Raw genomic sequence first — 42,078 nt, 5'->3', positions numbered from 1 at the left:
ATTATCTACTGCTGATCTTCGACATAAATTCCGGCTGAGATAATTGCTCCTCCGATTCTCCGGCAACCATAAAGAAGAGGTACCGGGTAGCCCTGAGCAGCGGTGTTTGTCACGCCACCGAATGCGTATGAGGCACGGTTATCTGCGCTTTGTTTACTGGCTAATCCGGTTGGCTGAGGTGATAGCATTTGGACAACACCACCAAGGATCAAAGCGCCACCAGCTTGATAGAAAAATGGCGATGCACCTGCAAATGGCGTGAAATTTAATACCACCCCTACAGCCACTAACACCGCACCTAAAATAGTTTGTAAAACACCTGCTTTTTTACTTCCTATCGGCACTGGTACTATTCTTATAATCTCGCCCTTAACAGGAAAACCTAATTCATCAAAGCCTATATTTTTCTTGCCGCGAAAAACCGCATAAGAAAGTCCTCTTTTCTTACTCGTATTCATGAATTTTTCAAAACCATTAATCGTAGCAGATAAGGCTTTGCAGGCTTCTTGGGTTGTGCTTATTGAGCGATAATGTGTTTTACCAAAAGTCTTTCCGAGAACGCCGCCAAGTTCAATGCGTGTCATTACATCTGACATGATTCACCCCAATAAAAAAGCCACCAGAAGGTGGCCTTAAAGAATTGAAAATTAACTCTAGTTTATCGACATCGGGAGGATGTCCACATTCCCACTTTGGTCGATAAATATCCTTAAAACTCGTGGAACATTTTCTTTTATTGAAAACTCCCGCTCTTTTTTGGGTGCGCCATTACATAGGCCTTTTCCAGCAAACCCGGCTCCAATCAATACATCTCCAGGCTTTAAGAAAGCAGTGACTTTTTCCCCAGTATCAAGTTCAGCCAAATACTTACCATTGATATAGGTTGTTATTGCGCAACCACCAGCAACGAAACCTTTATCGCGAATGATAGTCACGGCAGTTGTGTTTGTTTTCTGTTGAAATTCTTTTGGTGCTGACACTTCTTTTGCATACTGCGGGAGAACTGGCTCTGTCGAACAACCAGCCATAATTAACAAAGAAAATGCCAGTAATGTTTTTTTCATATCCCTATCCCCTTTGGTTTTGCAAAAGGTTAGCACAGAGATTTGTAACGTAAAATCTTCATCGTCCTTTCCTGCCAGTAACCACCATACGGCACCCGCTGGCTCAGATGTCCATACAGGTGGTGCAGCAGCATGTTGCCTTCCAGCAGGATCCCCGCATGATTCCACTTATCGGCCTGAACCTGCATGATCACCATATCACCTGGCCGCGGAGGCCCGTCGAACTCTCTGAAACCGCACTCGTACCAGCAGTCCTGATAGAAATTGTCCGGATAATTGTTTTCCCACCATGGATAATCAACCCGGTAATCGTGTAACTCAATGCCGTGATTCTGGCGGAAATAGCTCATAACCAGCCCCCAGCAGTCAAAATGCCCAAGAACAAACGGACGCTCCAGCAGCGGCAGTTCTCCGCGCGGCTGGATGGTGCGTAAATCACCCTCCGGCCAGCTCACGATATGCCAGGGTAAAAGCGTTGCGTCGCACTGCGCTTTATCCAGTTCGCTCGGTTGCGTTGTGGCGTCAGGGTGACTGTGAACGATGGCGATCACCGTTCCCCAATCCTCAGCAACTGCGTAGTCTTCGGGGCAAAGGACAAAACTGTCCTCCGGCGCCGCGGCAAGATTCCGGCACGGGAAATAACGTTCAACGCGGCTTTTCTGCGCCACCACGCCGCAACACTCATGAGGATATTCAACTGCAGCATGCGCCATAATCGCATCAATGGTTTTCTGACGCATATCAACTCCTGATCAAAGACGTGCCCGGGAAGCCACCAAACGAGAGTTCGTTATTTTCGCCGAATCGGAGTTTGCAGGCCGTCAGCGTGCCGTTGCATTCATCCAGCGACGGATCGCTTACCGGGTTGTTGTTTTTGTCGAAATAGTTGGTCCCGGCATAGTCGCAGCCGTCACCGGAGCGGTATTTATTCCGGATGCACCATGTACACAGGGAATGAAGCTGTCGTGTCGGGATCATTTGCCCCTGCAGGTCCATCGGGCTGGACAGAACAAATTCAACGGTTTCACCGGCAAGCTCGCCCGTTTTCCCGTCGATATACCAGACCTGCAGCTTTTCCTGAGTCGGGTCTGCTGTGGGGTTGCCGTCTGCGAAATTTCTGGCATCGAGATATTTCTCTTTTGTGTCGTGAATAGTGACTTTCGCCTGCAGCAGATCGTCATACGCAAGACACAGGGCTGAAATGGAGCTTTCGATGTTCGCAACCGTCAGGGATGGCGTTGCATTGCTCCCACTGGTTGATTTCTCCAGACCTTCCAGTTGATATGGCCAGGCGGCATATTCATTTCCCTGCCACCAGATTGGTTTCGCCGGAAGCTTGGACTCATCCCCACCAGCGGCGATGATTTCCGCTTCTGTGTGGGGAATGCTGTAATTGTGAAAGCGGAGAACGTCCGTTAGCTCAAAGGAATAACCGTCCACCTCAATCAGACGAACATCGTTTCCGGATTCCAGCTTCTGATAATCTGCGTTTAAGCTCATGGTTTAAATGCCTGGATGAATGTAGCAGTCAGCGACCAGTTGCCTCCCCCCATTGGAGATGGCTTGTACTGTTTGCAGCGGAATAGGCCTAAATCTTCCAGTGGTGGCTTCCAGGCAAAAGCCCGGGTGCCCTCATGGCGATCAAGGAACTCCTTAATCGCTTTGATATAAGACTCAATGCCAATGAAAGTAAGATCCCAGCTTTGTGAGCGAGGATTAATGCCATCACCAGAAGTCTGCGTGTAGCCGTCCCCGAACTGTGCCTCACGCGTGCGCATGGTGACGTCCTGACTCGGATTAACACGAGGGCTCCAGTTAAAGGTTTCCAGCGCCATTATCGCCTCCCGTTTGTACTGTTCCAGATTGCCCCGCCAGGGCGGAGGTCTGCCTGTATCAATTTTCGATATTGCTGAGTGACAAAATTGCCGATCTCTTTGCCGAACTGCTCGAAACCAGCCGAAGATTGAGAGCTGGTGTTCCCGTTTCCCTCAATGGTGATATAAACAACAGGTGCTGCGGCCGCCTGTTGTCCACCTCCCCCGACAGCACGCACACCAAGAGAACCATCAGAAGATCTGGTCAACGGCATGATCGCTTCCGGCCCTGCCTCTCCAAATACCCCAGCCCCCTTGGCAAATGCAAAAACCTGTGGGGAGTTGTATACGCCACCACTGTAAGCACTCAAAGATGGAGAATCGTATACGCCGCCTTTCGCGTTGAATTTCACATTCGCTGCAGCATTGCTGTATGCACCAGAAGGAGTGCTACCGGCTGAAGCACCGCCAGTAAAAGCAGAGCCAGCTGCACCAAAAATGCTCTCAAGCGCGCTGGAAAGAGCAATACGAGTGGCTATTTTCGCCAGGTCAGAAAGTACGGATGTTGCAAACTCCCGGAAGCTTAATTTCCCGCTTGTGGCGAACGTAGCCAGGGAGTCGGTCATGCCATCAAACAGCCCTGTCGCGAAGGTCGCCAACTGACTATTTGCATCACGAGCGCTATCAACCCAGTTGAGCGTGCCGCGCCTGAACCCTGCAGAATAGTCGCGCTCTGCGGCCAGTTTGGCATCGTTGCTCTGCTGAACAATCTCTAATTCCTGTTGCTTTGCTGATTCAAGATCGGACAGCCTCGCCTGAAACTCAGCAGATGTCTGGTCAGTAAAATCTTTCTCAAGAGCAATTCGGCGCTGGTTAAAACGGTTCTCAATAGCGATACGTGCCTGGGAGTTTGCTAATTCCCTGTCGGATTGTGAGTAGGATTGCAGGCTCTGCGTTGCCTCACGCCTCATTGCCGCCACTTCTTCCTCCCACTTTTTACTCTCCTGCTGGTATTTCAGTGAGGTTTTACGAAGAGCAGCTTCTTTCTCAAGTTCGACGTTTGACTGCAGCTGAGAACGAATCTGCTCCTGCATGCTGACAAGGCTTTGTTGTGCTTTTGTCAGTTGCTGACCTTTCAATCCGGCGATTTTTTCATTGAAGGCCACCAGCTGCTGGGCTGACTGGGTCAATCCTTCGGTGGTAGACGCCTCTTCTCTCAGGACAGCATTTCTTTGTTGAGCCTGCTCAAGCAGTCTCTGACCTTCGGTCTGTTGGCCTGATTCCGTTTTCTTTGGATGCTCTTTTTTACTGGCTCTGTCGAATTCATCATTTATCCCTTTAAGAATCCGTTGATATTCCTGAGAGTCAGTGTTGTAGATACTATTATTGAGTTTTTTGATGGCCTCGGCGCGCCTCTCTGCAGCAGTTGTACCGGCATCAAGATAACTTTTCAGACCCGCGCTGTTTTTAATCCGCTCATTCTGAGCTGCGGCGGTTGCAGCAGCGATATCAGAAGCCAGCTGGCTCGCCATATTCCCCAGCCGTTTATTTACCTCCTGGGTTTTATCGATCGCACCACCAAGGGCAATAACAGCCTGCTCACCTGCTGTACCCCACGTATTGCCGAGGTTTTTCACCGTTTCTGAGGTTTTGTCTACCTCAATACCTAACTCTGAAAGCCTCCCCTTTTCAGCCTGAATCGCGGTATCGATCAGCAACTGGCTGGCCTGGGCTGCCTCGCCTCGCTGATTAAGCGCCAGTACCTGGCTAATTATTGAATCACTCAGCGCAACGCCTGATGATGTGAGCTTTTGCATCGCAGCGACCGGATCGCCCCGCAGGGATGCAAGATGGGTCACCAGGTCCTGTGCATTACCGCCTGCCTGCGCATAGGCATTCGCCAGGGTGGCAACGTCGGTCAACAGCTGGCCGCTAAAGCCCGCTTTGGCTGTTGCCGTCACCGCATCAACAGAGGTCTCCGTACCACCGAGCTCTGCATTTAGCCGCTTCAGCTCACCAGCGGAGATCAGCGCTGACGTTTTCAGATCGAGAATGGCGGAGTTTAGTTTTTTGGTTTGCTCTTCACCCTTTTTGAACTCGCTGTAAAGCAGTGTTCCACCTGCAGCAAGCAGCGTCAGGCCGATCCCGACTGGCCCGCCCAGCAGGCTCAGTGCTGAGCTCAGTGCGCGGCTGCTAGTCGCTGCAATTCGTTGAGAGATTGACAGCTGAGTATTCGCAGCGGCAGCTGCCTCAGTTGACGCAACAAGTGCTGCTTTGCCGCCATTTTCCGCCAGCTCGGCCGCCGCCACCGCCGCCTTTGCGGTTTTCAGTTTTTCGAGCGCACCGGCTTCCAGACGGTTAGCCTCAATGATGGCGCGCTCATTTTTAAGGTGCTGGTCCTGGTAGCTGACGTTCAGCCCATATTGTTTATTAACCGCCGCCTGTTTTGCGTAATACTCGTCAAGCGCAATAGCCTGCTCGCGCTGCGCCTGCGCAGCAGCAATGGTTTTCTCAGCAATGGCGACCTTGCCGAGCGCCGCCTGCTTTTCTGCCTGAGCAGCTGCGATCTGGTTTTGAGCAGCATCGGCCAGCTCTGATGCCGCTTTGCGGGCCGCATCCTGCTGCGCCTTCCAGCCACCAGCGCTGCTATCCAGTTCGCCTTTTAGAGAGTGTACAGCCGGGATCAAAGCGTTGATGATGCTGCTGCTGGCAACGTTGCTCCCTGCGGCCACCTCATGCAGTACATAATTCAGTTGCCCGGCGCCACGCGTAACCCCGGTAAACTCATCAGAGTTTGCGGCAGGAAACCCGATGCCCTTCGCCGCGGCTACCGTTCGCGCGATGGCTTTTTCAAGCTCGCCTGCCTGCGACGTCGCCTGGTTATTGAATTTCTTGCTGGCCTGCCCTGCTTTTTCGTATGCGTCAGTGATCTGCGACTTGAAAGCCGCTGAATTCAGGTGCAGGGCAACCGACAGGCTTGCAACATCACTCATTGTCCAAGGATCCTCATAACGTCGGCGCACTGACTGGCCTGATCAGTGGCAGGTTGAATTGTGGTTACCGGAACTGGCAGCTCCGGCTGCGTGTATTCCACGGCGTGGCCGGTGAGAGATAGCCAGGCCTGCCAGTGGAGCAGGATATCTGCAGGAAGGCTGGCAATTTTTCGAGGGTCCGGCTCCCCGAGGCGATCGGCAAGGGTGTACATAGCCATCAGCCAGGGGGAGTCCATCAGTTTTTTTTCGCTTCCTCCAGAGAGCCCCAGCTATGGCGCTGGATGGTCTGCAGGGCATCAATAAGGGATGCATTAGAGCGCGCTTTAAGCAGCTCATCGGGCGCCGGAAGGTTTTCTGCCGGAATAGGGTTGCCGTTCTCATCCACGATCGCGCTGAGGATGAATGACGCGGTGGACATTGCCATACCCAGAGAGTTGTTTTCCGCGCGCAGCTGTGCCTGTTTCTCGTCATATTCCTCCAGCTCGAAGGCTGTCAGACGTCGGATAAAGACTTCGGCACCGAGGATAGTTACGTTGTGCTGGCTTTTCTCCGGGGCAAGCAGGCTGGATTTAAGATCGTCCATCAAAATTCTCCATTAAAAAGGCCGCAATGCAGCGGCCGTAAAAGGTGGTTTGCGTAATGTCGTCTGTTGGTGCTTAGCTACCCGGCGTGTTGTAGCCCCAGGTGATGTTGTTCTGCTTGCCATTAACCGTAACCTGAATTACTTCGCTGGCCGGGGCGGTGATTTCATTCAACTGCCAGCCGGAGAGCGCCATAATCATCGTCGCGGTACGACCGTTCGGCAGCTCAATATAAAACTGCACTGTTTCGCGCTGCTCAGCAGCATTCAGGAAATCGGTAAAGCTGGTATTGGATGGGTCATCGACGAACCCAAGGGATTTTTCCGGCCCTTCAGCCATATCTGAAAGGAACTGCTTCTGGGTGTCGATCAGCGTGGTACAGTCGACAAAGGAACCGGTCGCACCAGTAGCGCCAAGTGCCTTACAGTTAACCAGGGGTAAGAAATCAGTAACTGCCTCTCCTGATTTTCCCCATTTAACTATGGTTCCCGCGGGAAGCATCGCGTATTCCGGTGAGCTTTTATCAGCCATATTCTATCCTCATTTAACGGTTATTTTCGATCCCCTCACGGATACGGACCGAGAGAACACGCAATATTTTTGCGCGGTTGTAATCGAGCGCCGGGCGCATGAAGGGATTGGCAACCTGTTTAACGGTGCCAAACTCCTGCGCCAGTGCTTTCATGGTGTGTTCTTTTGACGGGCCGACACGGATAGTCACAACTGTATTCCAGCGTGCATCATTCATGCGGTTCCTGTAGGTTGCCTTGATGCTGTCGCGCATGTGGGGGCCAGGGCTGCTTTCGTCGTAGCCCGCATGCTGCTGCATGTCCTCGCTGACGATTTCCATAGCCTCCTTGCCTGCCTGGCCGAGCACTTTAACGGCAAGTTTTTCTCCCAAAGCTTCGAGCTGGCGCTCCAGCTCCTGCAGACCTTTAACTTCCATTCGGATCATGTTGCATCCTCCGGACAGTAAAAGATGTAGTCACGCGCCCGCCGGTACTTACCGCCGTCATCTGGTTCAAAGCTCTCCCGGACTCCCTGCCGTTCTACGTACTGGACGGGATAACCACCAATATGACCGTGCTGTATAGTTTCCCAGAGAGCCCACAGACTCTTATCCATTTCCTCTGTCCTGCTGTAGAGGGAAGAGACAAAGGCTATCTGGTAGCGAGCCGCCACAATTTTCGTGCGAATGGTGCCAGTGACAAGCCGCGGATCGCTTATAAGCTGTAGCGTCACAAATTCGCTGTCCGTTTGCGGGCCGATCAGTGGATAAACATTCACGCCAAGAAGTGCTTCTACCGCGCTTTTTATTTCAGGGAACACGAGTGAAATCCTCCATACATAGGACTTCAATATTGCGTCTGTCGCGCGTGGGCAGCGGTGCAGTCACAGTAAAAACGCGTCCTTCTCCCTTATTTGTTACCTCAATAAAGCGAGTAACCGTAGCCCGAATATCATCCCGGTATCGCATGAAAATTTTTGTGGTAACGTTGGAGCGTTCGGCGCTGCCACTAATAAAATCCCGCCCGGTAACGGCGCGGATATCTGCCGCGACAATGCCCTTACTCTTCCAGCCAATCAACTGACCGAAATTGTCACGGTCGTCAGTCTTTACTTCTATCCGGACACGGTGCCGGAGTCGGCCAGGTTCCATCAGGAGCCCTCCCCCTGTTCAGCCTCACCTCGCCAGTTACGACAGGCAAACATCAGATTTTCTGCCGCCACATTTGAATAAAGCTGCACTTCTGTCTGACTGGTTCGGTGCTCAAACAGGTCGCCAAAAATAAGTAACATTGCCGAGACCACCGGTGCTGGAATATCTTCGGCCACTTTCCAGCGAGGTTCATCGCACCAGCGCAGGCAGTATTCAAGCGCGGACTGTGCGTAACGCTTGATCATGGAATCCCGATCATCGGTATCCATTTCCACATGCTGGCGCAGCTCTTCAATCGGAACGACATCAAGCACATTTATCGTCATTAATTAAGGGCGGGGTTCCCCGCCCCCTCCATCAGCTGCCGGATTCGTCGAAGGAACCCTTGATAAGTGCCGCCGGGCGATAGTGCGCCAGCGCCAGGCGCTCTTCGCACAAGATGGTGAGCATGTTTTTGACAAAGTTGTCGCGGTCTTCGCGGCTTACTTCGATAGTTGCATCCATGCGATCCCAGACCTGCGATGCCATATCGAAACCACCAACTGTGAAAGTGCCCTGCGCCTGGGCGCGAGTTGGCACAACTGGCAGCCCCCACATGATGTTGCTGGTGAAAGCCTGCGGGCCACCGAAAAGATAACGGCCTTCGTTGTCTTTCAGCAGCGCGATGTTATGCCAGTCGCGGGGGTTGAGAATAATGCCTGACGCGCTGAACTCGGACTCGGTTACCTGGAAAATCGCATGCGCGATAATATCGGCGCGCGTATCACCAGAAACGTTCAGGGCGGTATCATAGGCAGTTGCCACATGGTTGATACCTTCCAGGTCATCACCACTACCATCACCATTCAGCAGCTGTCGTTCTTCCTCCAGTGCCAGACCGTAAAGCAGGCGATTATTGACGTAGGACTGGAGCATCGGCGCATCATCCATCACCTGGCGGGATGCCTGGATCCAGTGGGCGATGGTTTTAACGTTCGCCGTCTGTTTGCTGAATTTAATATCTGATTCAGGCTTAAGGGCTTTTTCCGCCACGCTGGCCGCATTGTTGGTGAACACCTCTTCACGAACATATTCAAGAGAGTTGCTGGAGATTCGCCCCTGTGCCAGAAGATCACGGATGGTCAGTCGGCGAAGCCCTGGCATAATGATGCCAGGCACCTGCATCGGCTGGATGAGTGCGCCAGCCGAACCAGCATCACTACCAAGAGATTTATTGAAGGTTTTCGCTTCAAAACTGGACTTGCTGCCGTTCCAGGATTTAGTGAGCTCTTCGGCAGCACGCTCAGAGAACGATTTTTTCTCTCCGGGGTTATCCGGTCCAGATGAAAGACGCTGTTCCAGATCAAACAGACGCTGACCGGTTTTGGTCATTTCTTCATTAACCTTAGCCATGTCGTCCTGCAGTTGTTTTGACACGGTACCGTTCTGTTCGATCTGTTTTCGCTGCTCATCGAAGAGCCCCTGCAGCTTGGACTGTGATTCTTCGAGGGCTTTCTGAATTTGTGCGAGTTCTGACATATTTTATTTTCCTTTAGTCGGATTAAAGTCGTTGATGCTCTTTAGCAGAGCGCTGATATCGGGTTTGTTTGGGTCGCCTTCAGACTCTCTCCGAATGGCTGATTTGAAACGGGCTATCAGCCCTACTGACTGTGACTTGCTCAGTCCGACTGAATCCCTCAGCCAGCACTCCACGTCACGGATGGTGTCTATCCCGTCGATACTTTTCATCGAATCCACACCCGCCAGCTCGTTCGCAGGGAAAGTGCAGACGCTGATTTCTTTCAGCCAGGAGATGTTGCTGAAGATGTAGCCACCGTTAACGCCAATGCTGTAATCGTCTTTGGTGACCGAAAAACCGATGGACATACCTTCAACCGTGCCATGGATCATGGCGGCCTTCAGGTCAGAGGCTCCGCTGTGCCCTGGTGTTAACTGACCGCGAACAAATAAGCCCTTGCTGTCCTCCTGGATGCTGTCCCACTTGCCCACCGGGATCTCCCACTCGCGGTGATTGAAAAACATCGCCACTTTGCGGGTCTGTGTCTCCAGTGTCTTCTTGAATGCCCCCGGTAGGATGATGTCTCCATCCGAATCGGTGTTACCGAAGACAGAGGCGTAACCTTCGAAAATGCCCTGCTTTCCGTCGCCGGCAAACTTGATCTCCGTTTCGTCGAAAGACAGCGTTTTAATGATGTCAGCCATCATGGCCCCCATAAAAATTAAGCCCCGTCATTTCTGCGGGGCTCTTTGTTGTTGCCGAGATCGGTTATTGGTACGTATTGCGCCTGTCGCATCGCAACATCACCACCAGGAAGAGGCGGATAATTATCAAGTCGCCGCATTTCATTTATGGTTCTCAGACCAGCTTCCCCCATGGCCTTCATGAAAGCAGCACGTGACGCTGAGTCGCCACGAAGAAGCCCATCAAGATTATGCTCAGCATGATAAACACCAACCTGCTCTGGCTTCAGTAACCAGCGCTGGATTCCATTCTCCCAGCGGGATATATACGGCTGCAGGGTGTACTGCAGAAATCCCAGGTTTTGCTGCTCAATACCTGATCCCCAGCTGGTACTCTTCTCAACATCCCCTACCAGATGCGGAGGAACGCCGAAGAACCGCGCCAGTTCACTTACCTGAAATTTTCTGGAAGCCATCGTCTCGGCATCCTGCGGGCTGACGCCAATATCATGAGCCTGGAAGTTCGCTTCCAGGATCCAGAGGCGTTTTTTCACCGGGCCGCCAGCAATCTCCTTGAAGTTCTCTTCCAGCTGCGTGCGCTGTTCTTTGGTCAGCACGCGATCGCCTGTCGTCAGAATTTTGGGAGATTTGGCGCCGTTGGCGTAAAACTCTCGCTGCTGGTCTTCCATTGCCACCGCAACGCCCGCTGATTTACAGGCATGTGCAATAGGAGATAGACCGGTCAGGCCATTAAAGCCGAAGCCTTTCAAATGGAAAATTTCACGTTGTGAGAAATTGGCGTATTCATTGTCACGCTGGTAACGATAAACAATGCGCTTTCCTTCAAGTCGGACATCCATATTGGCAGACATCAGCGGCAGGAGGCTGACCACATCACCTACGCTATTTCGCTCAACCAGGGCGTAAGCATTGCCGTAGAAGCACAGCTGCATCGTCATGGCTTCACGGAACTCCTGCGCCGTCATGTACTGATTTGGCGAGTAGCGCAGCAGGCGGGCCAGCGGATTGTTCAGGCCAACCTTTTTACGGTTATCCTCTTTATCTGTTTCGAACACGTCCAGGGGTAGACAGGCGGTCAGCGTGGAAATCAGAGAAACACATCGCCAGACGGTCGATATCTGCAGGATGCGTTCATCTGTAATTTGTGAATCGCCCAGGGTGCCGCTGGCTGAAACAGGTCCGGTCTGTGAGCCCTGTTCAGGTGTTACCAGCCGTCCACCAACGAACCACGAAGCTACCCGGGCCCACCAGCCGTTATTTGTGCGCAGATCAATGCTGTAATTTGAATCGTCCATCACATGCTCAACGGTTGTGAGAAGAAATCGTCAATATCACCTTCGTCAGTGACATCACCTTCAGATGCTCCTATTGCCATAGCTGAAGCCACCACGCCATCGATACGGCCAGTGCTTTTCTTCTTGGCAAAGATGCGGTTTTCTTTCTGGTCCGCTTCAGTCACAGCGGATGCTGCATTCCAGCGCAGACAGGGGTTTGTTTTTATGATGATGTCGCTGTCGTCAAGCCGCTGTTCGAAAAGCTCGATAGAGTGCGGCATCCACAACCCTGACTCCTGGGCTTTGTAATATCCCTGACCGTGTGGGATTAAAGGGACCGATACACTGGCCTCTTCGAGCTCAGGTTCAAGATACTTAATGCGGTACTGGTCAAAGGCGATCGCTTTGATAAAAAACATCTGGGAAAGGTCGGCTATACGCTCGGCAACAAATCCATACTTCACCGCTTTGCCTGGCGTGGTGTGGATGTACCCGTCGCGCTCCCAGGCGTCATAAGGCACCCTATCCGTTTTTGCACGCTCCAAAAGTGTGTCTTTTGGGGTCCAGAATTCCACCAGCAGCTTTCTTTTTTTCGGGAAAAACAGCGCAAGGGCGGTAAGGTCCCTGCTTCCGGAAAGGTCAAGGCCACCGAAGCATTCTTCACCCTGCAGCTCATGGAGATCGAAATCCTCTTCGCACCCCATCCACACATCGCTGCTCATCCATGGGTTATCAGCATCAACCCACTGGCAGAAGTTGAGGCGGCGAACGATGCTTTCTTTCGACGGCATGCCGCGCGCCTGGGTGACCTGTTCCCTCAAATAACGGTCTGTGAAGGTGTGACCAAGCGACGGATTAGCTTTCTTCCAGCAGGATTCGTCCTTGAACGGGTCCTCACCCTCATCAAGCGAACAGATGAATGAAAAGAAGCTGTCATCCTCAATAGATCCTTCAGCAACTTTTCGCCCGTATTCGTGATAGTCATAACAGACGCTGGTTTTGTCGTGGCCGCTGTTGGTGATCATGAAAATCAACGCCTGCCGACGGCCTTTCGTGCCAGCGCGCATCATTTCAACGACCTGGTTGTTTTTGTGTTCGTGGATCTCGTCAATCAGGGCACAATGCGGGCGCGGTCCTGACTGCCCGTCGTCAGAGCTGATGGGCCTGAAGAAAGATCCCGTCTGAAGAAAAGCCAGGTTCCACTCTTTACCGGCACCACCAGATTTATTGATCCGCTGCGCCAGCGCCGGTGACTGGTCCACCATCGCCACCGCATCACGAAACAGGATCATGGCCTGGTCTTTTTTCGTGGCCGCAGCATACACTTCAGCGCGAGGCTCTTTGTCGGCTACCAGGCAGTAAAGCGCTATTCCCGCTGCCAGCGGTGACTTTCCGGAACCTTTCCCGGATTCGACGTAAACCATTCGAAATCGGCGATAGTCATCCGAGTTTTTCCAGCCAAATATCGAACCCACGATAAAGCATTGCCACGGCAGCAGATTGAAGGGCTTTCCCTCATGCTCACCGCCATTCAGCTTCAGCACTTTGGCGAAAAAGTCGATGGCGCGCTGCGCAGCTGCAGGATCCCACACCAGCCCGCGTGCGTGACAGGATTCCAAATCTTTAAGGTGACGTTTACAGGAATTTCGAATATCTGGTCCGGCAATTTCCTTACCGGAATCCACATCCATCGCGTATCGCGTTGCGGGATCAACCGAAGAACTGGTTGAGCGGGTCTTCTTCTTTTTCTCCACCATCAACTTTCACCTTCGTTCTGGCGGCCGGAGTGAGACCGAATTCAACCAGGTAGCTTTTAAAACGGCGATCGGCATCTGCCAGCATGGCGACAGCCGGATTCGCTTTGATCAGAAATCCGCCTTCTGTCTGCACGGTGTACGTTCGCCCCTCATCGGCGATTGTCAGGCGCAGCTGCAGAATGTCGGCGTAAATATCACAGAGACGTTCGAGCGCCAGCGTATCGGCAATGGTCAAAATCCCCATACCGTCCAGCAGCACGGTTAACTTTCCCCAGGCCACCTTTCCCCAGTCTGTGAGGTGCTCAGGAGGGCTAGGGATTTCTCGCGCCGGAGTGGGCTCTTTGTCGTTGAGTTTTCGTTTGCCCGGGTTACCGGTTACCACTTTCAGGTGGGTCGGTTTCGGGCGTCGTCCTGCCATCGGACCTCCCGGAAAAAAACTTTTCATTTCGCGGTTATGCACAAAAAGCACGAGCGGCGGTCATTTGCGGTAGGGGGGTTGAACTTTTACCCCTCCCCCTCCCCTTCGGGGAACGGAACACATGAGAAACGTTATCGTTTGAACCAGTGCGACGTCGGGTCGAGGGGGATGCCGCTCTCGTCACAGCCAATGATGGAACCTCTCTTCTCCATCCTCTGCTTCGTTGAGTCATGATGCTGCTTGCACAGTCCCTGCCAGTTACTACGGCTCCAGAAGAGCTTCTGGGCTTTGCTTATGGCAGCCGCATCACCAGAACGGAGCGCCTCTTTAAGTTTGTGAGGGGTGATATGGTCAACTACCGTTGCTGCTGCCACCCTTCCCTGCTCCTGACACATCACACAGAGTGGATGGGCGCGAAGGAAGACAAGGCGCTCTCTATCCCATTTGCTGCCGTAGATACGAGGCTCTTTATTCACGCAAGCCTCCACGCTCTGCGCCGCTCTGCGCGTGGCGCCGCATCGGGGTGACGCTCAACCGATTCGCCGTCGGCATGATCCACCAGCGAGTAGCATGGATAGACAACAGCGCCACCATAGGCATCACCCACGGCATAATCAGCAGGCTTGCTGCGGTCCCATTGAGACAGCACACGGCTGACGCTTTGAGGCGGTATGCTGTAGCACACGCCATGTATCAGCCGCTGAAGCGTGATGAAGTCTGCGCGTGACTTATCTGCAACAATTAGCCAGCCTGCTATCTCTTTCTGATACTGCGGTGGTCGGCCGGTGCCGAGATAAAAGCTCAGCATGTCGTCAGGGAAACGAGCCAGCCAGTCAGCTACCTTTTCGGTGAATCCATGTACCGGCAGCGCGTCGTCTTCCAGTATCACTACACGGCAAGGCTGCTCGGCTGCCCACTCGATAGCGCGCCGATGATTCCAGTTAGCGCCGTGATGACCATCATCAACCAGCAGGTGAGCATCCAGCAGCGCAGCAAGCCGTTGCGCTTGTCCTAAGCGGATGTGATGGCCGACCACCACAAACTTTATGTCTTCAGCCACCAGCGAATCTCCAATAAAAAAACCGCACAATGGCGGTTACTGTCTGTTTATCAGGGTGTTGTGCTTAACAAGTTTGAGTTAATCTCATAAAAATAATTAAGGAGTGGATTAATGGATAAAACACTAAAATACGATCGAACTCTGCAGCTTGAGGTTTTGAATGCTTTAGTAGACTGTGCACCTCGTTCATTAACATACCCACAGGAGCTTGAATTAATTGAAAAATTTCAAGATGAAGACCATTTTATTGCATGTCTTCTATATCTTGAAATGCATGGATTGATAAGTAATCCGCTAATAAAAAGTCAGACTTTAGGTGAAGGCGTTAAATACAGTTTTAACTCACACTCATGTTACATCACCGAGAAAGGTATAGATTTCTTGCTGGATGATGGCGGTTTAAGTGCCATTTTGAAAGTTCAAACTGTAAGACTTCACAATGACACTATAACTGCCCTTGAGGACATAATTCGGGTTGCAAATATGCCTGAAGATCAGAAGAATGGATTGATTTCAAAACTTCGAGAGCTTCCGGCAGACGCCATAAAACATTTGACCCTACAGCTACTGACTCAGGGGGCTCTGAATCTGCCGAGCGCAATTCAACTAATTCAAAAAGTCCTCCTGTAGGGCTAAATTCGTCGGAGGGGCGGATTAATGCAAATTTGCCCCATCCAAGCGTACTGCTAAGATTTATCCAGAACGCTTGCCGCGTGTCGGCATGAATGTAAAAGCTATTTTTGTGCATTACAGCAGTAAAGATATTGATCGTTACTTGTGTTTCCACCATGCGGCCTCCTTACCGATCCCATCAGTTTTGAAAACGGTGTGCACTTGAGGTCCGGTGATCACCTTTCCTGCGAATAAATGAGCGACAATACCGAACGCCAACATGTCACCCACCGCAGCGCCAGCCTGCTCTTTCTTCCAGAAGCGATAACTTTCGATCCGGTAGTAAAGACGGATGATGCCGTGAGCGAACGCCATTACATCAGCACGGCTGCCACCCAGCAGACCAGCGTTAAGCATCACATTATTGCGGTGCGCTTCAATGAACTCCTGATAGATACGCTCAGGATGATTCTGCTTTGCCCAGGTGTCGGCGTAGGTCTTCGGTTCGGAACCGACGTAAACATACCCGGGCTGCATTTCATCCCATGGCGCGCGAATCATTTCGACATCGGTACCATCGGTACACCAGACGAACCGGTATTCAGGGTGATCGCGTAGATGCTGCCAGATGTGCAGCCAGCGCCGGAAGTAGACGTTCATCTTCACGTCAGGAACGCGGTACAGCTCAACGTCTGCCGGGGCTGTCTGCAGTTCATCCACCAGCGCAATACGTCCACAGTTGCGCAGCGATACCGCCCATTTGCTCAGCATGTCAGGTGAGGCCAGCATTTTCGTACCGCGCTGCGGGTCAGGCTGGCTGGTCAGCAGAGTAGTGATAACCACGTCGCGTTGCCGCCGATACTCCACGTAACTGGTAAAGCCGGCATCACGCCGTTCGTTGTGAATTTTAACGTTACGTTCCACCAGCGCCTGCCGGTCTGGTTTCGGTACCGAACGCTCTACGGCCTCATGCTCATCAAGAGAATGAATCAGCTTTTCTGAATCAGTTACATCGGCATAAGCCCACGTAGTTAATCCAGCGTTATGAATGCGCAGGGCGAGATCGCTGTGTTCGTACATGCCGCGACCGTATACCGGATCGAATCCGCCAACCTTCTCGATGGCGCTGCGGTGGTAGTAAAGCATCACCCCGCGCTGACCGGTGTAAGCAACATGCTTACCATCACGGTACAGCTCCGCCATGTCGTTCAGCTTATTGCGACCAGCTAGATCCAGAAACTGGTAAGCCAGGTGCGGCTCAGGTGATTCGATGTAAGGGAGGTGCCAATCGTCAGCGATAGGCCAGGCGTCATCATCCCATAAAAACAGATGCTCGCACCCGGCATCCATCAGGGCTGACAGGCTGGCGTTCTTCGAAGCAACAATGCCGAGTGATGTTTCATGGCGAAGCAGCTGCACGCCGTGGGCAACTTCCGCTGCAGGTTTCGAACCATCATCCACAACAACCACCAGCGCACCAGCTGGCAGGTGCTTCATGTGCTGTTCGATAGCTCTTTTCAGAACGTCGGCGCGCTGGTGCGTAGTTATTGCAATGCCAATCCGCGATGAAATTGCGCAGGCGGGCGCATACGGGACACCATCAATAGTGACCTGCATTTGATTTTCCTTTTAGGCGTGAGCCTGTCGCACGACAAAGCCGCCGAAAGTTAACGGTTTGCCCAGGCTCACAGCTGAAAGACTTTCTTTGATGTGCGCGTGCGATGCGCTTGTAGATCAAACAATAAGTTAATAGATTTGATTAGCGCCTGATTTGAGGGCTATTCTCGGATGGTTTTGTCTAATGGGTATCAACACATAAAATGGAGATTTTATGAGCATTCAAGTGCTTAGATATTTAGTCCAAAATAAAGAAGAACTTATTCGAGAGTCTGCAAATGAGAATAAACTAAATGAAGACAATGTTTGGGGTGTTGCCCAAAAAATTGTAGGTCAAGGCAATCTTGATAACCTTTCAGAAAAGCAAATGTATCTCTATGAAAATGCTTTACTCCCCCTTATAGAAAACGTGCCTTGCCAAGGTTGGTTTGACGAATATGATGGAGAGAATGGTACTTACTTCGATTGCCCAAGTACGATTGAAAACGAAAGACTGCTTCAATGCTATCAATTCGATAGCATGCTATGCGAAAGCTGCGAAGAAGAAGAAGGGTTCCGCGCTGCAAGAAAAGCAGCCTTCATGAGAGATTAATCTTTCGTTGCGTGGCAGTTCGCCTGCCACGCTTTGTTATGCGCCAGGATGTCTTTCTTCGTCTGGCGGTCCAGTACGTCGATGTCGTGATCCGTCAGGTAGATCGGCTTTACCCAGTCACAGGCGGTATCAACCACCACCGGGACGCTTCCACGTGTCACGCAGCTCGCGATCAACATCGTCATCAGGCATGCGGTTAACAGTCTGCTGTACATTGCTGGCCTCTTTCGTTGTCTCTACCCGGCGTTCGGCTACTGCTTCGGTGGCTGCGGCCTTTTCTTCGGTGCGCTGCTGGTCTGCTTTGGCTTCCGCTTTGCTGGTGCCGCGTGAATGACCAATACCAAAAGCGGCGGCGATAGCGCCAAGAATCGCTACTGCTACCGTGATGATTAACTGCACTGTGCTCATGCTTCCACCTTCGGTTCAAAGGATCGAACGTTCATAGGCTCCCCTGATGGGAAAGACCAGTTCAGCCAGGTGAAGGTCTTAAGCTCGCACATACCGTCAAACATCTCGCCGGGATCGATATCGTCATAGCTGCAGACGATATGAAGCTCATTGCCTTTTTCCTGAAGAACAACCGTATCTGTCTCCCATCGCGGGAGTAGGAGTCGCAGCCACTTTTTCATACCAGCACCGTATTAGCCTGGCCGAAGCGAGCTCGCCGATCTTCCAGTCCGTTCGTTCCGCCGTTGATAATCTTCGTCACCTGCATCAGGTCGCCGGAATACTTCAGGCATCCCTTAGTAGCAAAGAACCACGCCGCGCTTCTGGCTGCGTAAACGTCTTCGGCTAAAAGCTCAGGCTGCTTAACCAAATCAACCTTCAGCCCGTTCCCGCAATCACGGTAGTTGTTGAGGCCAGTAATCTGGATAAGTCCACGCCCACGGTATAACCAGCCGTCTCCGGGAGCGTTGTTCCCCATGCGTTTGCTGTATACCAGGTTAGCAATGGCGCGCTGGCGCTCGAGCGGTAATGTACGTTCTTCAGGTCGACGGCCAAGAGCGTTAGCCTGGTCTGCTGTAAGGCGTCCAGCGCGAATGAAGTTCGCTAGTGCCGCTATTCGGTAGTTGAAACTCTCCACCAGCAGGGTGAAACCAGCTGATTCATGCCCTGCCTGAGCAATGAACATCGCCTGGTCTACCGGCTTGGTTATGCCGAACTCTTTCATCGCCTCACTGACTGGCTGAAACCAGCGCGCAGCTAACTCGGCGCTTAGCCCAGCCGCCTTTTGAAATTGTGATTGGTTCATTAGTGCCTCAGTGCGTCAACCAGGCGCGCCACGTTTCCCCGAGCCCAGAGCACGGCGGCGCATATCAGGACGTTCACCAGCACCACGAACCAGTGCGATTCATGGTACAGGCCGAACAGGTAACGGAAAGGGACGCTGGCGTATACCAGCACCGTGAAATAAGCCATCAGCGATATCAGAGGGCGATGTCTCGCCCCGCCGCGCTGGTAGAACATCAGTGCAATAACGATAACAGCAGAGATAATTGCGTTTGCCATCGCACTCGGATCACTTGTTACCATTGCTGGCCCCTCCACCACGTAAACGTGAGAGAATTCCAAACAGGCTACCCAAATCCTGACTGTTGACGAATGTCAGCAGCTTAATAGCAATAGCGGCTACGATTACCGCGCCCAGCGCATCAAGTGGCCTGTCGCTATACCCCGTCCATTTGGAGAAGTAAGAACCAAGCAGTGGAGCGCCGATAACGCCGAAGATGAATGAGGTGATGAAGTAGCCTACCAGCTTAAGGCGGCTGATATTAACCGCCGTAGCGACGTAGAACACCGCACCAGCGAATGCGCCAAACACCACACCGTAATCTATGCCGGTTGCCAGACCGAAGATGCTGGCCCCCATCAGACCACCAGCAACTACCGTAGTGCCAAAAACAGGATCGGACATTGAGCCCCCTCTTATTGCCGTGAGTCCTCTCAGAATGAGGGGATAAAAAAAGGCCGCTAAATTAGCGACCTTGATATACGAATTAATATGTTATCTTGGAAGGTGCTGTCTTATTCCAAGCCAATCAAAAGAATTAAATGCACTCTGAACTATAATTTGTAAGTTTTTTAACGATTCAACGGACACGTCCACTTCACCATAATTACCATCAGCCATGGTGCATCCGTATTTGGTACCTAATATGTTATTCAACATTAACGCCCCTTGGGGGGCTGATACAAAACCATTGTCGACTGGCTTAAGATCTAAAGGTTTTGGTTGTTTACCAGCCCCAAGACCTCTAGCTCTATCTTCTAAATGCTGGGCGGAGTTCCTGACTTTTCTTAAATCAGGGAAATATTTACCCATCAGAGCTTGAGCATCTGCAACTCCAGCTGGAGCGCCTTCCTCCTTTGAAATGACTCCTAAGAATTTATCAATAGTATCAAGGGCATAAATAAATGATTTTGCATATATGCTAATCAATTGATTTCGATGACTTGTAGGTATTTCACCTGAGCGCCATTTTTCTCTTTTGATCCTTGCATCCGCCTCAAACATTACTTCTTCATGTCTTTCATAAGGTTGAAGCCCAAATTCTCTTCGGACTTCCTCTTCCATCGCTTGGCGTTTTTGAAAATCATCATTCCATTTCTCCCTGGAGAAACCTCCACCTCTTGTCTGCTTGCTTACTTCCGCTTCAAATAAATTTAAAGAAATATTGGCTTCATAAAACGCAGATTCAAGGTGGTATAAAAGATGCTCAAATTTCCAAGATAGTTCCCTATCAATGAAGTTTATATGCGTGCCAGGAAGAACTAATTCGAAAATACACATTTGCTCAATCCCAATCGTCTAGGAATAGCAATTATAAGTTTTTTAAAAAAGATAGCTCGCTCTTAGATCACAAAACCCGCACTGTTGGCGGGTTTATGTATTGTTCTGTTGCTCAGTACGCTTTACTGTCCCGAGCCTAACACAATTTAAGCACTTTCTTGCTCACTCTGCAACTTAAATCTGTCGCTATTTGTGCCAAACGCATCACATAATGGCGCATACAGGATCGATTCTGCCAAACTTACCCATGTATCGATTCGGCGGCGGCATGTGATAAGTGTCCAGTCAGGGTGTTTTGCATTCAGCTCGTTGGCCATCTTCAGTTTGCTCTTACGCAGCCGGTGACGGTCAACGATTACGCCATACAACCCACGGTATTCATCATTCATCAGGACCGAAGCAATAACACCATCCACCTTAAGGCCCTCTTCGTCGGAGCAGAACGCCAAGCCGCTTTTGTTTTTGCTGTCGAGAATTTCACGCAGGTATGCTTCCAGCTCAGGTTTAGTGATGCCGGATTTTTTCATGCGGCGCAGTGCATCGTTAATTGCGGTCTTGGTAATTTTCCCGGAAGCAAGCAACTGGTTGAACATGTTTCCGCCAGAGCCTCCACCAATATAAGACCAGCGGCCCCACATGCGGAGCTTACCCTGAACCCAGATACTTTCGAGAGTGCGAAGGCGAACCATCTCGCCGGATTTGCCAACTTCAGAAGGATTGATCATCTTGCGTCTCCACTTACGCCAGTACGCCGATTTCAAGCGCACGATCTAAAAACCGAAATAACAGCACCAACTGGTCGCCGTATTTCGCTTCAAATGCCACAGGATCAGCGTGCAACTCATTGTGATGCGCTCTGCACAGCGGTATCACAAACAAGTCGTGCGCTTTGGTACCCATTCCACCCTGTCCGTGGCCTATCAGGTGGTGGGGGTCGTCTGCCGGGTTATTGCAGCAACTGCACTGCTGCGACTTGACCCAGCGGGTGTACTTATCGTTCTCCCAGCGGCGGCGCTTTGGCCTCAGTATGAAAGATTCCGGTGATTCAGGATCGACCTTCACCGAGACTATCTTCTTAACTTTCTCCTGGAGGATTTCAGTCGCCGGTAATGACGGAACAATGTCGCTTTCACGCATCACTGAACTGTGCGATTCAGGCTTAATCCTGAGCGCCTGGTTAGCCACTGATTCAGGAATAAGGTCAGCCAGATCGTTACGTACCATCCACCAGCAGAACTCCGGCAGCGTCAGGGTGTGGTCAGCGCTGAAACCCAGCATGATATTCACCCTTTCGAGCAGCCATTTTACCAGGTTCTGCATGGCAATTCCTGCCAGTCTTTCAGTAGTTTGCTCACGCAACTGGTTATCACACCCCCAGCACAGGCGAATGCTTCCGGGCGCGTGGCGCATCACCGTAAAGTCCTTCGAATGCCAGTCATTATGGGGCCACTGACATTCGAATTTACGCTCCAGCCAGGCATCAAGGCTACTAAGTCCACCAGCGCGCTGAATTACCCGCTCGTTCTGAAAAAGCGCCTGCATACTGACATCATCTGTCAGTGGCTGGTGTGCTTCGGGGATCAGACCAGAAGGCAAGTGCTGGACTGCTTCGGAAGGCGTTTCAATCACCACACGGCCACGACGGAACAGCCACAGCAATTCGTTACCTGGGCGGAACAGCACCACCCCGGACATTGGCGCAACTTCAGGTGTCAGTATGGCTCTCACCTAATTACCTCCATTGCAGGTTGATGCTTGGTTATAGATATTTCTACCCTTCCTCCATGCACCTTCGGTCCCCACTCCACCAGCATTCTCTGCACCTGGCTGTCATCCTCCCAGATGCCAGCGTGAGTAAGCGCGTCAAACAAAGCCTTGTTGTAATTGTCAATGTCGCGGCGGCGTGCATCTGGCGGAAAGAGAAGGATCTCCACCGCAGCTGGTGACGATGATGGTTTTGGAAGGCAACGCAGCTGCTCAATAATCGCTGCGCATGCCGCACTCTGATATGCCCTGCCTTTCTCACTGATGAGATGGCGGCCTTTTAACGGCCCCTTGTTCGGGGCTCGCCAGTAGGTGTTTACGCTAGGAGGGAACGGGAGCACCAGTTTCATAAAGTCACTCCCTGTTTTTTCAGCCATTCAACAGCGTTATCTCTTGCCTTGTCTCCACCGGATAACAATTCCCTAACGATCGATACCGGATCTGCATCCCATTCAGTTTTAACTACGGTAATGCCCCTGGCAGCGCCAGGAGCGATAGAGATGTAACCTTTTTTCTTTAGCGCCTTCACATGCTCAGCAGCTGCGTTCTGCGATGAGCAACCAATCAGTTCAGCAAGCTCGATCAATGTTGGTGGGAAGCCAACCTTTTCGATGTGAACCTTGATAGCTTCATACACTTCACTTTGCCGTGGCGTTAATTCGATCATGACTCGACTCCATAGCGCCCGTTCAGGCGTCCGATTACGCTGTTGAACATCACCAGACTTACGCCCATCGGTTTCACCTTCTCGTGGTACTCCTTCAGGATCGGAGGTACAACGACGTTCCAGCTTGGCTTAGGCTTTTTCTTCAGCGCTTTTTTGATGGCATCAGAACATTGGCGGGCAACGTCACGAACCGCGTTCATCTCCTCGATTGAAAGCTTCTTCATGCGACTCTCCACCCGTCTTTAAAGATCGGCTGAACGTTGCCAGGGAAAAACTCTACATCCGGTGATTCGGCCTGATTTCCCCAGTGGTCCCAGCCTTGCGCACCGCAGCGGCTGAATAGTTCGATACGCGGAACATCGCCGTATAGCTTTTCCAGGCGGAAACGCGCCTCTGCTGGTTTCTGGCTGTGCTCACCCAGCGGGCTGTAGATAACCTGCTTGATGCTGGCGCACTGGCGTTCGAGTCCATTCCCCCTGGTGGCGATCAGCATGTCTTCGGTATTGGCTCGGGTGTAGTTGCCACCGTTCATGCGGGTCTGCTCGTTAAGCAGGTCGAGGAAGTCGTAAAAATCCTCTACTCCACCAGCCTGAAGCGCTTTGTTGATGTGCTGCTCTGCCAGAGAGTTGAACTTCACCCATGTGAAGCCCTTCATCGTGCGGACCTTAAAGCCCCACGCTTCAGCCAGCTCAATGGCTTCACGGGTGTGCGTCCCGGTGAACCACATCGCCAGAACAGCATCATCTGCAGCAAGGTCCCACACAGGAAGGCGCTTCATGTCGATAAGCTTCATCGTGCCGTAATGATTCGTGGCAGCTCCATTGCTGACGGTGTTGCCATATTCCCAGGCTGGGTCAGCGTAAATCAGTGAGTACTTCATCAGACGTTCCTCGCCCTGCCAGCCAGACACCAGCCATCACCGGTGGTTTTAACCCTCGGCACCATACTCAGGCAGCGCTTACGCTCCTTGAGAATTTTGGCTCGCAAAGTTTCGTTCTTTGATCGATTGAATGCTTCCATCAGAACGGTAGCAGCACGCAGATAAAGTCCCTTGTCAGATAACTCTTTAGCCTTTGCCATCATCGCAATGACTGCCGGGTTTGGTGCGGCTTCCTGCTTTGGCTCAGGAATTACTTCTGCTTTCTCAACCGGCAACCGTGGGGTGATAGGCCCAATTGGACCTTCCGGCGCTTTAGCGTAGTAACGAAAGTTGTGACGTTCGCCTTTGCGCTCAGCACGATTAAGCATGACAAGGCGACATACAGCACGCTGAACACTGTGCAAGGCATACTCCGGAAGTGCTGCAGCGATCTCTTTGTTCGTCAGTCCAGGGTTGTTGGCCACGAACAGCTGAATTGTTTTGAGAAAGCTCATGAGTTTATCCCTCTGAAACCCGCTGGTGTCTTGCTGTAATCAGTGGTTTTGAAGCTGGTTTTAAACACGTCATCTTCGCGAACCCATTTCCCGTTAACTCGTGCTGGTCTCCCGGCATTTGCCCAGCTGTTCGCGGACTTCAGGTAGCCAGGGAATTTGGTCGGCTGGAAAAGCGTCTGTGGGCGGAGGTATGCGGACATCGTGAGATCTTCGCTCCACTTGGCGTTGCAGTAGTCAACGACGAGTGAGAGCTCTTCGACGGTGAATCCTTCCCCAATTCTGGCTCTGATGTTTTGCAGAGAGTTTTTTGATACCTGGTATTTGGAGTTAGTCACCCGGTTCAGGTGAACCAAAACCTGTTTAGCCTGATCGGTGATCAACACATCACCGTCTGGTTGCGGCGCAACCGGACAAATAGGGTTTTTGATATCTGTAGTATTCTCTGTTGTATTCTCTGTAAGAACATCAGGCCATTTTGACCTGATGAGAGCGGTTCGTTTTGACCCGTTGGAACGGTCCACTTTGACCTCTTCCATCGGTTCATTTTGACCTGATGGAAGAGTGCATTTTGAACTCTTCGATTTGGTCACTTTGACCTCATCTAAAAGTTCGCTTTCGTAGTTGATCGTGTAGTAGTTCGTCATGTCGCGCTGAGACTTGTTCAGCTGCTCAACTTTGAGCACGCCGAGGTTCTTCAGGCGGGTGAATGTGCGCTTAAGCGTAGACTCAGACCAGAACGGGAACTGCTCCAGCCACTGCTCATTGGTGTTGTAAATCCAGCGCACGCCGTCACGCTCCAGTCCGGAGGTGGTTTCTTTAAGCCAGTAGTTAACCTGCTGCAACGCAATGGCCTCGTTCAGGCCAATGCTGTACGCAAGGTCAGGGTTTATCACTATCGGCCGGGATGGCATCAACAGGCTCATGGTCGTCCTTTAACTCTGTAAATTTACGCTGGAATTGCTCAAGAGGGCTGAAGCACTCATGATCGTACCCTTCGCGAAGGTATATAACGCGTCGAGTCTGTGGCTCCCATCTGATGACACGGACCGGGACGCCGTAGTGGTCTTTGAATCGCCGGTTAACTTCAGCCATTCTTCACGCCCCTTCTCGTTCATCTGAGCAAATGCCTCTACCATCGCGTTCTCAGGCTGGTAGTTGTTCTCACCAGGCTGGTCGTTTAATCTCTCCACATAGCCGAACGGGGAATCTTTTCCCACCAGCGGAAGGCATCTGAATTGCTTCGCTGGTCTCAATCGGTTTAAACTGTTCATGCGTTAGTTTCTCCACTGAATACGACACGCCAAGACGCCAGGGGCCTGCACGCCCGCTGGCGTCACTTCTTTTGGCTTTGCTTACGGCTAAAGAGCGCGACAATCGCGCGGATTTCTTCTTCACGCGCTGCCAGATGGCGGCGGTGATGCTCGTGAATCTCTTCAGCTTCATGCGGTTCTATCACTCCGTCTTCCAGGGCCTTCTGGATAATCTGATCAACCTGTCCGCGTGCTGCTGCAGTTCTCATGGCTCGGGTAAAAAGGTCTACGCGATCGAGGTCTTCCAGCTTGGGAGCGTCCACCAGCAAAGCGTCGCGACGTTGCGCGAAGTAATCAGCCAGGAGAGATGTGTTTGAAATGTCTTCCATTGCTTCCAGCTCGTTCACTTCGAAGAAGCGACAGCCGTTCTTCTCGTACAGGTTGTTATTGAACTGCGTTAGTGACATGCCAAGAGCACCGGCCATAGCCTCACGGCCACCCGAGTACGCTTTACACATCGCTTTAACTACTTCTTTCAGGCTTGGTTCTACCATGTTGTTTTTCCTTTGGTAGTTACGTGATGCTGATTGCTGGGTTACGGTGTTACGGCAACGTCAGGATCAGCAGGTTTGTTTTTGTTAGGGAATGGTCGGACTTCCTCGGCTTCAATTTTCCCGTCTTCGTTTATCAGGATATTTACCCGGCGATTACGCTTGATGGCTTTACTTATGGCGCTTTGGTATACCCCAAGAGCCTCAGCGGTTTTAGCCTGCCCGTTTTCCAAAACATATTCAGAGAGCGGAATAATCTTCATTGGTTTTCCTCGTGGTTTACATATAAAGAGTATCACTGTTAGTGATAAACAAGTCAACACTAGCGGTGATTGGTGATTATGCCGTGCGGTGATAAATTATGAGAATGAAAAAGAAACCATTGACCGCCGAACAAATCGCCGACGCCAACAGGCTAAAAGCTATCTTTGAGTCCAAGAAAAAAGCGCTTGGGCTCTCACAGGAGACTTTGGCTGAGCAAATGGGTATGGGACAAAGTGGTATCGCTCAGTTACTGAATGGCACAAATGCTATCAACGCTACTCATGCCGCACAGTTCGCTAAAATTCTCGGAGTAAAAGTCGATGATTTCAGTCCATCCCTTGCAGCTGAGATATCAGCTATGTTTGAGGCGATTGCGAACGGAAGGAATCATTCCTCTGTATATGAGTACCCGCTGTTAACCGAAGTGCAGGCGGGCTCATTTTGCCCTGTTAATTCATACACAGAACGCGACGCGAAGGAATGGGTTTCAACCACTGTTAAAGCCAGTGATTCTGCCTTTTGGCTTGAGGTATCAGGCCATTCAATGACTGCGCCTCCTGGAGTAAAGCCAAGCTTTCCTGAGGGAATGCTTATACTCATAGATCCAGAACAGGACGTTAAGCCTGGTGATTTCTGTGTTGCTGGTATATTCAACGATTCAGAGGTTACTTTTAAAAAATTTGTTCGTGAAGACGGTAAACCCTGGCTCGAACCTCTCAACCCAAGCCCTCGCTATCAGGCCATTGAATGTAATGAGAATTGCAGGATAATTGGCAAGGTCGTCAAGGCCCAATGGCCTGAAACCATCTTCACATAAGGAGCCAATCGGCTCCTTATTTTTTCATCTTTTTTCACCTTACGAATCATAAAGTTAACATTACTCATGATATTTTTATCACTACAGGTGTTGACCATTCAATTACTATTGGTGATACTCGTTATGCGCCGGGGTGATGATGTTTAAGACCATCGCTAGGTTAGCAGAACGGCATATAGCACAAGTGCCGCAGCGATCCGGGGATTCCTTGCAAGACAGTTCCATCTTGTAGCCGGACTGATCAAGCCAAGCGCGTACGAAAGCTAGAAGCCTTTCAACAGCGTGGCGATAAGTGTTGCCTTGTAAGAGACAAGTATAATTTGAGGTATTAAAAAAGCACCCATTGGATGCTTAGCTCTTTAAAAATCTCACTGTAAAACTGTTACACATTAGCTATTACATGCTGTATGAGACCTGGGAAGGTGGAATAGTCGAGTAATTAATTTTACCTTCTTTCTGCAATCGCAGATGAGTGTATTTGTAAATACAAATTGAACCATCTAAAAGAGAAAGTGCAATTGTTTTATCGGATATAGTAGAAATATATCTGAATTTTTCCCCTTGTTTTTGCTCACAATCTACTTTAGATGAAATAATGAACGTATCAATTCCTTTCAAAATAAACCCAGCTTGATCATCTGCATAAGCGTAAGTTAAACCAGGAATAGCTAAAAAGAAACAAAAAATAACACTTCGATGTTTTTTCATCTCAGGTAAAAATGTTTTAACCCTTGATAAAACCGAGCCTAGAATAGCAGATATAAAACCTATCAAACCTTTGGTGAAGCCAGAATCGTCATTTAGCATAATATCTAAATTAAAATAAGGGTAAATTGATTGGAGAATGAAGAATATGATGAATACAAATAATATCGTCAAGATAACCTTAATTAGTATTGTAGCAAGCATATTTATATCATACCTGTAAGCAAGAACATCGATTGCTGGGAATACATGGTCAACAACCAATTCCCAGACTCGCAAAAACAGGAACGTAATAAATATTAACAACAACGGCAAAGCCATTGTATATATAATTAATGGCATCAAGTCATTTATGGTTGCAAAATGCATGATGTTTACATTGAATTTACTCCAAAAAAACCAAGAGTAAATTATGGAATTTAATACTCCATATGCAATCAGTGATGCCCACAATGTTATTCTTACTTTACCATTTACATAGTTGACTGCATTTTCCATAAATACGATCCCTGCTTGTCGTGTAATGAAACAAACTTAGCCCCTGATGAAACTTAAGCGCAAAATAACAAATCTTAATACGAAATCGTATCATCAGTTTACTTCAAAATCCCGAAAGAAAAATAGATGGAATTTTAAAGAAAAGCAATGGAATTTAATGAAATTGTCTATATGAGTTATTAAACCTTATCAATCTCAATTTTTCAAGAAATAATCAGCGCTGTGCAGAGCGCTTATAACACGGAGAAACTATCCATGACGAACACACAGAACGTCACTGAGTTACAACCACGCATGACCAGAGAGCAGCTTATTGACGCCGCTCGTAAGGCCGCTCCTCTCCTCCCTGCCGCTTATGGCTGGATGGTTAACGAACTGGCTAACCGCCTGGACTATACCAGTGTCGCGCTTTGTGAAGCGATGGCGCAGCGTAAGGAACTTGCTGAGCAGAACGCCACCCTGCGTGAGGATGTTGCCAGTTGGGCCAAAGAGTGCAACCGCATCGAAGAGCGCCACACCAAAACGCCTACCAACATGCACCTGCTGGAAGCTCAGCGCGAACTTCGTGAGCTGCCTCCTGTCGTCATTTCCCTGAATAACGAGGTTGCTCTCTAATGGCTAACTCATTCAAGCAAATGACCAAGTCAGGTCTGATTAAGCGTACCGATACCGGAATGTTTATCAGTCTTGACGATATTCATGTTCGTGAAGGTTTCAACAAACGTGAAGACGATGAACGCACCCGCCAGGCTGATGATGATCTGTTCAACTATCTGATGAACGGCGGATCAGTTCCACCACTGGAAGTTATCGCCCGTGATGAAGGTGGCGTATGGGTTGTCGAAGGTCATCGCCGTCGCCGCTGCTATGCGCGCTGTGCTGAAGCTGGAAAGCCCGTAGACCGCATACACATCATGCCATTCAACGGTAACGATGTTCAGCGTCTGGCGCGCATCATGACCAGTAACAACCAGCTCCCGCTCTCCGATATGGAACAGGCTGCAGTTATCCAGGAGCTGCATAACGCCTTCAATCAGACCACCAGCGAGATCGCAAAACTGGTCAACAAGTCTGTTCCTACTGTCGAAAAGCTCCTGCTCCTTAGCACAGCTAACCACGACGTTCAGAAAGAAGTTAAATCCGGAACTGTGTCCGTAGATGTGGCCGTTGACCGAGTAAAAGAGTTCGGCGAAAAGGCCGGTGAGGTTCTTCAGAAGGATAAAGCTTCCGCTGCCGCAAAGGGCAAGAAGAAAGTTACCCGAAGCGTCATAGCTCCTGAAATTAGCGTAAAGAAAGCGCGTCGCCTTGTAGAGCTGATCAGCCTGGCAGGTATAAGCAACACAGGTGTTATCTCTCTCGAAGGGTTGGTTCATGCAGAAGTCGAGGAAATTCTCGACGAGCATAAAGCCATCAAAAAAGGAGCTGCTGAATGAAAACAACTATTGACGCTCGCTGCATGGCTCTTGGAGCAATCAACATTGTTTCGATATCAGGCGGCAAAGACAGCCTGGCGCAATCGTTACGGGCCATAGAGTCAGAGGTAGAACACCTCAATGTATTTGCTGACACAGGCCATGAGCACCCGCAGACAATGGAATACCTCGACTATCTGGAGCAAAAACTGGGGCCAGTTAAACGCGTTAAAGCTGACTTTACCCGCCAGATTGAAGGTAAGCGCAAGTTCATTGCAACACGCTGGCCCGTAACTCTGGTCGAAGAATGCGGTATGACACCAGAGGAAGCTGCAGAGCGTGTTGCTCAAGCCTTAGAAATTCTGCATCCAACAGGAATTCCTTTTTTAGACCTTTGTATGTTGAAAGGTCGCTTCCCCAGCACAAAGGCACGCTTTTGTTCTACTGAGCTGAAACACCACCCTGTTCGTGACTGGGTTGTTCTGCCTGCACTTGAAGAGTTCGAAGAGGTGATTTTGTGGCAGGGTGTACGCGCACAGGAGTCACCGGCGCGCGCAAACCTGCCGGAGTGGGAAGAAGATGCAGACGACACACCCGGTCTTCATGTTTACCGTCCGATTCTTAAATGGCAGCACGAAGACGTTTTTGCAATCGCCAAACGGCACGGAATCAAACCCAATCCGCTCTATCAGCAGGGCTGCAGCCGCGTTGGCTGCATGCCATGTATTCATGCCCGCAAATCTGAACTGGCGGAGATTTTCAGTCGCTGGCCGGAAGAGATAAAGCGCGTTGCGGAGTGGGAACGGCTGGTAGCTGCATGTTCTCGCCGTGGCAATTCGACATTTTTCCCGACGACGCATGACCCGCGCCGCGCTGAAAAGCGCATTGAGCTCATTACCGTTGACGCGTATGGAATTGAGAGTTACCGGGATTGGGCGATGACAACTCATGGCGGAGCACAATTTGACTTACTGGCGGAATCAAATGACAAAACAGTTTGCAGCAGTGTCTATGCGGGGGTGTGCGAATGACTACTAATAAACCAATGTCCGGCGAACAGCTGAATGAACTGATGACTGTTGCAGTCAACATGCAGCGCGACAGTGAAAAAGCAGGTGATCGCCCTGCTGCTATGTTCGCTTATGCAGTTCAGGTTGCCGTTCTGGAACTGCGTAATGTTCGAAATGATGCTGCAGCGCTGGCAACCCTCAAAGCGGAGGCTGTGGCATTCAGGACAAAGTTAAAAACACTTGCTGCTGTAGGTGGTGAGAGCTGGGATTATACGGATCATCGCCAGCCAGACGCTTTCGAAATTGAAAACTGCATTGTTGAGCGCCTTTACACCGCCCCACCATCGCCAGCCTATGCCGAACCCGTAGCATGGCTGTGGTCACACAGGAAACATCCAAGCGAAGTTACGCTTGTTCGCCCAGAGGATGATGATCGAGCAGAAGGGGCGCGGTGGTCAGGATGGAGTAGTCAGGCGCTTTATGCAGCACCGCAGCAGGAGGTGAAGTCGTGATCAAAGGAAAGCTTATTAGCAGCCAGCGATACCTTGATAATGCAAAAGTTGCTGATCGTGCAAACAGGTTCAAACGCTTCATCGTTTCTGTGTACCCAATTGTTCTGCGCGGGCAGCAATACACGATTTTGATGGATGGCCACCATAACTATGCGGCGGCAAAGTTAGCCGGGGTAGAGCCTGACTATCGTCCGATTGTTAAAAAAGTCATGAAAATAATTGGTGGGCTTAGTGAGGCTGAACGACAGGGTTTATTTATTAACAATGTCACTGACAGCAATTATTACTATGTCGAAACCGGCGAGGTAGTGCAGGAACTACTGCTGCCAGATACCTCAGTTAAGTTTCAAGCACATGCTGGCAATCAATGGATATTCGGTAAATAAACATGGCCAGTAAACTCAAACAGCGGCGCGTGCGCCGCCTCAAAGCGGACGTGGCCTGGTGGATGGCCGAAGCGCAGGACTGGAAGGATATCGCGCTGGAGCACGCAGCCGAGATAGACAGGCTCAAAAAGCTGGTCATCCGCGTGCCGATGCCTGTTCTCGTAACGAAGGAGATGGTCCACCAGCTTTATTACACCGAAACAAAAAGATGTCGTACCTGCAATGATGGGCTTCGTGGTGGTTGTTCATCATGCATTTTCTATAAGAGATAGCCGGGTGCAGCCGGTTGAGTGGAGAGCTATACGATGAGCGGACAAAGCCAACGTTTTCTTACCCCTGATGACCTCTATCAGCTTACTGGTTATCGTCGCCCTTCCCTTCAGTGCCGAGCACTGAAAGAAAGCGGTGTGTTTTTCGTGCCACGAAAAGATGGCAGGCCAGGCACTACATGGGATCATGTAACTAACCCTGCAGGCCTCAAGCTGATAGTGAACAATCCAGAGGAAGAAGAACCAAACTTTAAGGACATGTAATGCCCAGAATCCGCAAAAACCCAGAAGATAACTGGATGCCGCCCCGCGTTCGTCGGGGCAAGTCAGCCTATGAATTCAGAACGCCAGACGGCAGAACGGTGAGATTGTGCAATCACGATCTTACTAAGTCTCAGGTCTGGGCAGCCTATGAAAACTTCATTAACGATATCAAGGTAGGTTCCAACTTCCACGCACTTTGCGAAGAGTTTTTTAACTCTGGTGACTTCCATGAACTGGCCACCGAAACCAGAAAGGACTACAGAAAATATGGCGCAAAGGTAAATGTTGTTTTTGGGAAGATGAAGCCAGACAACATCAAGCCTGAGCATATCAGGAAGTATATGGATAAGAGAGGTGTAAAAAGCAGGGTTCAGGCGAACCGAGAGAAAGCGTTTATATCGAGGGTTTTCAGGTGGGCATATGAGCGCGGAAAAGTGAAGATGAACCCTTGCCAAGGGGTTAAGCAATTTAAGGAAAAAGCGAGAACTCGCTATGTCACCGATAAGGAATACGAGGCTTTATTAAGCGTTGCTGGTACCCCAGTGAAAGTTGCTATGGAACTTGCTTATTTATGTTGTGCAAGGCAGGGAGATATCCTGGACCTGAAGAAAAGCCAAATCCTCAATGAAGGGATAATGATTCAGCAGAGTAAAACAGCCGTTCCTCAAATTAAGGCTTGGACGGAGCGATTGGATAATGCAGTCAGACTTGCTGAATCTCTTCCTCTAAATACAGGAATGGTGAGTATTTATCTGATCCACCAGCCATCAGGTTTGAGATATACAAGAGATGCGTTTAACGCGCAGTGGATGAAGGCGAAAAAGTTAGCCGCTGAAAAATTTCCTGAGCTCGAATTTAACTTCACGTTCCACGATTTAAAAGCAAAAGGGATATCAGATCTGGAAGGCACTCTTAACGAAAAGCAGGGAATCGCCGGTCACAAAAATGCGTCACAGACAGCGCGTTATGATAGAAAAATTCCTATAGTTCCGGTAGTTGGTGGGCAGTAATGCCCTCTTTTTGTGGCGAAGCTGAATGGCGAAAGAATGGCGAATGGCGAAAATTAGGCAATAAAAAACCACCTTTCGGTGGTTTACACGACACTGCTTATCATTGATTTTATTCTGGTTTTCCCATGGTACCCGGAGTGGGACTTGAACCCACACAGCGCGAACGCCGAGGGATTTTAAATCCCTTGTGTCTACCGATTCCACCATCCGGGCTCGGGAAGAAAGTGGAGGCGCGTTCCGGAGTCGAACCGGACTAGACGGATTTGCAATCCGCTACATAACCGCTTTGCTAACGCGCCGTAAAACTTTTCAAACTGACACCCGCTGCTGCGCATGTCTTTAATCTGGAGCGGGAAACGAGACTCGAACTCGCGACCCCGACCTTGGCAAGGTCGTGCTCTACCAACTGAGCTATTCCCGCATGTCATCAAGCTTACTGCTAACTACTTGATTTCACTATCGTCCGGCTTGCTGTGCCGCCGTTCGATGCGTTGCATTCTACTGATATGACGTTATGAGTCAACGTTATTTTTTGCTTCCCCGGATCGTTTGCTGAAAATTACGGCGAAACGATCACTGTTCAAGCAAATCCCCGCGCGCAGCGTTCAAATATTGCAGCATTGACCACAGTGTCAGCACCGCCGCTACCCACAGAAGACCGATCCCCGCCCACTCTACCCAGGCGTTCGGGCGCCAGAGCATCCAGACCAGCGAGGCCATCTGCGCGGTTGTTTTCACTTTACCAATCCAGGACACCGCCACGCTGCTGCGTTTCCCCAGCTCAGCCATCCACTCGCGCAGCGCAGAGATGATGATCTCACGGCCGATCATGGTTGCGGCGGGCAGCGTCACCCACCAGGTATGATAGTGCTCAGCCACCAGCACCATCGCGATAGCGACCATGACTTTATCGGCTACCGGATCGAGAAACGCGCCGAAACGGGTGCTTTGGTTCCAGCGGCGCGCCAGATAGCCATCAAACCAGTCAGTTACCGCTGCGATAAGGAAGATCAATGCGCAGGCAAACGGTGCCCAGACAACCGGCAGATAAAATGCCAGCACAAAGAACGGAATGAGTACAACACGAAAGAGAGTGAGCAACGTAGGGATATTATATTGCATAGTGACGGTAACTATTTGTTGTCAGTAAAATTTAGCTCTATGTTGCTACAGAGCCCTCAATGTTTCAACGAGTAGTAGATCTTTTCTGCCAGCCCTTGCGAAATACCCGGCACTTTTGCAATTTCCTCCATGCTGGCGTTGAGTAATCCTTGCAATCCGCCCATATATTTCAGCAGCATCTGGCGGCGTTTTGGCCCCACGCCCTCAATGGTCTCAAGCGTGCTCGTGTTTTTGACCTTCGCCCGTTTTTTGCGGTGCCCGCTGATGGCATGGTCGTGCGACTCATCGCGAATATGCTGGATAACGTGCAGCGCCGGGGAGTCCGGTGGCAGGCTGAAGCCCTCGCCTTCCGGTTCGAAGAACAACGTCTCCAGACCGGCCTTACGATCGGCCCCTTTTGCCACGCCTAACAAAAGCGGATGGTTTTTGTCCCACTCAACGTCAAGCGACTCGAATACCGCTTTCGCCTGACCAAGCTGCCCTTTCCCGCCGTCGATAAGAATGACGTCAGGGATCTTGCTTTCTTCAATGGCCTTACCGTAGCGACGGCGGAGCACCTGATTCATGGCCGCATAGTCGTCACCCGGCGTGATGCCGGTGATGTTATATCGGCGATACTCGGCGCGCAGCGGGCCGTTGGCGTCAAACACCACACAGGACGCCACCGTCTGCTCACCCATCGTATGGCTGATATCGAAACATTCCATTCGCTTCACTTCCGGCAACTTCAGGAGCGTCGCCAGCGCGGTTAAACGCTGGCTGACCGTGGATTGCTGGGACAGTTTCGTGGTGAGCGCCGTCGCCGCGTTGGTTCGCGCCAGCTTAAGATAGCGCGCACGATCGCCGCGCGGTTTGGTTTGAACATTGACCCGACGGCCCGCCAGTTCGGAAAGCGAATCGGCCAGCAGGGTTTTATCGTCAAGATTAAAATCAAGCAAGATCTCGGAGGGCAACGTGCGCATCTGGCTGCCCTGCAGATAGAACTGGCCGACAAACGTTTCCACCACTTCTCCCAACTCAGTGCCGCCAGGCACTTTCGGGAAATAACTGCGGCTGCCGAGCACTTTTCCCTGGCGAATGAACAGCACATGCACGCAGGCCATGCCGGCATCGAAGGCCACGCCGATAACGTCGAGATCGTCACCGGTATTCGAGACAAACTGTTTCTCAGTGACTCTGCGCACCGCCTGGATTTGGTCGCGGATCCGCGCAGCTTCTTCAAACTCAAGCGCGGCGCTGGCTTTTTCCATTCGCGCAATCAGCTGGGTTAAGACCTGATCGTCTTTGCCGGCTAAGAACAGGCGTACATATTCTACCTGCTGCGCATACTCGTCTTCACTGACCAGCCCGGCAACGCAGGGGCCAAGGCAGCGACCAATCTGGTACTGCAGACACGGGCGCGAGCGGTTGCGGTAGACGCTGTTTTCACACTGGCGGATCGGGAAGATTTTTTGCAGCAGCGCCAGCGTCTCCCGCACGGCATAGCCATTCGGGAAGGGGCCGAAATATTCACCCTTCGCATGTTTTGCGCCGCGGTGCATCGCGAGCCGCGGATGCGTATCGCCACTCAGAAAGATAAACGGATAAGACTTGTCGTCCCGCAGCAGCACGTTATAGCGCGGCTGGTAGAGCTTAATATAGTTGTGCTCAAGCAGCAGCGCTTCCGTCTCGGTATGCGTCACGGTGACATCAATATTCTGAATAAGTGAGACCAGCGCTTCGGTCTTACGGGAGGCAAGGTTGCTGCGGAAATAGCTGGAAAGACGTTTTTTAAGATCTTTGGCCTTCCCCACATAGATAACCGTACCGCCAGCGTCATACATCCGATAGACGCCTGGCTGGCTGGTTACGGTTTTCAGAAATGCTTTTGAATCGAATACATCACTCACTGACTTAACAACGTCTCCGCGTTACATAAACCGTGCCGGATGGCCAGATGAGTCAGTTCAACATCACCATGGATGTTCAGTTTACTGAACATTCGATAACGATAGCTGTTGACCGTTTTCGGGCTGAGATTCAGCTGTTCTGAGATCTCATTCACTTTCTGACCCTTGGTGATCATCAGCATAATCTGCAATTCACGCTCAGACAAACTGGCAAACGGCGATTCCGTTTTCTCGGGTTCAATCTGGCTCAGCGCCATCTGCTGCGCAATGTCAGAGGCAATGTAACGCTGCCCGGCAAAAACAGAACGGATAGCATTGACGACTTCCTGCGGAGCGGCGCCTTTGCTCAGGTAACCGGCTGCCCCCGCCTGCATCACCTTCGCGGGCAGTGGGTTTTCAGTATGCACGGTCAGCATGATGACTTTCGTGTCAACAAAGGTACGCGCGATTTTGCGTGTTGCCTCAAGACCACCGATACCGGGCATATTCATATCCATCAGCACCACATCGGCCGAGTTTGTGCGGCACCATTTTACGGCATCTTCCCCACAGCACGCCTCACCGGCAACTTTAATACCTTTAATATCTTCAAGAATGCGTCGTATCCCTGCGCGCACCAGTTCGTGGTCATCAACAAGAAGGACGTTGATCAAAGGAAATGTCTCCAGAATAGGGATAACGCTACTGAGTGATAATTTGGCTTATATTAACGGTTTTCATCACAAGATTAAAACGTTAAAAAATCGGCCATTCGATTTTGGTCTCGTTTTTGGAAATTAGCCTGTACAGTCCATGGAAAGAGAGCCCTGCCATCAGAGCTTTTCCGGCTTTTTTTAAGCATCTGTATTCAAAAAGTTACAAAAAGCTTGCATGTTTTTCTCGCGGAAAAACTGTCCTCAAATTTTTGTAACAATAATTAACGGCAAGTAAACCAGGCGCAAACAATTAATAGCCGTACCAGAGCATCAGTTTACCGTCTGGCTGCGTTTACGCAAATAAACACCGACGTAAAAGTACGAAAAACAACCGCTGCATTTTTTGCTGCAGCTTGTGGTATACTCCGCCGCCTTGACTTTCGTCGTCGCGCTTTAGCGCCGTTTAATAATGAGGAAAATAAATGAGCACACCTGAATTTGCCACTGCGGAGAATAACCAGGAACTGGCACAGGAAGTAAACTGCCTGAAAGCGCTGCTAACGCTGATGCTGCAGGCGATGGGCCAGGCTGACGCTGGTCGTGTGATCATTAAAATGGAAAAACAAATCGCGCAGATGGAAGACCAGGCGGAATCGGCCGTATTTGCTAACACCGTTAAGCAAATCAAACAAGCGTACCGCCAGTAACAAAAAACGGCTGGATGCAGTGCATTCAGCCGTCCACTCGTCTGTCACGCAGAACGTACTCTCTAATCAGATCAATCCCGTAGCCGCCGCGTAACAGGCTATCTGCGTCTTGTTTGGCGCATTAAATTTTTTCTGCATATTCTTCTGATGGAAGTTAACCGTATTCTCTGAAATAGAGAGAATGATCGCTATTTCCGCAGACGTCTTCCCTTCCGCAGTCCATTTCAGAATTTCTCGTTCGCGTTTGCTGAATTTCATCTCAGGCGGCATAACCATCTCATCTTCAAAACGCAACAGCGCGGTTAATGCCATTTGCACCAGCATCTGAAGCCGCAGCTCTATTTCCTCGCCGGCAAATGGTCCTTCCTGCACGCTAGTACGAGAAACAGAGAGGAAGCCGAGCGCATGATTAGGCAGCATCAGACACTGCGTTATTCCCGAACGTAAGCCGAAGTCCTGCGCACTGCTCCATAATTCCTGAGCATCCGCGAATAATGCGTCCGTCCAGGGTAAATGCCCCTGAATGAAATTCTCCGGCTTAAGCACCGGATCGATGGTGAAATAGTTCGCTGATTGATATTGCGCCAGCCACTGCTGCGGATAAGTGGCATACACAGAAATTTTAGGTCGCGTAAACGGCACGGGATGGCGCACACAGAGTGCGTAATAATCGAATTCCAGCGCCTGAGTTTGTCGCTGAAGTTCCTGATATACCTCGGCGGCACAGGTCAATTCCTGAAACCGGAGGGAGCAATCCCGTCGCCAGGTGAAAAAGTCTGAATCCTTCATACTTACTAAAAGAAGCCTCTGAAAAGATAATCATTATTATGGTGAATATAAACTAACACATAAAACTTATTTCTAACTACAAAATATCGGCAATAGTGCAACTGCGCTATAGATAAGGGCTATTCTGGCCGGGCGGAATAAAAGAACATCGTTTAAGGAGTAGAGCGAGAATAATTTGCTCCAGAGAAAGTTTCTGGAGCAAATCAGTGCAGAAATGCTACTGCATGAGGAATTTTTCCAGGAACTGACGGGTTCGCGGCTGCTGAGGATTAGCAAATAAGCTTTTCGCCGGTCCCTGCTCCACAATTCGCCCCTGGTCCATAAAGATGGCCCTGTCCGCCACATCGCGCGCAAAGCTCATCTCATGCGTCACGATGACCATGGTGCGTTTTTCCTGCGCCAGCTGGCGGATGGTGTTCAGCACCTCACCCACCAGCTCGGGATCGAGCGCGGAGGTCGGTTCATCAAAGAGGATCACATCAGGCCGCATCGCCAGCGCCCGCGCTATCGCCACGCGCTGCTGTTGCCCCCCCGACAGGCGGCGCGGATAGCTGGTTTCTTTACCTGCCAGCCCGACTTTGGCGAGCAATTCGCGCGCGCGAGCCGTCGCTTCTTCTTTTGGCTCACCTTTTACTATGACCGGTCCTTCAATAATATTCTCCAGCACCGTGCGGTGCGGGAAAAGGTTGAAGCTCTGGAACACAAAGCCAACATGCTGACGCAGGCGGCGAATCAACCCTTTCTGCTGGCTGATGGATTTACCGGTATCAATCGTTATCTCCCCAACCCGAATGGTGCCCCCTTCCGGCTGTTCAAGCAGGTTGATACTGCGCAGCAGCGTAGTTTTACCCGATCCGCTCGGGCCAATAATCGCCACTACTTCGCCCTGCTCAACTTCCAGGTCGATCCCGTGGAGCACCGTTTGCCCGTGGAATTTTTTCACCAGGTTTTTAACGTCGATAGCACTCATTTTGGATCACGCTCCTGGCGGTTAAGCTGGTTTTCAAAATAGTTTTGCAGCGCGGACAACACCGTCGCCATCACCCAGTAGATCAGCGAGGCGGCCAGATACATGGTGAAAACTTCAAGGGTGCGTGAGGTAATGAGCTGCGCCTGACGGAACAGCTCCGGCACCTGAATGGTTGCTGCGAGTGAGGTGTCTTTCACCAGGCTGATGAAGCTGTTGCTCAGCGGCGGAAGCGCTACCCGTGCAGCCTGCGGCAGAATCGCGCGACGCAGCGTCTGCCACGGCGTCATCCCAATACTGGCCGCCGCTTCCCACTGGCCTTTATCAATTGACGAGATCGCCGCGCGGAGGGTTTCGGAGGTATAGGCCGCCGTATTGAGCGACAGCCCAATCATTGCCGCCGGGATCGGATCCAGCTCGATCCCGAACTGCGGTAAACCGTAGTAGATCATAAAGAGCTGGGCGATGAGCGGCGTACCGCGAAACACGGAGATATAAAAGCGCGCCAGCCAGCGTACCGGCAGGATGGGCGACATGCGCATTAAGGCCAGAATAAAACCCAGCACCAGCCCGAAGAACATCCCGCCGATACTGAGCTGTAACGTAAATACCGCACCTTTCAGCAGGAACGGCAGCGAATCAATAACCAGTTGAATACTTTCTTGCATTATTATTTTTCGACCTGATTTTTAGACATGAGGATGATAAGCAAACAGCGCGGGCGCCCCGCCGGTGTGCACAAATAAAATCGGCCCTTCATCCTTAAAGCGTTTCTGCGCAATGCCATCGATAAGCCCGGCCATCGCTTTGCCCGTGTAGACCGGATCGAGCAGTATACCCTCAAGGCGCGCCAGCAGCTTAACTGCTTCCATCCCCTCTTCGTTAGGCGTCCCGTAACCCGGTGCAAAATAGTCATCCCAAAGCCGGATCTCGGCCCTGGCCTTCAGCTCCAGCTGCTCTGCCACCGCCTGTTGCAGAGTCACTACTTTTGGCTTCTGGTCCGCGACGCTGCGGGACACCGTCACGCCAATCAGCTCAACCTCCGGCAGCAGCTGTTCAAGCCCCACCGCCAGCCCGGCATGCGTGCCCGCGCTTCCGGACGCGACGACCACCGACGAGAGGCTAACGGCGCCCTCGCACTGCTGCGCAATTTCCAGCGCACTTTCCACATACCCCAGCGCGCCCAGCGCATTCGAACCACCGACGGGAATAACGTAGGGACGGAAACCCTGCGCTTCCAGACGCGTGGCCAGTTCGTTAAGCTGCGAGGTCGGGTCGGTCAACGCATCCACCATCTCCACCTGCACGTTAAACAGATCCAGCAGCAGACGGTTACCGTTGGTCAGATAGTTTTCCGCCTGCGTACCTATCGGGTTTTCCAGCAGGGCCACGCAGTGAAGCCCGAGCTTTGCCGCCACGGCCGCCGTCTGACGAACGTGGTTAGACTGAATGGCCCCGGCGGTGATCAGCGTGTCCGCCCCTTCGCGCAGCGCGTCAGCCGCCAGAAACTCCAGCTTGCGCAGCTTATTGCCGCCCATCGCCATCGGCGTCACGTCATCGCGCTTAATAAAAATATCGCGTCCCAGATAATCAGAAAGTCGCGGCAGGTACTCCAGCGGCGTCGGCGCACCGATAAACTCCAGACGGGGAAAGCGCGTTAGATTCTGTAGTGACATGGATTCTCCGGTAACTCAGACAAAATGTGATATTTTTCATTATGCACGCAGACGCGTAAGAAATAAAAAAGGCGCTTTTGAAAGCGCCTTTTTTTCACGTCACCGACTTATTTGGTGACGTCTGCCCCGAACCACTTCTCAGACAGCGCCTTCAGGCTGCCGTCTTTCTGCATGTCAGCAATCGCGGAATCAATGGCTTTCACCAGATCCTCATTGCCTTTACGAACGGCCACGCCGGATTCCTGACGAGAGAACGCATCACCCGCTACCGCGAGGGTATTGTTGGTTTTCTTCACCAGATCCAAAGCGGCCAGACGGTCAACCAGAATGGCGTCGATACGGCCTACGCGCAGGTCCTGATATTTCGTCGGGTCATCATCATAAGTGCGGATATCCACACCCTGAACGTTCTGGCGCAGCCACTCTTCGTAGTTGGTTCCCAGACCGACGCCAACTTTTTTGCCTTTCAGATCGGCAGCCGTTTTGATGGAGCCTTCGTTACCTTTCTTCACCAGCGCCTGAATACCGGACACGGTGTACGGCGTGGAGAAGTCATACTTCTTCTTACGCTCGTCAGAAATGGTCACCTGGTTAATCACCACGTCAATGCGTTTGGAGTCCAGCGAAGCCAGCATACCGTCCCATTTGGTCGGTTTCAGCGAGGCCTTAACGCCGAGGTGTTTCGCCAGTTCTTCTGCAAATTCCACTTCAAAACCGGTGAGTTTGCCGTCATCACCCTGGAAACTGAACGGAGGATAGGTTCCTTCCAGCCCAACCAGCAGCGTGCCGCGCTCTTTTACTTTATTCAGCAGGTTTTCTGCGGCGAACGTTTTTACGCTCATGCCCGCAACCAGCGCGACGGCCATAACTCCCATCAGCGCCTGACGACCCAGAAGTGCAAATTTCATAAATACCCCGATATAGTGGAATTTTTACGTAGTGTAGAGAAATCGCCTGCAACGTCAAAGGCGACTGCGCTACATCTTATTCTTTTTTAATATATATCAGAAGTTGTTCCGGCGAGCGCTTTCTGCTTCACGGAACCCGGCATTTGCACCTTATATTGCGCATACTTGCGCAGCGCAATACGGTAGTTGTTGGTGCT

60 protein-coding genes and 3 tRNA genes (1 of these 63 cut by a window edge) are annotated in these 42,078 nt (G+C 51.0%); 12 read left to right on the top strand and 51 right to left on the bottom strand.

Features of this window, described 5'->3' with window-relative positions:
• Positions 1-5 precede the first annotated feature (5 nt).
• The 19 genes from AB8818_RS20090 to AB8818_RS20000 form a co-directional block, all read right to left on the bottom strand.
• Positions 6-596 (bottom strand): tail assembly protein, encoded by a 591-nt coding sequence (locus AB8818_RS20090; RefSeq protein WP_371200000.1) that lies wholly within the window; start codon positions 594-596, stop codon positions 6-8.
• Positions 597-653: 57 nt separating this feature from the next.
• Positions 654-1,064, bottom strand: a complete 411-nt coding sequence (locus AB8818_RS20085; protein ID WP_336222970.1) for a hypothetical protein — start codon at positions 1,062-1,064, stop codon at positions 654-656.
• A gap of 29 nt (positions 1,065-1,093) precedes the next feature.
• Complete coding sequence (locus tag AB8818_RS20080; protein WP_371199999.1) at positions 1,094-1,804, bottom strand: C40 family peptidase; 711 nt, start codon at positions 1,802-1,804, stop codon at positions 1,094-1,096.
• A 1-nt stretch (position 1,805) separates the two neighbouring features.
• Positions 1,806-2,564, bottom strand: coding sequence for a phage minor tail protein L (locus tag AB8818_RS20075; RefSeq protein WP_371199998.1), 759 nt, complete (start codon positions 2,562-2,564; stop codon positions 1,806-1,808).
• Entirely contained in the window at positions 2,561-2,899 is a 339-nt protein-coding gene (locus AB8818_RS20070; RefSeq protein ID WP_088475345.1) for a phage tail protein, read from the bottom strand. The genes AB8818_RS20075 and AB8818_RS20070 overlap by 4 nt, the downstream gene beginning before the upstream one ends.
• Positions 2,899-5,871 carry a phage tail tape measure protein gene (locus AB8818_RS20065; protein WP_371199997.1) on the bottom strand — a complete coding sequence of 991 codons (2,973 nt, stop codon included), beginning with the start codon at positions 5,869-5,871 and terminating at the stop codon, positions 2,899-2,901. The genes AB8818_RS20070 and AB8818_RS20065 overlap by 1 nt, the downstream gene beginning before the upstream one ends.
• Positions 5,872-6,106: 235 nt before the next feature.
• On the bottom strand, positions 6,107-6,454 hold the full coding sequence (locus AB8818_RS20060) for a phage tail protein (protein ID WP_371199996.1): 348 nt from the start codon (positions 6,452-6,454) through the stop codon (positions 6,107-6,109).
• Positions 6,455-6,527: 73 nt separating this feature from the next.
• Positions 6,528-6,983 (bottom strand): phage tail protein, encoded by a 456-nt coding sequence (locus AB8818_RS20055; protein WP_371199995.1) that lies wholly within the window; start codon positions 6,981-6,983, stop codon positions 6,528-6,530.
• 13 nt (positions 6,984-6,996) lie between these two features.
• Complete coding sequence (locus tag AB8818_RS20050; RefSeq protein ID WP_371199994.1) at positions 6,997-7,407, bottom strand: HK97-gp10 family putative phage morphogenesis protein; 411 nt, start codon at positions 7,405-7,407, stop codon at positions 6,997-6,999.
• Positions 7,404-7,781, bottom strand: coding sequence for a hypothetical protein (locus tag AB8818_RS20045; RefSeq protein WP_371199993.1), 378 nt, complete (start codon positions 7,779-7,781; stop codon positions 7,404-7,406). The genes AB8818_RS20050 and AB8818_RS20045 overlap by 4 nt, the downstream gene beginning before the upstream one ends.
• Positions 7,771-8,112: a phage head closure protein gene (locus AB8818_RS20040; protein ID WP_023315892.1), complete on the bottom strand. Its 342-nt coding sequence runs from the start codon at positions 8,110-8,112 to the stop codon at positions 7,771-7,773. The genes AB8818_RS20045 and AB8818_RS20040 overlap by 11 nt, the downstream gene beginning before the upstream one ends.
• Positions 8,112-8,438 carry a head-tail connector protein gene (locus AB8818_RS20035; protein WP_279992475.1) on the bottom strand — a complete coding sequence of 109 codons (327 nt, stop codon included), beginning with the start codon at positions 8,436-8,438 and terminating at the stop codon, positions 8,112-8,114. The genes AB8818_RS20040 and AB8818_RS20035 overlap by 1 nt, the downstream gene beginning before the upstream one ends.
• 31 nt (positions 8,439-8,469) lie before the next feature.
• Complete coding sequence (locus tag AB8818_RS20030) at positions 8,470-9,630, bottom strand: phage major capsid protein (protein WP_023315890.1); 1,161 nt, start codon at positions 9,628-9,630, stop codon at positions 8,470-8,472.
• A 3-nt stretch (positions 9,631-9,633) separates the two neighbouring features.
• Complete coding sequence (locus tag AB8818_RS20025; RefSeq protein ID WP_371200002.1) at positions 9,634-10,314, bottom strand: HK97 family phage prohead protease; 681 nt, start codon at positions 10,312-10,314, stop codon at positions 9,634-9,636.
• Between the two features lie 17 nt (positions 10,315-10,331).
• Positions 10,332-11,609: a phage portal protein gene (locus AB8818_RS20020; RefSeq protein ID WP_279992477.1), complete on the bottom strand. Its 1,278-nt coding sequence runs from the start codon at positions 11,607-11,609 to the stop codon at positions 10,332-10,334.
• Positions 11,609-13,345 (bottom strand): terminase large subunit, encoded by a 1,737-nt coding sequence (locus AB8818_RS20015; RefSeq protein WP_371199992.1) that lies wholly within the window; start codon positions 13,343-13,345, stop codon positions 11,609-11,611. The genes AB8818_RS20020 and AB8818_RS20015 overlap by 1 nt, the downstream gene beginning before the upstream one ends.
• Complete coding sequence (locus AB8818_RS20010; protein WP_047174718.1) at positions 13,299-13,763, bottom strand: phage terminase small subunit P27 family; 465 nt, start codon at positions 13,761-13,763, stop codon at positions 13,299-13,301. Before AB8818_RS20010 ends, AB8818_RS20015 begins: the two co-directional genes overlap by 47 nt.
• Positions 13,764-13,894: 131 nt before the next feature.
• Complete coding sequence (locus AB8818_RS20005; RefSeq protein WP_047716573.1) at positions 13,895-14,239, bottom strand: HNH endonuclease signature motif containing protein; 345 nt, start codon at positions 14,237-14,239, stop codon at positions 13,895-13,897.
• A complete protein-coding gene (locus AB8818_RS20000; RefSeq protein WP_371199991.1) occupies positions 14,236-14,823 on the bottom strand; it encodes a hypothetical protein in 588 nt (195 codons plus the stop codon). The genes AB8818_RS20005 and AB8818_RS20000 overlap by 4 nt, the downstream gene beginning before the upstream one ends.
• A gap of 111 nt (positions 14,824-14,934) precedes the next feature.
• On the opposite strand from AB8818_RS20000, the gene AB8818_RS19995 reads away from it, so the two are divergent.
• Entirely contained in the window at positions 14,935-15,453 is a 519-nt protein-coding gene (locus AB8818_RS19995; RefSeq protein WP_371199990.1) for a hypothetical protein, read from the top strand.
• Positions 15,454-15,594: 141 nt separating this feature from the next.
• Here the strand turns inward: AB8818_RS19995 and AB8818_RS19990 are convergent, their stop codons facing one another.
• Entirely contained in the window at positions 15,595-17,052 is a 1,458-nt protein-coding gene (locus AB8818_RS19990; RefSeq protein WP_371199989.1) for a glycosyltransferase family 2 protein, read from the bottom strand.
• A gap of 214 nt (positions 17,053-17,266) precedes the next feature.
• Here AB8818_RS19990 and AB8818_RS19985 point away from each other — a divergent pair, with 214 nt between their 5' ends.
• Positions 17,267-17,644, top strand: a complete 378-nt coding sequence (locus AB8818_RS19985) for a hypothetical protein (protein WP_371199988.1) — start codon at positions 17,267-17,269, stop codon at positions 17,642-17,644.
• Here AB8818_RS19985 and AB8818_RS19980 read toward each other — a convergent pair.
• The 18 genes from AB8818_RS19980 to AB8818_RS19895 all read right to left on the bottom strand — a co-directional run bounded on the left by AB8818_RS19980 (position 17,641) and on the right by AB8818_RS19895 (position 26,304).
• On the bottom strand, positions 17,641-17,823 hold the full coding sequence (locus AB8818_RS19980; RefSeq protein WP_371200001.1) for a hypothetical protein: 183 nt from the start codon (positions 17,821-17,823) through the stop codon (positions 17,641-17,643). The genes AB8818_RS19985 and AB8818_RS19980 overlap by 4 nt on opposite strands.
• On the bottom strand, positions 17,774-18,052 hold the full coding sequence (locus AB8818_RS19975; protein WP_371199987.1) for a hypothetical protein: 279 nt from the start codon (positions 18,050-18,052) through the stop codon (positions 17,774-17,776). Before AB8818_RS19975 ends, AB8818_RS19980 begins: the two co-directional genes overlap by 50 nt.
• Positions 18,049-18,273, bottom strand: coding sequence for a hypothetical protein (locus AB8818_RS19970; protein WP_219998756.1), 225 nt, complete (start codon positions 18,271-18,273; stop codon positions 18,049-18,051). The genes AB8818_RS19975 and AB8818_RS19970 overlap by 4 nt, the downstream gene beginning before the upstream one ends.
• Entirely contained in the window at positions 18,270-18,896 is a 627-nt protein-coding gene (locus AB8818_RS19965; protein ID WP_371199986.1) for a glycoside hydrolase family 19 protein, read from the bottom strand. Before AB8818_RS19965 ends, AB8818_RS19970 begins: the two co-directional genes overlap by 4 nt.
• Positions 18,896-19,177 (bottom strand): phage holin family protein, encoded by a 282-nt coding sequence (locus AB8818_RS19960; protein ID WP_022648766.1) that lies wholly within the window; start codon positions 19,175-19,177, stop codon positions 18,896-18,898. Before AB8818_RS19960 ends, AB8818_RS19965 begins: the two co-directional genes overlap by 1 nt.
• Complete coding sequence (locus AB8818_RS19955) at positions 19,164-19,559, bottom strand: phage holin family protein (protein ID WP_371199985.1); 396 nt, start codon at positions 19,557-19,559, stop codon at positions 19,164-19,166. The genes AB8818_RS19960 and AB8818_RS19955 overlap by 14 nt, the downstream gene beginning before the upstream one ends.
• Before the next feature lie 90 nt (positions 19,560-19,649).
• Positions 19,650-20,435 (bottom strand): hypothetical protein, encoded by a 786-nt coding sequence (locus AB8818_RS19950; RefSeq protein WP_371199984.1) that lies wholly within the window; start codon positions 20,433-20,435, stop codon positions 19,650-19,652.
• A 146-nt stretch (positions 20,436-20,581) separates the two neighbouring features.
• Complete coding sequence (locus AB8818_RS19945) at positions 20,582-21,160, bottom strand: DUF1133 family protein (protein WP_100170045.1); 579 nt, start codon at positions 21,158-21,160, stop codon at positions 20,582-20,584.
• A gap of 13 nt (positions 21,161-21,173) precedes the next feature.
• Entirely contained in the window at positions 21,174-22,163 is a 990-nt protein-coding gene (locus tag AB8818_RS19940; RefSeq protein WP_371199983.1) for a DUF968 domain-containing protein, read from the bottom strand.
• Entirely contained in the window at positions 22,160-22,549 is a 390-nt protein-coding gene (locus AB8818_RS19935; RefSeq protein WP_069732466.1) for a RusA family crossover junction endodeoxyribonuclease, read from the bottom strand. The genes AB8818_RS19940 and AB8818_RS19935 overlap by 4 nt, the downstream gene beginning before the upstream one ends.
• Positions 22,546-22,866 (bottom strand): LexA family transcriptional regulator, encoded by a 321-nt coding sequence (locus AB8818_RS19930; RefSeq protein ID WP_371199982.1) that lies wholly within the window; start codon positions 22,864-22,866, stop codon positions 22,546-22,548. Before AB8818_RS19930 ends, AB8818_RS19935 begins: the two co-directional genes overlap by 4 nt.
• On the bottom strand, positions 22,863-23,090 hold the full coding sequence (locus AB8818_RS19925) for a hypothetical protein (RefSeq protein WP_126349054.1): 228 nt from the start codon (positions 23,088-23,090) through the stop codon (positions 22,863-22,865). The genes AB8818_RS19930 and AB8818_RS19925 overlap by 4 nt, the downstream gene beginning before the upstream one ends.
• Positions 23,087-23,746, bottom strand: coding sequence for an MT-A70 family methyltransferase (locus tag AB8818_RS19920; RefSeq protein WP_232927224.1), 660 nt, complete (start codon positions 23,744-23,746; stop codon positions 23,087-23,089). The genes AB8818_RS19925 and AB8818_RS19920 overlap by 4 nt, the downstream gene beginning before the upstream one ends.
• Positions 23,746-24,240, bottom strand: coding sequence for a hypothetical protein (locus AB8818_RS19915; protein ID WP_100170043.1), 495 nt, complete (start codon positions 24,238-24,240; stop codon positions 23,746-23,748). The genes AB8818_RS19920 and AB8818_RS19915 overlap by 1 nt, the downstream gene beginning before the upstream one ends.
• Positions 24,237-25,163, bottom strand: a complete 927-nt coding sequence (locus tag AB8818_RS19910) for a conserved phage C-terminal domain-containing protein (RefSeq protein ID WP_100170042.1) — start codon at positions 25,161-25,163, stop codon at positions 24,237-24,239. The genes AB8818_RS19915 and AB8818_RS19910 overlap by 4 nt, the downstream gene beginning before the upstream one ends.
• On the bottom strand, positions 25,120-25,332 hold the full coding sequence (locus tag AB8818_RS19905; protein ID WP_071993458.1) for a DUF4222 domain-containing protein: 213 nt from the start codon (positions 25,330-25,332) through the stop codon (positions 25,120-25,122). The genes AB8818_RS19910 and AB8818_RS19905 overlap by 44 nt, the downstream gene beginning before the upstream one ends.
• 241 nt (positions 25,333-25,573) lie before the next feature.
• Positions 25,574-26,044: a YmfL family putative regulatory protein gene (locus AB8818_RS19900; protein ID WP_023343893.1), complete on the bottom strand. Its 471-nt coding sequence runs from the start codon at positions 26,042-26,044 to the stop codon at positions 25,574-25,576.
• A gap of 41 nt (positions 26,045-26,085) precedes the next feature.
• Positions 26,086-26,304, bottom strand: coding sequence for a Cro/CI family transcriptional regulator (locus AB8818_RS19895; protein ID WP_193034337.1), 219 nt, complete (start codon positions 26,302-26,304; stop codon positions 26,086-26,088).
• A gap of 98 nt (positions 26,305-26,402) precedes the next feature.
• On the opposite strand from AB8818_RS19895, the gene AB8818_RS19890 reads away from it, so the two are divergent.
• Entirely contained in the window at positions 26,403-27,122 is a 720-nt protein-coding gene (locus AB8818_RS19890; RefSeq protein ID WP_371199981.1) for a LexA family protein, read from the top strand.
• Between the two features lie 396 nt (positions 27,123-27,518).
• On the opposite strand, the gene AB8818_RS19885 is transcribed toward AB8818_RS19890, so the two are convergent.
• Positions 27,519-28,325 (bottom strand): hypothetical protein, encoded by an 807-nt coding sequence (locus tag AB8818_RS19885; protein ID WP_371199980.1) that lies wholly within the window; start codon positions 28,323-28,325, stop codon positions 27,519-27,521.
• Positions 28,326-28,580: 255 nt separating this feature from the next.
• On the opposite strand from AB8818_RS19885, the gene AB8818_RS19880 reads away from it, so the two are divergent.
• Genes AB8818_RS19880 through AB8818_RS19845 form a run of 8 tightly spaced genes read left to right on the top strand, consistent with a single transcriptional unit; the run spans position 28,581 to position 33,188 of the window.
• Positions 28,581-28,940: a hypothetical protein gene (locus AB8818_RS19880; protein WP_371199979.1), complete on the top strand. Its 360-nt coding sequence runs from the start codon at positions 28,581-28,583 to the stop codon at positions 28,938-28,940.
• Positions 28,940-29,758 carry a chromosome partitioning protein ParB gene (locus AB8818_RS19875; RefSeq protein ID WP_371199978.1) on the top strand — a complete coding sequence of 273 codons (819 nt, stop codon included), beginning with the start codon at positions 28,940-28,942 and terminating at the stop codon, positions 29,756-29,758. Before AB8818_RS19880 ends, AB8818_RS19875 begins: the two co-directional genes overlap by 1 nt.
• Positions 29,755-30,768 (top strand): phosphoadenosine phosphosulfate reductase family protein, encoded by a 1,014-nt coding sequence (locus AB8818_RS19870; protein ID WP_371199977.1) that lies wholly within the window; start codon positions 29,755-29,757, stop codon positions 30,766-30,768. The genes AB8818_RS19875 and AB8818_RS19870 overlap by 4 nt, the downstream gene beginning before the upstream one ends.
• Positions 30,765-31,259 carry a hypothetical protein gene (locus AB8818_RS19865; RefSeq protein ID WP_371199976.1) on the top strand — a complete coding sequence of 165 codons (495 nt, stop codon included), beginning with the start codon at positions 30,765-30,767 and terminating at the stop codon, positions 31,257-31,259. Before AB8818_RS19870 ends, AB8818_RS19865 begins: the two co-directional genes overlap by 4 nt.
• Positions 31,256-31,645, top strand: a complete 390-nt coding sequence (locus tag AB8818_RS19860) for a chromosome partitioning protein ParB (protein ID WP_371199975.1) — start codon at positions 31,256-31,258, stop codon at positions 31,643-31,645. The genes AB8818_RS19865 and AB8818_RS19860 overlap by 4 nt, the downstream gene beginning before the upstream one ends.
• Positions 31,646-31,647: 2 nt before the next feature.
• Positions 31,648-31,917 carry a hypothetical protein gene (locus AB8818_RS19855; RefSeq protein WP_371199974.1) on the top strand — a complete coding sequence of 90 codons (270 nt, stop codon included), beginning with the start codon at positions 31,648-31,650 and terminating at the stop codon, positions 31,915-31,917.
• A 33-nt stretch (positions 31,918-31,950) separates the two neighbouring features.
• Positions 31,951-32,178: a DUF4224 domain-containing protein gene (locus tag AB8818_RS19850; protein WP_371199973.1), complete on the top strand. Its 228-nt coding sequence runs from the start codon at positions 31,951-31,953 to the stop codon at positions 32,176-32,178.
• Positions 32,178-33,188 (top strand): tyrosine-type recombinase/integrase, encoded by a 1,011-nt coding sequence (locus AB8818_RS19845; protein WP_047362879.1) that lies wholly within the window; start codon positions 32,178-32,180, stop codon positions 33,186-33,188. Before AB8818_RS19850 ends, AB8818_RS19845 begins: the two co-directional genes overlap by 1 nt.
• Before the next feature lie 126 nt (positions 33,189-33,314).
• On the opposite strand, the gene AB8818_RS19840 is transcribed toward AB8818_RS19845, so the two are convergent.
• From AB8818_RS19840 to uvrY, 6 genes are all read right to left on the bottom strand, one after another.
• Positions 33,315-33,401: transfer RNA gene (locus tag AB8818_RS19840), tRNA-Leu, on the bottom strand.
• Between the two features lie 12 nt (positions 33,402-33,413).
• Positions 33,414-33,487: transfer RNA gene (locus tag AB8818_RS19835), tRNA-Cys, on the bottom strand.
• Positions 33,488-33,533: 46 nt separating this feature from the next.
• Positions 33,534-33,609, bottom strand: a tRNA-Gly gene (locus AB8818_RS19830).
• 152 nt (positions 33,610-33,761) lie between these two features.
• Positions 33,762-34,310 carry a CDP-diacylglycerol--glycerol-3-phosphate 3-phosphatidyltransferase gene (gene pgsA, locus AB8818_RS19825; RefSeq protein WP_116339001.1) on the bottom strand — a complete coding sequence of 183 codons (549 nt, stop codon included), beginning with the start codon at positions 34,308-34,310 and terminating at the stop codon, positions 33,762-33,764.
• A 56-nt stretch (positions 34,311-34,366) separates the two neighbouring features.
• Positions 34,367-36,199, bottom strand: coding sequence for an excinuclease ABC subunit UvrC (gene uvrC / locus AB8818_RS19820; RefSeq protein ID WP_151412574.1), 1,833 nt, complete (start codon positions 36,197-36,199; stop codon positions 34,367-34,369).
• On the bottom strand, positions 36,196-36,852 hold the full coding sequence (uvrY, locus tag AB8818_RS19815; protein WP_013096026.1) for a UvrY/SirA/GacA family response regulator transcription factor: 657 nt from the start codon (positions 36,850-36,852) through the stop codon (positions 36,196-36,198). The genes uvrC and uvrY overlap by 4 nt, the downstream gene beginning before the upstream one ends.
• A 464-nt stretch (positions 36,853-37,316) precedes the next feature.
• On the opposite strand from uvrY, the gene AB8818_RS19810 reads away from it, so the two are divergent.
• Positions 37,317-37,541 (top strand): DUF2594 family protein, encoded by a 225-nt coding sequence (locus AB8818_RS19810; protein ID WP_014832453.1) that lies wholly within the window; start codon positions 37,317-37,319, stop codon positions 37,539-37,541.
• 66 nt (positions 37,542-37,607) lie between these two features.
• On the opposite strand, the gene sdiA is transcribed toward AB8818_RS19810, so the two are convergent.
• The 6 genes from sdiA to fliZ all read right to left on the bottom strand — a co-directional run.
• On the bottom strand, positions 37,608-38,330 hold the full coding sequence (gene sdiA, locus AB8818_RS19805; RefSeq protein WP_116338997.1) for a transcriptional regulator SdiA: 723 nt from the start codon (positions 38,328-38,330) through the stop codon (positions 37,608-37,610).
• Between the two features lie 217 nt (positions 38,331-38,547).
• Positions 38,548-39,300, bottom strand: a complete 753-nt coding sequence (gene tcyN / locus AB8818_RS19800) for an L-cystine ABC transporter ATP-binding protein TcyN (protein WP_041909387.1) — start codon at positions 39,298-39,300, stop codon at positions 38,548-38,550.
• The gene (tcyL, locus tag AB8818_RS19795; protein ID WP_163329837.1) at positions 39,297-39,965 is read right to left on the bottom strand and encodes a cystine ABC transporter permease; all 669 of its coding nucleotides are present in this window, start codon (positions 39,963-39,965) and stop codon (positions 39,297-39,299) included. The genes tcyN and tcyL overlap by 4 nt, the downstream gene beginning before the upstream one ends.
• A 21-nt stretch (positions 39,966-39,986) precedes the next feature.
• A complete protein-coding gene (gene dcyD / locus AB8818_RS19790; protein ID WP_116338991.1) occupies positions 39,987-40,973 on the bottom strand; it encodes a D-cysteine desulfhydrase in 987 nt (328 codons plus the stop codon).
• A gap of 107 nt (positions 40,974-41,080) precedes the next feature.
• Positions 41,081-41,881 carry a cystine ABC transporter substrate-binding protein gene (tcyJ, locus tag AB8818_RS19785; RefSeq protein ID WP_047652374.1) on the bottom strand — a complete coding sequence of 267 codons (801 nt, stop codon included), beginning with the start codon at positions 41,879-41,881 and terminating at the stop codon, positions 41,081-41,083.
• Positions 41,882-41,967: 86 nt separating this feature from the next.
• On the bottom strand, positions 41,968-42,078 hold the 3' end of the coding sequence (fliZ, locus tag AB8818_RS19780) for a flagella biosynthesis regulatory protein FliZ (protein WP_061097767.1). Its footprint extends 441 nt past the window's final position; only the last 111 of its 552 coding nucleotides appear in the window; its start codon lies beyond the right edge, outside the window; it ends in the stop codon at positions 41,968-41,970.

The sequence above is a fragment of the Enterobacter sp. KB-280D8 genome (assembly GCF_041399405.1).
In the GTDB taxonomy this organism is placed as follows: Bacteria; Pseudomonadota; Gammaproteobacteria; order Enterobacterales; family Enterobacteriaceae; genus Enterobacter; species Enterobacter cloacae_N.
This window is presented reverse-complemented; position numbering and strand designations above follow the sequence as displayed.

What these genes read in the sequence shown, in the direction of transcription:
- AB8818_RS20020 (WP_279992477.1), bottom strand. Translation starts at nt 11,609, where the DNA reads ATGGACGATTCAAATTACAGCATTGATCTGCGCACAAATAACGGCTGG.
- tcyN (WP_041909387.1), bottom strand. Translation starts at nt 39,300, where the DNA reads ATGAGTGCTATCGACGTTAAAAACCTGGTGAAAAAATTCCACGGGCAA.
- dcyD (WP_116338991.1), bottom strand. Translation starts at nt 40,973, where the DNA reads ATGTCACTACAGAATCTAACGCGCTTTCCCCGTCTGGAGTTTATCGGT.
- AB8818_RS19920 (WP_232927224.1), bottom strand. Translation starts at nt 23,746, where the DNA reads ATGAAGTACTCACTGATTTACGCTGACCCAGCCTGGGAATATGGCAAC.
- AB8818_RS19915 (WP_100170043.1), bottom strand. Translation starts at nt 24,240, where the DNA reads ATGAGCTTTCTCAAAACAATTCAGCTGTTCGTGGCCAACAACCCTGGA.
- AB8818_RS19885 (WP_371199980.1), bottom strand. Translation starts at nt 28,325, where the DNA reads ATGGAAAATGCAGTCAACTATGTAAATGGTAAAGTAAGAATAACATTG.
- AB8818_RS19890 (WP_371199981.1), top strand. Translation starts at nt 26,403, where the DNA reads ATGAGAATGAAAAAGAAACCATTGACCGCCGAACAAATCGCCGACGCC.
- AB8818_RS20085 (WP_336222970.1), bottom strand. Translation starts at nt 1,064, where the DNA reads ATGAAAAAAACATTACTGGCATTTTCTTTGTTAATTATGGCTGGTTGT.
- tcyJ (WP_047652374.1), bottom strand. Translation starts at nt 41,881, where the DNA reads ATGAAATTTGCACTTCTGGGTCGTCAGGCGCTGATGGGAGTTATGGCC.
- AB8818_RS19960 (WP_022648766.1), bottom strand. Translation starts at nt 19,177, where the DNA reads ATGGTAACAAGTGATCCGAGTGCGATGGCAAACGCAATTATCTCTGCT.
- AB8818_RS20070 (WP_088475345.1), bottom strand. Translation starts at nt 2,899, where the DNA reads ATGGCGCTGGAAACCTTTAACTGGAGCCCTCGTGTTAATCCGAGTCAG.
- pgsA (WP_116339001.1), bottom strand. Translation starts at nt 34,310, where the DNA reads ATGCAATATAATATCCCTACGTTGCTCACTCTCTTTCGTGTTGTACTC.
- AB8818_RS19880 (WP_371199979.1), top strand. Translation starts at nt 28,581, where the DNA reads ATGACGAACACACAGAACGTCACTGAGTTACAACCACGCATGACCAGA.
- AB8818_RS19900 (WP_023343893.1), bottom strand. Translation starts at nt 26,044, where the DNA reads ATGGTAGAACCAAGCCTGAAAGAAGTAGTTAAAGCGATGTGTAAAGCG.
- AB8818_RS19925 (WP_126349054.1), bottom strand. Translation starts at nt 23,090, where the DNA reads ATGAAGAAGCTTTCAATCGAGGAGATGAACGCGGTTCGTGACGTTGCC.
- AB8818_RS19895 (WP_193034337.1), bottom strand. Translation starts at nt 26,304, where the DNA reads ATGAAGATTATTCCGCTCTCTGAATATGTTTTGGAAAACGGGCAGGCT.
- AB8818_RS20055 (WP_371199995.1), bottom strand. Translation starts at nt 6,983, where the DNA reads ATGGCTGATAAAAGCTCACCGGAATACGCGATGCTTCCCGCGGGAACC.
- AB8818_RS19980 (WP_371200001.1), bottom strand. Translation starts at nt 17,823, where the DNA reads ATGTTGATCGCGAGCTGCGTGACACGTGGAAGCGTCCCGGTGGTGGTT.
- AB8818_RS19905 (WP_071993458.1), bottom strand. Translation starts at nt 25,332, where the DNA reads ATGGCTGAAGTTAACCGGCGATTCAAAGACCACTACGGCGTCCCGGTC.
- AB8818_RS19970 (WP_219998756.1), bottom strand. Translation starts at nt 18,273, where the DNA reads ATGAAAAAGTGGCTGCGACTCCTACTCCCGCGATGGGAGACAGATACG.
- AB8818_RS19930 (WP_371199982.1), bottom strand. Translation starts at nt 22,866, where the DNA reads ATGATCGAATTAACGCCACGGCAAAGTGAAGTGTATGAAGCTATCAAG.
- AB8818_RS19945 (WP_100170045.1), bottom strand. Translation starts at nt 21,160, where the DNA reads ATGATCAATCCTTCTGAAGTTGGCAAATCCGGCGAGATGGTTCGCCTT.
- AB8818_RS20010 (WP_047174718.1), bottom strand. Translation starts at nt 13,763, where the DNA reads ATGGCAGGACGACGCCCGAAACCGACCCACCTGAAAGTGGTAACCGGT.
- AB8818_RS20080 (WP_371199999.1), bottom strand. Translation starts at nt 1,804, where the DNA reads ATGCGTCAGAAAACCATTGATGCGATTATGGCGCATGCTGCAGTTGAA.
- AB8818_RS19810 (WP_014832453.1), top strand. Translation starts at nt 37,317, where the DNA reads ATGAGCACACCTGAATTTGCCACTGCGGAGAATAACCAGGAACTGGCA.
- AB8818_RS20025 (WP_371200002.1), bottom strand. Translation starts at nt 10,314, where the DNA reads ATGGCTGACATCATTAAAACGCTGTCTTTCGACGAAACGGAGATCAAG.
- AB8818_RS19950 (WP_371199984.1), bottom strand. Translation starts at nt 20,435, where the DNA reads ATGTGTATTTTCGAATTAGTTCTTCCTGGCACGCATATAAACTTCATT.
- AB8818_RS20075 (WP_371199998.1), bottom strand. Translation starts at nt 2,564, where the DNA reads ATGAGCTTAAACGCAGATTATCAGAAGCTGGAATCCGGAAACGATGTT.
- AB8818_RS20090 (WP_371200000.1), bottom strand. Translation starts at nt 596, where the DNA reads ATGTCAGATGTAATGACACGCATTGAACTTGGCGGCGTTCTCGGAAAG.
- AB8818_RS19870 (WP_371199977.1), top strand. Translation starts at nt 29,755, where the DNA reads ATGAAAACAACTATTGACGCTCGCTGCATGGCTCTTGGAGCAATCAAC.
- AB8818_RS19990 (WP_371199989.1), bottom strand. Translation starts at nt 17,052, where the DNA reads ATGCAGGTCACTATTGATGGTGTCCCGTATGCGCCCGCCTGCGCAATT.
- AB8818_RS19985 (WP_371199988.1), top strand. Translation starts at nt 17,267, where the DNA reads ATGAGCATTCAAGTGCTTAGATATTTAGTCCAAAATAAAGAAGAACTT.
- tcyL (WP_163329837.1), bottom strand. Translation starts at nt 39,965, where the DNA reads ATGCAAGAAAGTATTCAACTGGTTATTGATTCGCTGCCGTTCCTGCTG.
- AB8818_RS19850 (WP_371199973.1), top strand. Translation starts at nt 31,951, where the DNA reads ATGAGCGGACAAAGCCAACGTTTTCTTACCCCTGATGACCTCTATCAG.
- AB8818_RS19855 (WP_371199974.1), top strand. Translation starts at nt 31,648, where the DNA reads ATGGCCAGTAAACTCAAACAGCGGCGCGTGCGCCGCCTCAAAGCGGAC.
- AB8818_RS20060 (WP_371199996.1), bottom strand. Translation starts at nt 6,454, where the DNA reads ATGGACGATCTTAAATCCAGCCTGCTTGCCCCGGAGAAAAGCCAGCAC.
- AB8818_RS20015 (WP_371199992.1), bottom strand. Translation starts at nt 13,345, where the DNA reads ATGGTGGAGAAAAAGAAGAAGACCCGCTCAACCAGTTCTTCGGTTGAT.
- AB8818_RS19935 (WP_069732466.1), bottom strand. Translation starts at nt 22,549, where the DNA reads ATGAAACTGGTGCTCCCGTTCCCTCCTAGCGTAAACACCTACTGGCGA.
- AB8818_RS20040 (WP_023315892.1), bottom strand. Translation starts at nt 8,112, where the DNA reads ATGGAACCTGGCCGACTCCGGCACCGTGTCCGGATAGAAGTAAAGACT.
- AB8818_RS19955 (WP_371199985.1), bottom strand. Translation starts at nt 19,559, where the DNA reads ATGTCCGATCCTGTTTTTGGCACTACGGTAGTTGCTGGTGGTCTGATG.
- AB8818_RS20035 (WP_279992475.1), bottom strand. Translation starts at nt 8,438, where the DNA reads ATGACGATAAATGTGCTTGATGTCGTTCCGATTGAAGAGCTGCGCCAG.
- sdiA (WP_116338997.1), bottom strand. Translation starts at nt 38,330, where the DNA reads ATGAAGGATTCAGACTTTTTCACCTGGCGACGGGATTGCTCCCTCCGG.
- AB8818_RS19965 (WP_371199986.1), bottom strand. Translation starts at nt 18,896, where the DNA reads ATGAACCAATCACAATTTCAAAAGGCGGCTGGGCTAAGCGCCGAGTTA.
- AB8818_RS20030 (WP_023315890.1), bottom strand. Translation starts at nt 9,630, where the DNA reads ATGTCAGAACTCGCACAAATTCAGAAAGCCCTCGAAGAATCACAGTCC.
- AB8818_RS19910 (WP_100170042.1), bottom strand. Translation starts at nt 25,163, where the DNA reads ATGAGCCTGTTGATGCCATCCCGGCCGATAGTGATAAACCCTGACCTT.
- AB8818_RS20050 (WP_371199994.1), bottom strand. Translation starts at nt 7,407, where the DNA reads ATGATCCGAATGGAAGTTAAAGGTCTGCAGGAGCTGGAGCGCCAGCTC.
- AB8818_RS19995 (WP_371199990.1), top strand. Translation starts at nt 14,935, where the DNA reads ATGGATAAAACACTAAAATACGATCGAACTCTGCAGCTTGAGGTTTTG.
- AB8818_RS19865 (WP_371199976.1), top strand. Translation starts at nt 30,765, where the DNA reads ATGACTACTAATAAACCAATGTCCGGCGAACAGCTGAATGAACTGATG.
- AB8818_RS19845 (WP_047362879.1), top strand. Translation starts at nt 32,178, where the DNA reads ATGCCCAGAATCCGCAAAAACCCAGAAGATAACTGGATGCCGCCCCGC.
- AB8818_RS19875 (WP_371199978.1), top strand. Translation starts at nt 28,940, where the DNA reads ATGGCTAACTCATTCAAGCAAATGACCAAGTCAGGTCTGATTAAGCGT.
- AB8818_RS19975 (WP_371199987.1), bottom strand. Translation starts at nt 18,052, where the DNA reads ATGAGCACAGTGCAGTTAATCATCACGGTAGCAGTAGCGATTCTTGGC.
- AB8818_RS20065 (WP_371199997.1), bottom strand. Translation starts at nt 5,871, where the DNA reads ATGAGTGATGTTGCAAGCCTGTCGGTTGCCCTGCACCTGAATTCAGCG.